Annotated in this window: 56 protein-coding genes, 1 rRNA gene, 1 pseudogene and 1 other annotated feature (1 of these 59 running past the window's edge); of the genes and pseudogenes, 41 read left to right on the top strand and 17 right to left on the bottom strand. The window is 40.3% G+C overall.

Annotation, left to right across the window (positions count from 1 at the left end; genetic code table 11):
* The 3 genes from QOW94_RS05300 to QOW94_RS05290 all read left to right on the top strand — a co-directional run.
* Positions 1-1,429, top strand: partial view of an ABC transporter ATP-binding protein gene (locus tag QOW94_RS05300; RefSeq protein WP_283679202.1) — the 3' portion only. The gene continues 221 nt to the left of window position 1, outside the view; the window shows 1,429 of its 1,650 coding nt (coding positions 222-1,650); its start codon lies beyond the left edge, outside the window; its stop codon occupies positions 1,427-1,429.
* Positions 1,426-2,136: an ECF transporter S component gene (locus QOW94_RS05295; RefSeq protein WP_283679201.1), complete on the top strand. Its 711-nt coding sequence runs from the start codon at positions 1,426-1,428 to the stop codon at positions 2,134-2,136. Before QOW94_RS05300 ends, QOW94_RS05295 begins: the two co-directional genes overlap by 4 nt.
* 449 nt (positions 2,137-2,585) lie before the next feature.
* On the top strand, positions 2,586-2,849 hold the full coding sequence (locus QOW94_RS05290; protein ID WP_283679200.1) for a hypothetical protein: 264 nt from the start codon (positions 2,586-2,588) through the stop codon (positions 2,847-2,849).
* A 28-nt stretch (positions 2,850-2,877) separates the two neighbouring features.
* On the opposite strand, the gene QOW94_RS05285 is transcribed toward QOW94_RS05290, so the two are convergent.
* Positions 2,878-4,596 (bottom strand): SHOCT domain-containing protein, encoded by a 1,719-nt coding sequence (locus QOW94_RS05285; RefSeq protein WP_283679198.1) that lies wholly within the window; start codon positions 4,594-4,596, stop codon positions 2,878-2,880.
* Positions 4,597-4,744: 148 nt separating this feature from the next.
* On the opposite strand from QOW94_RS05285, the gene QOW94_RS05280 reads away from it, so the two are divergent.
* From QOW94_RS05280 to QOW94_RS05270, 3 genes are all read left to right on the top strand, one after another.
* Positions 4,745-4,948 (top strand): helix-turn-helix transcriptional regulator, encoded by a 204-nt coding sequence (locus QOW94_RS05280; RefSeq protein WP_283679197.1) that lies wholly within the window; start codon positions 4,745-4,747, stop codon positions 4,946-4,948.
* Positions 4,938-5,465, top strand: a complete 528-nt coding sequence (locus QOW94_RS05275; protein WP_283679196.1) for a DUF3278 domain-containing protein — start codon at positions 4,938-4,940, stop codon at positions 5,463-5,465. Before QOW94_RS05280 ends, QOW94_RS05275 begins: the two co-directional genes overlap by 11 nt.
* A gap of 157 nt (positions 5,466-5,622) precedes the next feature.
* Complete coding sequence (locus tag QOW94_RS05270) at positions 5,623-6,219, top strand: hypothetical protein (RefSeq protein ID WP_283679195.1); 597 nt, start codon at positions 5,623-5,625, stop codon at positions 6,217-6,219.
* A gap of 75 nt (positions 6,220-6,294) precedes the next feature.
* Here QOW94_RS05270 and QOW94_RS05265 read toward each other — a convergent pair whose 3' ends face one another.
* Positions 6,295-6,678: an ASCH domain-containing protein gene (locus QOW94_RS05265; RefSeq protein WP_283679194.1), complete on the bottom strand. Its 384-nt coding sequence runs from the start codon at positions 6,676-6,678 to the stop codon at positions 6,295-6,297.
* 129 nt (positions 6,679-6,807) lie between these two features.
* A complete protein-coding gene (locus tag QOW94_RS05260; RefSeq protein ID WP_283679193.1) occupies positions 6,808-7,734 on the bottom strand; it encodes an AEC family transporter in 927 nt (308 codons plus the stop codon).
* Between the two features lie 258 nt (positions 7,735-7,992).
* Between QOW94_RS05260 and QOW94_RS05255 the strand changes: the two genes are divergently transcribed.
* The 3 genes from QOW94_RS05255 (at position 7,993) to QOW94_RS05245 (ending at position 11,669) form a co-directional block, all read left to right on the top strand.
* Positions 7,993-8,343, top strand: coding sequence for a hypothetical protein (locus QOW94_RS05255; protein WP_283679192.1), 351 nt, complete (start codon positions 7,993-7,995; stop codon positions 8,341-8,343).
* Between the two features lie 66 nt (positions 8,344-8,409).
* Entirely contained in the window at positions 8,410-9,369 is a 960-nt protein-coding gene (locus QOW94_RS05250; RefSeq protein WP_283679191.1) for an alpha/beta hydrolase, read from the top strand.
* A 95-nt stretch (positions 9,370-9,464) separates the two neighbouring features.
* On the top strand, positions 9,465-11,669 hold the full coding sequence (locus QOW94_RS05245) for an amidase family protein (protein ID WP_283679190.1): 2,205 nt from the start codon (positions 9,465-9,467) through the stop codon (positions 11,667-11,669).
* A gap of 58 nt (positions 11,670-11,727) precedes the next feature.
* Here QOW94_RS05245 and QOW94_RS05240 read toward each other — a convergent pair whose 3' ends face one another.
* Both QOW94_RS05240 and QOW94_RS05235 read right to left on the bottom strand, forming a co-directional pair.
* On the bottom strand, positions 11,728-12,075 hold the full coding sequence (locus tag QOW94_RS05240; protein WP_283679189.1) for a DUF1516 family protein: 348 nt from the start codon (positions 12,073-12,075) through the stop codon (positions 11,728-11,730).
* A gap of 125 nt (positions 12,076-12,200) precedes the next feature.
* A complete protein-coding gene (locus QOW94_RS05235; protein ID WP_283679188.1) occupies positions 12,201-12,857 on the bottom strand; it encodes a C40 family peptidase in 657 nt (218 codons plus the stop codon).
* Positions 12,858-13,532: 675 nt separating this feature from the next.
* On the opposite strand from QOW94_RS05235, the pseudogene QOW94_RS05230 reads away from it, so the two are divergent.
* A pseudogene (locus QOW94_RS05230) lies at positions 13,533-14,250 on the top strand (TSUP family transporter).
* Positions 14,251-14,477: 227 nt separating this feature from the next.
* Here the strand turns inward: QOW94_RS05230 and QOW94_RS05225 are convergent.
* From QOW94_RS05225 to QOW94_RS05205, 5 genes are all read right to left on the bottom strand, one after another.
* Positions 14,478-14,843 carry a YxeA family protein gene (locus QOW94_RS05225; protein WP_283679187.1) on the bottom strand — a complete coding sequence of 122 codons (366 nt, stop codon included), beginning with the start codon at positions 14,841-14,843 and terminating at the stop codon, positions 14,478-14,480.
* A 13-nt stretch (positions 14,844-14,856) separates the two neighbouring features.
* The gene (locus QOW94_RS05220; RefSeq protein ID WP_283679186.1) at positions 14,857-15,885 is read right to left on the bottom strand and encodes a YdcF family protein; all 1,029 of its coding nucleotides are present in this window, start codon (positions 15,883-15,885) and stop codon (positions 14,857-14,859) included.
* A 71-nt stretch (positions 15,886-15,956) separates the two neighbouring features.
* Positions 15,957-16,337 carry a hypothetical protein gene (locus tag QOW94_RS05215; protein WP_283679184.1) on the bottom strand — a complete coding sequence of 127 codons (381 nt, stop codon included), beginning with the start codon at positions 16,335-16,337 and terminating at the stop codon, positions 15,957-15,959.
* Between the two features lie 6 nt (positions 16,338-16,343).
* On the bottom strand, positions 16,344-16,649 hold the full coding sequence (locus QOW94_RS05210; protein WP_283679183.1) for an acetyl-CoA carboxylase: 306 nt from the start codon (positions 16,647-16,649) through the stop codon (positions 16,344-16,346).
* Positions 16,642-17,943: a Y-family DNA polymerase gene (locus QOW94_RS05205; RefSeq protein ID WP_283679182.1), complete on the bottom strand. Its 1,302-nt coding sequence runs from the start codon at positions 17,941-17,943 to the stop codon at positions 16,642-16,644. Before QOW94_RS05205 ends, QOW94_RS05210 begins: the two co-directional genes overlap by 8 nt.
* Positions 17,944-18,105: 162 nt before the next feature.
* Between QOW94_RS05205 and QOW94_RS05200 the strand changes: the two genes are divergently transcribed.
* From QOW94_RS05200 to QOW94_RS05100, 21 genes are all read left to right on the top strand, one after another.
* A complete protein-coding gene (locus QOW94_RS05200) occupies positions 18,106-19,008 on the top strand; it encodes a prenyltransferase (protein ID WP_283679181.1) in 903 nt (300 codons plus the stop codon).
* Between the two features lie 30 nt (positions 19,009-19,038).
* Positions 19,039-20,127, top strand: a complete 1,089-nt coding sequence (locus QOW94_RS05195) for a hypothetical protein (RefSeq protein WP_283679180.1) — start codon at positions 19,039-19,041, stop codon at positions 20,125-20,127.
* Between the two features lie 100 nt (positions 20,128-20,227).
* Entirely contained in the window at positions 20,228-21,406 is a 1,179-nt protein-coding gene (locus QOW94_RS05190) for an iron-containing alcohol dehydrogenase (protein ID WP_283679179.1), read from the top strand.
* A gap of 294 nt (positions 21,407-21,700) precedes the next feature.
* A complete protein-coding gene (locus tag QOW94_RS05185; RefSeq protein WP_283679178.1) occupies positions 21,701-23,017 on the top strand; it encodes a glycosyltransferase family 2 protein in 1,317 nt (438 codons plus the stop codon).
* 390 nt (positions 23,018-23,407) lie between these two features.
* Positions 23,408-24,415 carry a zinc-dependent alcohol dehydrogenase family protein gene (locus tag QOW94_RS05180; RefSeq protein ID WP_283679177.1) on the top strand — a complete coding sequence of 336 codons (1,008 nt, stop codon included), beginning with the start codon at positions 23,408-23,410 and terminating at the stop codon, positions 24,413-24,415.
* Positions 24,416-24,453: 38 nt separating this feature from the next.
* The gene (locus tag QOW94_RS05175) at positions 24,454-25,182 is read left to right on the top strand and encodes a DUF6198 family protein (RefSeq protein ID WP_502867246.1); all 729 of its coding nucleotides are present in this window, start codon (positions 24,454-24,456) and stop codon (positions 25,180-25,182) included.
* A gap of 10 nt (positions 25,183-25,192) precedes the next feature.
* Complete coding sequence (locus QOW94_RS05170) at positions 25,193-25,582, top strand: VOC family protein (RefSeq protein WP_283679175.1); 390 nt, start codon at positions 25,193-25,195, stop codon at positions 25,580-25,582.
* Between the two features lie 113 nt (positions 25,583-25,695).
* Positions 25,696-26,664, top strand: a complete 969-nt coding sequence (locus QOW94_RS05165; RefSeq protein ID WP_283679174.1) for an acrylyl-CoA reductase family protein — start codon at positions 25,696-25,698, stop codon at positions 26,662-26,664.
* Positions 26,665-26,765: 101 nt separating this feature from the next.
* Positions 26,766-28,898 carry an Ig-like domain-containing protein gene (locus tag QOW94_RS05160; RefSeq protein WP_283679173.1) on the top strand — a complete coding sequence of 711 codons (2,133 nt, stop codon included), beginning with the start codon at positions 26,766-26,768 and terminating at the stop codon, positions 28,896-28,898.
* A 145-nt stretch (positions 28,899-29,043) separates the two neighbouring features.
* Positions 29,044-30,339 (top strand): NEAT domain-containing protein, encoded by a 1,296-nt coding sequence (locus tag QOW94_RS05155; protein ID WP_283679172.1) that lies wholly within the window; start codon positions 29,044-29,046, stop codon positions 30,337-30,339.
* Between the two features lie 29 nt (positions 30,340-30,368).
* Positions 30,369-31,244: an NEAT domain-containing protein gene (locus QOW94_RS05150; RefSeq protein ID WP_283679171.1), complete on the top strand. Its 876-nt coding sequence runs from the start codon at positions 30,369-30,371 to the stop codon at positions 31,242-31,244.
* Positions 31,245-31,251: 7 nt separating this feature from the next.
* On the top strand, positions 31,252-32,142 hold the full coding sequence (isdE, locus tag QOW94_RS05145) for a heme ABC transporter substrate-binding protein IsdE (RefSeq protein WP_283679170.1): 891 nt from the start codon (positions 31,252-31,254) through the stop codon (positions 32,140-32,142).
* Positions 32,143-33,105, top strand: a complete 963-nt coding sequence (locus QOW94_RS05140) for a FecCD family ABC transporter permease (protein WP_283679168.1) — start codon at positions 32,143-32,145, stop codon at positions 33,103-33,105.
* Positions 33,086-33,847, top strand: a complete 762-nt coding sequence (locus tag QOW94_RS05135) for an ABC transporter ATP-binding protein (protein ID WP_283679167.1) — start codon at positions 33,086-33,088, stop codon at positions 33,845-33,847. Before QOW94_RS05140 ends, QOW94_RS05135 begins: the two co-directional genes overlap by 20 nt.
* Before the next feature lie 91 nt (positions 33,848-33,938).
* Complete coding sequence (locus QOW94_RS05130) at positions 33,939-34,433, top strand: GNAT family N-acetyltransferase (RefSeq protein ID WP_283679166.1); 495 nt, start codon at positions 33,939-33,941, stop codon at positions 34,431-34,433.
* A gap of 17 nt (positions 34,434-34,450) precedes the next feature.
* A complete protein-coding gene (locus QOW94_RS05125) occupies positions 34,451-35,386 on the top strand; it encodes a phosphoglycerate dehydrogenase (protein ID WP_283679165.1) in 936 nt (311 codons plus the stop codon).
* Positions 35,387-35,484: 98 nt separating this feature from the next.
* Positions 35,485-36,915, top strand: a complete 1,431-nt coding sequence (locus QOW94_RS05120) for an MFS transporter (RefSeq protein ID WP_283679164.1) — start codon at positions 35,485-35,487, stop codon at positions 36,913-36,915.
* A gap of 91 nt (positions 36,916-37,006) precedes the next feature.
* On the top strand, positions 37,007-37,741 hold the full coding sequence (locus QOW94_RS05115; protein WP_283679163.1) for a glucose 1-dehydrogenase: 735 nt from the start codon (positions 37,007-37,009) through the stop codon (positions 37,739-37,741).
* A 324-nt stretch (positions 37,742-38,065) separates the two neighbouring features.
* The gene (locus QOW94_RS05110) at positions 38,066-39,322 is read left to right on the top strand and encodes a M20/M25/M40 family metallo-hydrolase (protein WP_283679161.1); all 1,257 of its coding nucleotides are present in this window, start codon (positions 38,066-38,068) and stop codon (positions 39,320-39,322) included.
* Positions 39,323-39,336: 14 nt separating this feature from the next.
* Entirely contained in the window at positions 39,337-41,556 is a 2,220-nt protein-coding gene (locus QOW94_RS05105) for an alpha-galactosidase (protein ID WP_283679160.1), read from the top strand.
* Between the two features lie 244 nt (positions 41,557-41,800).
* Positions 41,801-42,496, top strand: a complete 696-nt coding sequence (locus QOW94_RS05100; protein WP_283679159.1) for a hypothetical protein — start codon at positions 41,801-41,803, stop codon at positions 42,494-42,496.
* Positions 42,497-42,600: 104 nt separating this feature from the next.
* Here QOW94_RS05100 and QOW94_RS05095 read toward each other — a convergent pair whose 3' ends face one another.
* Both QOW94_RS05095 and QOW94_RS05090 read right to left on the bottom strand, forming a co-directional pair.
* On the bottom strand, positions 42,601-43,524 hold the full coding sequence (locus tag QOW94_RS05095; protein ID WP_283679158.1) for a D-alanyl-D-alanine carboxypeptidase family protein: 924 nt from the start codon (positions 43,522-43,524) through the stop codon (positions 42,601-42,603).
* Positions 43,525-43,654: 130 nt separating this feature from the next.
* On the bottom strand, positions 43,655-44,080 hold the full coding sequence (locus QOW94_RS05090; protein WP_283679156.1) for a DUF1836 domain-containing protein: 426 nt from the start codon (positions 44,078-44,080) through the stop codon (positions 43,655-43,657).
* Between the two features lie 138 nt (positions 44,081-44,218).
* On the opposite strand from QOW94_RS05090, the gene trhA reads away from it, so the two are divergent.
* From trhA to QOW94_RS05075, 3 genes are all read left to right on the top strand, one after another.
* Positions 44,219-44,866, top strand: a complete 648-nt coding sequence (gene trhA / locus QOW94_RS05085; RefSeq protein WP_283679155.1) for a PAQR family membrane homeostasis protein TrhA — start codon at positions 44,219-44,221, stop codon at positions 44,864-44,866.
* A gap of 130 nt (positions 44,867-44,996) precedes the next feature.
* The gene (locus QOW94_RS05080; RefSeq protein WP_283679154.1) at positions 44,997-45,698 is read left to right on the top strand and encodes a CPBP family intramembrane glutamic endopeptidase; all 702 of its coding nucleotides are present in this window, start codon (positions 44,997-44,999) and stop codon (positions 45,696-45,698) included.
* 110 nt (positions 45,699-45,808) lie between these two features.
* Positions 45,809-46,246: a hypothetical protein gene (locus QOW94_RS05075; protein ID WP_283679153.1), complete on the top strand. Its 438-nt coding sequence runs from the start codon at positions 45,809-45,811 to the stop codon at positions 46,244-46,246.
* Positions 46,247-46,438: 192 nt separating this feature from the next.
* Here QOW94_RS05075 and QOW94_RS05070 read toward each other — a convergent pair whose 3' ends face one another.
* Complete coding sequence (locus QOW94_RS05070) at positions 46,439-47,605, bottom strand: trans-sulfuration enzyme family protein (protein ID WP_283679152.1); 1,167 nt, start codon at positions 47,603-47,605, stop codon at positions 46,439-46,441.
* Positions 47,606-48,173: 568 nt separating this feature from the next.
* Between QOW94_RS05070 and QOW94_RS05065 the strand changes: the two genes are divergently transcribed.
* The 3 genes from QOW94_RS05065 (at position 48,174) to QOW94_RS05055 (ending at position 51,516) form a co-directional block, all read left to right on the top strand.
* Positions 48,174-49,343 carry an iron-containing alcohol dehydrogenase gene (locus QOW94_RS05065; RefSeq protein WP_283679150.1) on the top strand — a complete coding sequence of 390 codons (1,170 nt, stop codon included), beginning with the start codon at positions 48,174-48,176 and terminating at the stop codon, positions 49,341-49,343.
* Between the two features lie 333 nt (positions 49,344-49,676).
* Entirely contained in the window at positions 49,677-50,648 is a 972-nt protein-coding gene (gene rfbB, locus QOW94_RS05060; RefSeq protein ID WP_283679149.1) for a dTDP-glucose 4,6-dehydratase, read from the top strand.
* 10 nt (positions 50,649-50,658) lie between these two features.
* Positions 50,659-51,516 (top strand): NAD(P)-dependent oxidoreductase, encoded by an 858-nt coding sequence (locus QOW94_RS05055; RefSeq protein WP_283679148.1) that lies wholly within the window; start codon positions 50,659-50,661, stop codon positions 51,514-51,516.
* Positions 51,517-51,550: 34 nt separating this feature from the next.
* Here the strand turns inward: QOW94_RS05055 and QOW94_RS05050 are convergent, their stop codons facing one another.
* Genes QOW94_RS05050 through QOW94_RS05040 form a run of 3 tightly spaced genes read right to left on the bottom strand, consistent with a single transcriptional unit; the run spans position 51,551 to position 53,987 of the window.
* Complete coding sequence (locus QOW94_RS05050) at positions 51,551-51,754, bottom strand: hypothetical protein (protein ID WP_283679147.1); 204 nt, start codon at positions 51,752-51,754, stop codon at positions 51,551-51,553.
* 41 nt (positions 51,755-51,795) lie between these two features.
* Entirely contained in the window at positions 51,796-52,527 is a 732-nt protein-coding gene (locus QOW94_RS05045) for a DUF4811 domain-containing protein (protein ID WP_283679146.1), read from the bottom strand.
* Positions 52,527-53,987, bottom strand: a complete 1,461-nt coding sequence (locus tag QOW94_RS05040; protein ID WP_502867244.1) for an MDR family MFS transporter — start codon at positions 53,985-53,987, stop codon at positions 52,527-52,529. Before QOW94_RS05040 ends, QOW94_RS05045 begins: the two co-directional genes overlap by 1 nt.
* Before the next feature lie 157 nt (positions 53,988-54,144).
* Here QOW94_RS05040 and QOW94_RS05035 point away from each other — a divergent pair, with 157 nt between their 5' ends.
* Complete coding sequence (locus tag QOW94_RS05035; RefSeq protein ID WP_283679145.1) at positions 54,145-54,582, top strand: MerR family transcriptional regulator; 438 nt, start codon at positions 54,145-54,147, stop codon at positions 54,580-54,582.
* A gap of 45 nt (positions 54,583-54,627) precedes the next feature.
* On the opposite strand, the gene QOW94_RS05030 is transcribed toward QOW94_RS05035, so the two are convergent.
* Positions 54,628-54,837, bottom strand: a complete 210-nt coding sequence (locus QOW94_RS05030; protein WP_283679144.1) for a DUF4649 family protein — start codon at positions 54,835-54,837, stop codon at positions 54,628-54,630.
* A 186-nt stretch (positions 54,838-55,023) separates the two neighbouring features.
* Here QOW94_RS05030 and QOW94_RS05025 point away from each other — a divergent pair, with 186 nt between their 5' ends.
* From QOW94_RS05025 to QOW94_RS05015, 3 genes are all read left to right on the top strand, one after another.
* Positions 55,024-55,497, top strand: coding sequence for a M48 family metalloprotease (locus QOW94_RS05025; RefSeq protein WP_283679143.1), 474 nt, complete (start codon positions 55,024-55,026; stop codon positions 55,495-55,497).
* Positions 55,498-55,721: 224 nt separating this feature from the next.
* Positions 55,722-55,914: a binding site (T-box leader), on the top strand.
* Positions 55,915-55,957: 43 nt separating this feature from the next.
* A complete protein-coding gene (gene tyrS / locus QOW94_RS05020; RefSeq protein ID WP_283679220.1) occupies positions 55,958-57,214 on the top strand; it encodes a tyrosine--tRNA ligase in 1,257 nt (418 codons plus the stop codon).
* Positions 57,215-57,602: 388 nt separating this feature from the next.
* A 16S ribosomal RNA gene (locus tag QOW94_RS05015) occupies positions 57,603-57,671 on the top strand; the annotation flags it as partial.

Raw genomic sequence — 57,671 nt, 5'->3', positions numbered from 1 at the left:
TGAATTGGATGCTCGGGTTAGTGCCCAGAAAATCGGCATGGTTTTTCAAAGCCCTGACGATCAGCTGGTGATGGATAACGTAATTCAGGAACTGGCCTTTTCATTGGAGAATATCGGGTTAGCTCCTGATGAAATTCAAAAACGAATCGCTGAGCTGGTTAACTTTCTTAATTTGCAGGATATTTTATACGAGTCCGTTCATAATTTATCTGGTGGTCAAAAGCAGATGGTCAACCTGGCAGCCGTGCTGATTTTGAGGCCCCAAGTGTTGCTGCTAGATGAACCAACTGCTCAGCTGGACCCAATCGCTACCAAGGAATTTATTTCGTTATTAAAACGGGTGCACGATGAGTTAGGAATTGCCGTACTGATCAGTGAGCATCGGTTGGAAGACGTGATTCCATTGTCCAACAAACTATGGTTGATAGACGAAGGAACCATGCAGTATGAAGGTGACGTTACGGGTGGCCTTAAAGCAATGTGGGCTAGTGATAAGTTGACTAACTTTATCCCTGACGTTCCGTTTGTCTTTTTGAAGACGGGGCTGACAGATAGTAATGCCATTTCCAAGTTGCCGTTGACGGTCGATAAGGGCAAACAAATTCTGCAGAACCAGCAAATTGATTTAGTTGGGAATCAAGCAGCACCACAAGCCACTCCAGGTGAAGAGACGGTTAAGGTGGCCCGAACTTCGTTTGAGTACACCAAAAACGGGTTGTACGTTCTGGATAACTTGAACCTGACCGTTCATAAGAACGAGTGGTTGGCAATTATCGGTAAGAACGGAACTGGGAAAACCACGCTACTGAAAGTGATCATGGGAATTTTGACTCCCAGACGGGGTAGCATCAAGGTCCTAGGTAAAAAGCTCCGGTCCTGGAAACAGGCAGATTTGTACAACGAAATTGGCTATCTGTCACAGAATCCAGCGGATTACTTTACTTACGATTCAATTGAAGAGGAGTTCTTTAATCGGGCTGAGCAGCTAAAACTTGATACTCCCAATGAAGCGGCTGAGGGGATGATGGCAGAGCTTGACCTTGCTAAACTCCGAAAGCAAAACCCACACGACGTTAGTGGGGGTGAGCAGCAATTAGTTGCTCTCGGTCTGATTTTAATGTCGAGCCCCCGAATTCTATTGTTGGACGAACCAACCAAGGGGTTAGACCCATTGCGACGCTTGCGGTTAGGTAAGTTGATCAAACAGCTTCAACTAGATAAGCAATTGTCGATCATCATGGTTAGTCACGACATGGAATTTAGTGCGCGGTTTGCTGATAAATGTGCATTGATATTCGATGGTGAAATTGTTTCGGAAGACGAACCCCACAAGTTCTTTGCGGGAAACTTCTTCTACACAACGGTGGTTAACCGACTGTTGAGAAACCAATTGCCAAATATCATCAATAGGGAAGAGGTCAGCCGATGAAACTGAAATCAATTCAGGCTCATGGTGGCCTGATCTTAGCAATTATTATCATGGTTGTGGCCTTGGCTTCGATACTGGTATTTAAGGGTGATCACTACTTGGCGTTTAGCTTTGCCTGTTTGATTGCCAGCATGTTACCTTTTTACTGGGACTTTGAAGTTAACCAGTTGCGGGCTAGGGAGATTGTTTTCCTGGCTGTGTTGGCAACGGTGGCGGCAGTGGCTCGTGTACCGTTCGCGCCTTTACCTAGTGTCCAACCGACAAGTTTTATCATTATTGTGTCGGCGTTGGCACTGGGGAAAGACTCAGGATTTATTATTGGTTCAACGGCCGCAATTGTTTCAAACCTTTTCTTGGGTCAAGGGCCATGGACCCCGTGGCAGATGTTTTGCTGGGGGATGATGGGGGTGACCGCAGGAATTATTGGCAAGTATAAGTGGTCGCAAAATGTGAAAGTCCTTTGTGTATTTGGGTTTGCCTGGGGGTTCATTTTCGGTTGGATCATGGATCTATGGTATGCACTGGCCTACGTTCAACCATTAAACATGAAGACGTTTATTGCTGCGTTTGTGGCTAGCGCCTATTTTGACCTTGCCCACGCCCTTTCAAACGTATTCTTCATTGCCTTATTCTATAAGTCCTGGTACCGAATAATAATGAGATTCAAGCAGAAATATGGGTTGTTGGATGAAGCTGAAATTAAATAGTAAACAAAACCGGTGATAATTTCGAATTGGAGTTATCACCGGTTTTTTCTATTTATCTAGTTGTTGATACACTTTGAATTGCAATTGTTTTCCGTCTTTCATACAGTCTAAATAATGCGTAGCCGATCAGGCCAAACAGTCCAGGACCTGCAAGTTCATAGATGTGTTTTCACTGCCTGATCCAACTCCTTCTCACCAGCGGAGCTCTCTTTATGAATGCAAGTCAGTTACTTTTCTAATCATAACTTCATGTTTGTTATTTTGTTTTAATTATTGATTGACTATTAATTTATCAGAATCTGTGCCAATGTCAAGGCTAGAATTCAAATTTTTCAATGAAAGTAATTCTAGTTGAATAAAAAATGCCGTAACAAAGGCGTTACAGAACCGATTTAAAATAAATGATTTCGTGGTAGGATTAAAATACTTTAGGAAAGCGAGACTAATCTTTGATTAAAAAATCTGCCCGTGATGCTCTCGGATTTATCATTATCGGAATAATTTTTGACGTTTTCTTAATTCCTTTTGAGCTCATTATGCACCGACCGATTTTGAACGGAATGGTTCCAATTTTTGAATCGATTAGTCGTAAGCCAGTCGTTGCTTTCGCTATTGCGGAAACGACTGCTTTTTGTTGGCTTTTGCTATTTATGGTTATTTTATTCTTTAGGTGGCTTAACGCAGCGTTAAGAAAACAAGATATAAAAAAGTAAGGGTCGCAATTTGCGACCCCTCACTTTTCTATTTCAGCAAGTCTTTCTTCTGCTTTTCAAATTCATTCCGGTCAATTACACCCGCGTCCAACAACGATTTTAACGTTTTTAGCTGTTCGAATTTATCTGGAGCAACCACGTTATTGAATTGATTTGGAGCAACTGGATGTTCCTCAACTCGTTCAAATTTGATCATTGAATTATCTTCAAATCTGGTCCCATGTTCTTCTGCTTGATCTTGTTCAATTGATATCAAGATTGGAATAGTGATGGTAGCTGGGATTAGATAGATATTTAGCTCATTGTTAGCGGCATTTTCATAATACTTTTTGATTGCGAGAAGTCCCTGCTCATATGCTTCAAAGTCAGATTTATTGGTTGAAATCTTAGTTGATTCAGCCTTAGCAGTTTTCTCGTCTTTGAATGCAACGTAAAGATTATTCTTAAGTGGAATGATAACCACTTTATCAAGAATATTTTTACCAGCTGGTTCAATACTGTCAGCTAGGGTAGGGAATACGTTCTTTTTAAGAGCTGGTGTCATTTGTTTGAACTCATCAGCCTGAACAGCAATCGATGAAGCATCGGTAATCAAAGGAATTGGATTCTCGTAATTAGGATCAATGATAATTGGCCGGATGATTTGGCTCATATCGGTTACCGATAACGAGAGTAGGGTGGCGATTTTTTCGTACTCAACTAGTTTCTTAAACCACTCATCTTGGTGATTGAGAATTAGGTCACGGAAGTAATTTGATCCTTCAATATCCTTAACGATAAATCCGGATTGATCCAATGAATTCCAGCCACTAACGGGGGTAATGTGATTATCAAACAATTCGGTCATTTGGCGCCGCAAATCATTATAGCCAATTTTGCCACTAATAATTTCTTCAGGCATATTGATAATCGTACCGTAATCGTTGAGAGCAAAGTTGGCAGGCATTGATTCTGCTGAGTCACCCTCATCGTCGACGTTAGGAGCAAGTACTTTAGCGAGTCGGTATAGTGATCGAACAGTTTCTGTTGTCCCAGTAATGGCAAACTCATGTTGTTTGTTTGAAAGGTAAATAACATTCTTTTCCCGTTCAACATTTTTAATTGGTTCGAAACTATATTCTTTAGTGCGTTGGCGATGGGTAGTTGGATTGTCACCGACGAAATAAACACCACGGTCACTTACTGTAATCGTTCCGTCAATGGTTGGTTCCAGACTAGACCGGTCCATGGATGCCTTGGGTTTCTGCAACAACACTGCTGGGCCCTTATAGTAAATGGTGTTCGAGTGATCTTCGTCATCGCCACTTAAAATTGCTCCAATAAAGCCAACATCTAGGTGAAGGTAGAAGTGCATCTTAATTTCCTGCATCAATTTGTCATCGTTTTCTAAAGTTAGAATACTGACAACGTTTGATGTATTAGGGCTACCCTTAGCCAAAATTGGGAGGACTTCGCTAAAGTTAGTACTCGTTATCCGCTTGAAGTTTTTGTGTAGTTGTTTGATAACCAAATCATCAGCAAGGACGAACGAAAGTGTGGTGAAGTGACTATAATTCTCATCTTGGAGTTTGTTGATGGTGTCGTTATCGTTGACCACAGCCTCATACTCCATGAACATTCTCAGTACTTGGTTGAATGTGAGTTTAGTGTCAAAGTAAGCGATTTGGCTGGCAAATTCATTAAAATGATTAATTATTGTTTTAATTTTTGGATCAGTTTTAAATAAATTTATAAGCGAATCAGTCATATAAATTACCCCATTAATATAGATAGATTAGTTATTCTAACAACAATTATACACTTTTTAATCAGTTTGAATAATGTCATGTATATTTGACAAAGTAAATAATATGAGTATTATATGTCATATATAGATGACAGAAGGAGCGAAAGGGATGAATCGAGTTCGTGAGTATCGAAAGCGACAAAAACTGTCCCAATTTGAACTTGCAGAGAAGATTGGGGTTGCTAGACAAACAGTGAATTTGATTGAAAATGATAAGTACAACCCAACGTTGAAACTTTGCGTTGACCTGGCAGTTACGCTTGGAACTGATTTAAACACACTATTTTGGAAGGTGGATGAGAATGATGACTAAGGAAACAATCATGGATAAAATAATTAAACGTTTTTACGGAATTTCAGGACCACTTGATGAGTATCGGCGAGCAGAGATTAATCAAATTGGGAATAACTGCTTTATGATCTTGATTATATATATGTTTCTGAGTAGCTTTGCGGCTTTGATCTTTTATACGCGGTTTCCTGAGGCGACCTTCTTTGCCTTGATATTTATGAATTTGGGCTTTTTGCTTTATGGTGTCTTTATGTATATTTTATTCAAAGTGGCCAAACTAAACCTTACAGAAAATGAAGTACCAGCGGATAAGATTAAGGATGCCAAGAGGCAGGCAGCCAGACGCGGACTATTAGCCGGTTTTGAATTTCCTGTCCTTATGTATGGGTTTACCGTTTTGACTTCTTGGGGCATGAAAGAGCCTATTTTACCTGAGATTTTTTCACTTAAGCGGATAGCCTTTTACGTCATTGCTGGTGTCTTGTTTGGGGTAATGATGTGGCTGATTTGTTTAGCAAGAATCACAAAGGCTAAGTAAATAGCATTGGTCTTGGTCATATTTACCCGTTGTTCTATAATTAACTTGATGAATTAACCCAGAAGGGAAAATTAACATGAGATCAAGTTATGAACGTTTAATCAAAATTGGTATAACGGCGTTGCTTATTTGTTTTTGGAGCGTTAGGCACTTTATCATGCAGACATACTATGGTTATAAGGGTTGGTGGCTGATACCATCTCTGATTGTTTGGTTTATCCCGATTATTGTGGGAACATATTTCTTACTGAGATATATGAAGGATAAGTCAAAAAACGACCTGGGTCTGGCAGCCTTGATTGCACTACTGACGGTGTTTTCCTTTAAACTGTTTCGAATTTTTCCCTATCGGACTTTGTTTATTCCGGCCTTGTTATTACTGACGGGGTGGATGCTTGGGTGCGTCATTCTCAGAGAAAAGCGGCCGAAAGGAATAAGCACGGTGGCAATCTTGGCCTTTCTAGGAACACTTTTTTGTTTATTATCACCAACCAGTAGCGCCCGGCTGTACTTGTTTGGGTACTATCCTTCAGCGGATGCGATTATCACTGATTTAAGAACTTTTAATCAAAGTGGCTATACGAATAAAAGTCGGGATTATGCGATTTATTTTCCTGAGAAACCAGCAATCAAGGAACTGTTCGTTTTGAGCGAAAACAGTTTTGATAATAAGCGATACACGAACCTTGAAGTAAAGGTCACCAGGTATGGAATCTTTTATGTGCCGACTGAGAATTTTTGGTGGAAAAGTTAATAAAATAATAGCTTCAGGGATAATTTCAAATTAATGAAGATTATCACTGAAGCTTTTTTAATGCCTTAACCACAATTAGTAAATTAGCGGTTGAATATATTTATCGAAGTATTTATCAAACGTTGCCTGATTTGGTTTATTCTCCGGTCGTAATTCTTTATGAATGTGAATCAGAGAATCATCAACATCGTACAGGTGTAATTTGCCCTTGACCGGGAAAGGTTCAATGAAATCTTCAACTTCGATTTGCCAGGCATAATCGCGATCCCCGAGTTTCTCGATATCATACAGATTTACGATGACAAAGGCATGGCCAGGAATGGTACCTTTGATTTTGCGTTGGGTAGTGCAAACTAGCAATGGACCACGGTAATCAGTCTTCCAGGAACGGTATTCTTCGACTTTATCACCCATGAAGATTTCGTTGGCGTAGTCGGCTCTGATGGATAAGGCTTTCATGGTGGGACACCTCCAAGTTGTTTTTATGTAAAGTATACAAACATTTGAAAATAGAGTGTTGAATTAAGCTTGAGTATAAAGAAAAAGACAACGACTCCCCCAAAGAATCGTTGCCTTATTTCAATTCACCTATATTCCTCTCGCTAACATCATCAATCCCAACGAGATTACCGACATAAACGTACTCAATGATAAAGTTGATGCCATCTCCCGTTCCGCCACGTGGTACTGGTTTGCAAAGATGGTCGAGATTGCAGCGGTCGGAATCCCCAACGTCATCAATGCCATATCCATCGTTACTTTTGGCGACTTGAAGAGGATCATGAAACCAAAAATAATCAGCGGTAGGAGAATGTTCTTTGACAGAGCATTGACCCAGACTGCCTTTGAAAAGCTTGGCCGTTCTGAGTACAAAATCACTCCTGATGCAAACAGGGCTAATCCACCAGTTGCGTTACCAAGCACTGAGAAGACCCGTTGCCATTGCGGTGCGATCTGAACTCCAAGCATTGATAGTGCAAAGGCAAGGACTGGTGCCCAGGCTACCGGTTTCTTGAATGCGTCCTTCATAATCTGAAATCCACTTACATCTGAATCTGCGCTGTCTGACGAAAGGAGCATTACCGCAATTGGAATCTGAACGATGTTCATTACTAGACCACCAATAGTGACAAGCAACGCACTGTCATGAGGGAACAGAGTCCCTAAAATCGTTGGCCCGATAAACGGAACGGCAGGCCCAGCAATTGTTAGAGCGTGGAGGGTTGCTAGGGATTTTGTTTGGTGAAAACCATACTTTGCAATCAGGTAGACAATGATAAACCCACCAGCCATACCAGCAAAAGTCCACACAGCAACGTCTAGCCGACTAAAAATTTCATCTCGATTGGTGCTCAACACACCACCAAACAAACTTAGGGGCAGAGTGTAATTAAGGACTAGTTTATTGATCCACCCAGCCTGTTTTCCAGAAAAATCTTTTTTGCTAGCTGCGTAATATCCAAGAAGCAGGGTAACTACGATTGGTAGCAGGGCACTTACTAAGGACGATACCATTTTGTTCATCTCCACGTTATTTTTAAGTGATTATTAAATGTTGATTAGAACCAACAGTCGACAAAAACCGTTGTTTAGTATAGCTTATTTAGAAAATATGTAAACAGCTAATTGCTAAAAATTAAAATAAAATGAGCGAATTGACAATCGTTTGCGGGGGATACTAATTATTATTTATCAGACTACTTATTAGTTCGATTTAGTTATCTGTGATTTAATAGACTGGAAGATGTTTTGGGGAAAACACGGGGGAAACGTATGAAAAAAATTATTCGGAGCATCGTCTTCATTGATGATACTGGGAAGGAAAAACAGTTTGATGGGTTGAGTAGTGATACCCAGAGTGTTTTGCGATTGGATCCCGCTAGAACTAACGAGATTCATAGTCAAAATGTTAGACTCACCGCTGAGGAGAACGAACAATTAAAGTTGTTCTTCGAAGACGAAACTAGGGAAGCACGGTTTCAAGAGATTTTCGATAACGATGAATATAGCCAATTTTATTGTCAAACTGATGATGGTGAAGTTTTTAGATTTCCTATGGAGAGTGTCCTTTACTCGATTAAAAAGGTTCCAGTAAGCGGGATTGTTTTAAGCCTGAGGTTTTGAATTACCGACATAATCACTATGCTATAATGGACATTGTCATAATTTTATTCATTGGGGGATAAAACATTGTCTACAAGGAAAAAGTTACTGACCAGCTGGGCGCAAATACTCGGACTGGCTTTTTTTACTGCTGTCTGTTTTGGTGGCGGTGAGATTTCTAGTCAGGCTCAGAGTGTTAACAAGCCAATCAAACCCGTTATGTACACGGTTCATAAGCCGGTAAAGGCAGTGCCGACAACTGCGAAAAATGAACCGATTGTTTTTCTTCACGGGTTTAATGGGAAGTACTGGTCAGAAAAGTATTTAATCAATAGTCTCGCTAAACACAAGCATGTGCGGAAGGGACTCAAAGTGTACGTTGATGCGGGGAACCGGATCAAAATCACCGGGAATTATAAGCAGTCAGCAACGACTCATAATACGATTGCTATTATCATGAAAAATAATCGGGCGGGGGATTACGTATTTACCCGTCAGCTCAACCAAGCGATGAACAAGTTAGCAAAAACATATAAGTTCACAAGATATTCCGCCGTTGGCCATTCGATGGGGGCATACACTTGGGTTAACTTTTTGGAGACCCACCCTAAGTTTGAAAAGCATGCCAAGATTGACCGACTGGTAACGATTTCTGGGGCTTTCAACGGGGTGCTAAGGTTCAATGGCCCAATGTCGATGGCTACTGGTAATGCTCGTTACCTCTTCAATGATGGGTATCACATCAACCGGTTTGGTCGGAAGGGCCGGCCGATGATTATTCATCCGGAGTTCAAACACTTACTGAAGTTCCGAAAGAATCTACCGCGAGGACTTAAGATTTTAAATATGTATGGTGATTTAGGCAACGGAACTAGATCTGATGGGGTGGTTACCACCGTTTCTGCTCAGAGTATTCGGTATTTGGTTAAAGGGCTGCCGATTGCTTATCATCAAAAACGGTTTATGGGGTATAATGCCCAGCACCGAATGATCCATATTAATAACCAACCAGTTAAGAAAAGCATGGCCAAATTCTTGTTGGGATAAGCTAGATTATGAAGAGGCATTGCAGATTGTGAAATTTGCAGTGCTTTTTTTAGTTTGCTCAGTTATAATTAATCTTATATGGGGAGATGAAAAGTTTGAGAAAAATTAATGGCGTAATACATAATTTGTTGAAAACGGTTACGGCCGCCGGAATATTGCTGGTAGCGTCGGGAACTGTGGCAACTGCGAACGATGGTTTGACAAGCAGTTCATTAGCTCAATCGCCGGTCACTGCGACAACTGATCAGACCGGCATTAGTATGACAACCTATGAGAATAGTAGTGCGACTGAATTAGCCCAAATGGTTCGGTCTGGAAGAGTCACTAGTGAACAACTGGTTAAGCTTGCTTATAACAAACTTAAAGCTGATAATCCGACACTTAATGCGGTTATCACAACCCGTGAGGCAGATGCTTTGAAGGAAGCTAGGGAATTAAAGGATACTGGCCAACCGTTTTATGGAGTTCCAATCCTGATAAAGGGATTGACTCACACAATTGCTGGTGGTGAGAATTCAAATGGACTTGCTTTCAATAAGGATGTGGTATCTAAAATTGATAGTCGGTTTGTTCAACAGGTGAGAAGTGATGGCTTTATTCCAATTGGCCAGACAAACTTTCCGGAAATGGGATTATTTAATGTGACGAGTTCGATTGCGTATGGTAATGCAAGTAACCCGTGGAATACTGACTATAATCCAGGTGGTTCTTCTGGTGGGTCAGCTGCGAGTGTTGCTGATGGGATTACGCCAATCGCAACAGCTAACGATGCCGGTGGTTCGATCAGAATTCCTGCATCATGGACTGGTTTAATTGGATTAAAGCCAACTCAAGGAATCATCAAAACTGATGGTAAGAGTGCCCCAGGAGTAGTTAACTTAGCTGAAACTAAATCAACGGCAGACCTACAGACATTCTTTGATACCTTTAAAGGAACTAATATTGAGGCAACTCCTGCCCCAGCTAATTTGAAATCTTTGACGATTGCATATTCGACTAAGTCACCGGTTGGAACGCCAGTCAGTGATGATGCGGTTAAGGCTGTTGAAAATACCGTTGCTTTCTTAAAGTCCCAAGGATTTAATGTTAAGCAGGTTGATGCTCCAGTTGATGGCGTTAAATTGATGCAGGGATACTTTGCCAACTCACTTAGCGAAGGATCATTTGCGGAGTATCAGGCTAAACAAAAGCTTGGCCGAGATTTACAATTTAATGATGTTAATCCGATTACCTACGCTCTATATCGAGCTAGCGTAAAGGCAAAGAATGATTCGACTGCTTATTCAACTTTAATGAATCAAACAAAGGCCGATTTTGCGGATATGCAGTCCAAAATGGCTGAGTTTCACAAGCAATACCCAATTTACTTAACACCAACAACGGCAACGACTGCACCAAAAAACGATGATCCAATTGTGTTACCAGCATACGCTGAAAAAATTAAGCAAATGGACAGTCTTGATTTTAATGGCCAGATGAAGTTGATCTACGATGCTTGGCTACATGGTTTAAGCAAGACGCCATTTACTCAACTTGCCAATATTAGTGGCGACCCAGCAATTAGTTTACCAACCTACGTAAGTGGCGCTAATATGCCACTGGGAGTTCAACTAGAAGCGGCAAAGGGTCAGGATGAAACGCTGATTACAATGGCTAAACTGTTTGAACAAAATAATCAATTTAAGATGTTGAGTCATAGTGATGAGAGTGTAACTCAGCCTAAATCTGATGCCAGTGGACTTGTTTCTAGCGGTAACTGGTCCGCTCTAATCAACGTCAAACCACCTTATGCTGGAGTGCCAGCAAGCAAAGCTCCAGTTAAGGTCAAAGAACAAAAGCAGCCAGTGACTGAGATTTTGGTTTACGCTAAGAAATCAATGTATATGTATCAGCACGCAACCTTTACTGAGAGTCAAAAAGTAGAGAAAATCAGTAAGGCTACTCGGCCATACAGAGATACCCTGTTAGTTACCGGCTATAAACGGTCAACTGAGGGTAGATTGAAGTACCACGTTATTGATACCAGAAATGACAAGAGTGGTTACATCACTACAAGACAGGACTTTGTTGAACCACTGTTTTATTCGACATTGCCATCGTCTAAGCAAATTAAGGTTATCAATGCTCATGGGATTTACCAGTATGATAAAGACAATTTGACTAAAAAGTTAGCCTATGAAAAGAAGGGGACGACTTTAAAGGTCAAAAAGATCACCCATGATGGTAACGTCACGAGATTCCAACTTACGAATGGTAACTACGTGACTGCCAACAAAGAGTATGTGATGGCTATAAAGTAACATTTAACTAAAAAAACATCTCAAAATTCAGATATTTCTGAATTTGAGATGTTTTTTGTTAGATAAATGGTCTTCCCTGAGCTAACCACAAGCCAAGAACGCCAACGACAACCAGGCCAATAATTGCGTCCCAGACCAATCCAGTAGTGAGTTGCTTTTTGTTTTGCTTGGCAAACGCAATTTCAATTAGGGCAATTGAACCAAGGGCAACGATGATTTTGATAATGCTCATTGATGGGTTGTATTTGAAGGTTTCAATGAGTAAGAATATTCCGCTCCCAATTGCTACCAGGTAAAGAACCCGAGCAATCATCTGCCAAACAATTGGGCGTTGGGATGATCCAAACAGATCAATTAGTACGACAATCAATAGCAGTACCCAAGTTATTAAGTGAATCCAAAGCATAAAATGTCATCTCCTGTTTGTTTAATAATAATTGTACCGCTATCTTGGCCTGGGAAAAGAAAAAAATCCGCCAGCGATTTGATAATCGTTGACGGGTCTTTATTAATTTTGAACTTGTCTAATTGTTATCCGTTAACGTGACCAGCAAAGCTAGGCATGAACGCACTGTTGATGGTTTCGATATCAACATTTTGACCTGGTTGTGGAGCAGCAACGAATTGGTTGTTACCGATGTAGATAGCAACGTGGTGAGTTGCGCCTTGGGCTCCCCAGAATAGCAGGTCGCCAGGCTTAGCAGCTGAAACGGCCTTCTTGGTTACGTGGCTTTCTTGGGTAACGGTGTAGTGGCCGAGTTTGATATTAGCGGCTTTTTGGTAAACGTAGTCGGTAAGACCTGAACAGTCCATACCGCTGAGTGATTCGCCACCCCATACGTAAGGGATGTTTTGGCCAGCTAATTTCTTAGCCAAACTAACAACTGCTTGAGCCTTTGAATCTGAAGTACTGCTACTTGAAGTAGTGTTATTTGCAGATTGGGTAGTAGTGGTTGTCGTTGTGGTCTGAGTTGTTGGGGTGGTTGTGTAACCATTGGTAGTTGCTGATTGTTGGTAAGTTGCGTAGTTATTGTAATTGTTGTAGCCATTGTTGGCATAGTAACTAGCGGCTTGAGTTTGTTGGGCGTTAGTGTAAGTGTCGGCACTAGCTGAAGTAGCTGTTAGTGCTGATCCACCGAGAACTGCGCCTGCAAATGCTAATGATAATAAACTTTTTTTGAATTTCAAAATTACACCTCATATTTTCTTTTTCAAACTATGGGGCATATCTTACCTACTCAAGTTATCAGGACAATTACCACAATATATTAAAAAAGTGACGGTTAAAAATAGTTTGTAATGTAGGATAAAAGGCATTGGGCGGGGATTGGTTGCGTAAAATGTAAACTAGGTGGGACAAAAAACTTGTAATATTTGGGCAAATTGTGTATGGAATATTACGATGATGACGAAAGTGTGGGCAACTATGTCTGCCTATTGCGACATTTATCTAATAAATGTTCAAAAATATTATTTATCATGATAAATTGTGAAGAAATAATGAAGTGAGTTTGAAATAATCAAGAAGATTTAACTTATTGGTTACATAAGCAATTGCACTTGGTATTCTATATACATCAGTTGAAGCAACGCAGCTGATCAACCCATGGGGATGGGTTGAGGGGGAACGGTTTAACATAGAATGCATCATGCTTTTGTTGGGGAATAGAAGCATGGGGGTAAGAATAGAATGTTAACGGGGGACGTTAATATTACCGTTGGAATTTTGGTTCCAACTACTTATTGGGTATCGGTTTTCAACTTTGATTGAAAACAGGTACCTTTTTTGTTGTCGCTATTTTCTTTTCTCCGAAGTCCACTATAATAGTAATAATGGTTTAGTTTGGAGTTGATTAAGTGACGATTCTTTGGTTTATTTTCTTACCAGCTGTGTTAGCTGGCCTAGTTCAGGGAATTACTGGTTTTGGGTCCGCAATTGTGTTAATGGTGTTTTTGCCAAGTATTCTGCCAATTCCTCAGAGTGCCGGGGTTGCATCCTTGATTATGTCGGTCTCTAACTTGATGTTGGCAGTGCGCTACCGAAAGCACGTTAAAGTTAGCCGCCTGATAGGGCCCTTTATTGTTTATGCTGGCGTGGCGTTCTTTTCTTTAAAACTGGGTGGTGTGTTAGATGTTAAGATTCTAAAAATGCTACTTGGCCTGCTATTGATTGGACTATCTGTTTATTTTCTATTCTTTAAAAAGATGACTGCTAAACAGCATTATCCAATTTATGTCGCGATTGCCTTTATGGTAATCTCGGGAATTCTTCAACGGATTATTCGGGATTGGTGGCCCCTTGATGGCAATGTACTTCTTGTCGTTAGCGGCTACCAAAGAAGAGTATCTTGCTAGCATTCAGACGTTCTTTTTGATTGATCAAGTATACGTAACTAGTGTCCGATTCTATGACGGAATTTTAACGGTAGCGGATATTAAGTTTATTTTGATTGGAATTGTTGGTGGAATAATTGGGACGATGATTGCTAACCGAGTTACCAGAAATATGAATATCAACATGATTCAAAAAGCCGTCTTCATTTTTATTGGAATCAGCGGTTTGTATTATTTAATTAGGTGAATAAAAGGCGATGGAACAGAAAGCATGCGAAGTTGCTTTCGTCGTTTCACCCCCGGAAGGCCAACGGTAACTGAGGGTCATGAATAATGGGCCTCAGTTACCGTTGGCTACTGCGTGTAGCAATAATTTGGATGAAAGCAAAAAAATAGCGATAAATTTCAAGAAAATGAAATTTATCGCTACTTTTTTTCGATTTACCTAGTTATGTCCCAGGCTTTTACAAACGATTAGTCAAGTTTATCCTTAGCAGCCGTTGGCACCTTATTAGCGTCAACTTTTTCCCAGGACAAAACTTCCTTGCGATGTTGGTTATATTTGATCTTTAGATAGGCGTTCTTCTTTAGTGGCCGGTCCAAATCATAACTATTGAACTTAATGTTGTTCTTTTGACCGTCTTTATTATAAGAAGGGAGATTGTAGTGATAGTAAACTGAGCCACTATCACGCTCCATCTTCTTACCATTATTTGTTATCTTGGTGTAGTATTGATCGCCACCATAGTTCTGATTGTAGTAGAAGTAAGCCCCACCAAAAATGCCCAAAAAGATAAGAATTAGAATAATGGTACTTACGCCAAATTTAGATTTTTGCATTATTGTTTCTCCCTTAAACAAGAATTGCGATTGAGATTAGTAAACTGAATAGGACGAGGCCAACGGTAAACCAGCGGTAAATAACTAGTAACGCGATGAACTCCCTTAGTAAAGCACTCGGTAAAAAGTAAAACGAGGTTGGTGCTCCAATGCCATCTGCGTTTAACCCTGCTCGGCGAGCGTAAATAGCTCCACGTAAGACGTGATAGTTATTAGTTGAAAAGACGACTTTAGGGGTTCCCTGGTTGCCTTGTTTTTCCCAATCTTCCATAATCAGTTTTTTTGAGAATAGCATATTTTGGTAAGTGTTTGTTGACTTATCTTCTTCAATAATGATTTCTTTAGGAATACTTTGAGAACGAAGGTATTTTCCCATGGCAAATGCTTCTGACACCGGTTCGTCGGGGCCTTGACCACCGCTGACGACCATCTTGGCCTGAGCTGGTTTGATATCATTTAGATACTCGATGGCCCGATCAAGTCGACTTTGAAGTAATGGTGATATTTTTTCAGAACGAACTCCGGCTCCCAAAGTAATAATGTAGTTAGCAACGTATTTGATTGGCATAACCTGATATAAAAACGAGTAAAACAGGTAGCTAATGAAAATTGTGGAAAATAAAATATCGGTTATCAGCACAAAGAAAATCCCAGCATTGATGATTATTGGAAAGTTTTCCGAGTAGGCAAGAAAAATGTATGCAAGGCCCAAAATAATTAGGGCGTTGACCCCAAAGAATAGAGATAGTTTTGCGGTCATACTCTTACCCTCGCGTTTTTGCATGATGTGGGTGTTTAGAATCATGGAAATTCCAACGGTCATCAAAATTCCCAACAGCCCAAGTAAGACGAACAAAATGATGGTTGACTGGGCTTGAGGAGATGAGGATGATGCTTGGCCAATAAAGTAAACAAACCCTGATAGTAGCAGGTCTATAATACCAACTATTAGAAACACACCAGCAAAGAAGTTGCGGCGGTCAAAGTGGAGAAAGATCAGTGAAATAATTACAAACGCTGTGTTGATTGATAAAAATAGCATTATTTTGCTCCTAACTTTGTAATCTTTCTTTAATTATAAAGGACTTCAGCTGATTTTAAAGAAAGCAGCAACTATTTTGTTAAATTAATATGGCGAATGTCGGAAATTTCGATTGATTCCTGCGTAGATATATATAGGCGGGAGTTGTGGTAGCCAATTATTTCGCCGGTAATGGGCATGGGAAAGGTACCGTTATCGTCCTTGATGTTACTTTGAATTGAGACGGGAATGTGTTTGGTGATTGAAGTATTAATAGTGGTTTCAATATCGGCCATTTCCATTTGCTCAGCTACTTGGTGAGAAACGATGTGGCTACGAACCTCTTTCTGGTGGTTTAGTGCACTGGTATGGTCAGAGAGGTAGTAACCCTGCCACTTGAGCATACCTCGGTCGTGGTAGTAATGGTCGAAGAAGAGTTGGGCTAAATCATCATTAGGTTCATTAGCAGTCATTGTGAATCACTTCCATTGAATCCGTTTGTTGGTTGATGGCCAGCGTAGGCCTTTAAAACCGGCGTAGTATATCGATAGGTTGAGATTTTCTTTGAACAGGCTGATTACTTTTTCGAGGTATTCAAGTCGGTAATTTTTGATTGAATGAAGGGGAACCGACTTTTCTCTCATGCCTCGATGTTGGGAGTGGAAAAAGAAGTTGTATTGTTCATCAAACTGATCGTTAACGACTCTGATCCAGTACCTAGTCTGACTCATGCGCTTAAATAGTGGTTGAATTCGCTCTAACAGAATTTTAACGTCTCTATTCATAAGCGTTACCTCCGTTATGACCACCAACTAGTGACGCCCGGTTGATTGCTGTGCCACCCTTAGTCGTACTTCGGGCGTACACAAGGGACTTGAAGCCAAACTTATCCCGAATCTGATCAACGACTCGGTCAGACTCCTGCTTTTTGATTTGCTGACGGGGATCCATGAAAATATTGAGTTGGCGGCCACTCATTGAACTGAGTTTGCTAGTATAAACGGCGATATTTCTGATGGTTTGGCCTTGCCAGTTATCTTCAAACATCTTGATAAGGTGAGCAACGATTTCTCGATTATCATTAGTGGGATCAATCTTTAGGGAATGGCCGAAGCCACCCCGGCCGTCTTCTTCGCTGGCAGCATACGAAAAGCCGATTCCTAGCGAAAGAACGCCAGCGACTTTATGGTGATGTCTAAGTCGAGAAGCAACCTGTTCGCCAATCTCCTTGATGACCGTTTCGATTTCTTCCTGACTGCGGTAGTCGCGAGGAAGAACTTGAGAGTTACCGATACTGGCTTCTCTGGGTTTGATTCGTTTATGAAGGTTAGTCCGGTCAATTCCCCAGGCCGTTGCATAAAGTTGGGTGCCAATGATTCCCAACTTCTCCTTTAGTAAAAATGGGGAAGCGGCAGCCAGGTCTTTCATAGTATATATTTTGAGGTTATTTAGCCGTTTGGCAGTTCGATTACCGATACCCCAAACATCAGTTAGATTTTCAATTGACCAAATTTTTTCCGGAACGGTACTGTAGTGAATTTCCCCGATAAAGTCTGGGGTATGCTTGGCGTAGATATCTAGAGCGAGTTTAGATTGAACTGGATTATCACCAATACCAACGGTGAGATAAAGACCGAGCTCATCGTGGACGGTTTTTTGAATTAGTTTGGCAACCTCAATGGGGCTATTACCAAACAGTCTCCAAGAGTGGGTCATGTCTAATATCGATTCATCGATTGAATAGGGAACGAGGTCCTCGTCGGCCACAAAGCGCCTAAAGATATCGTTAATTTCTAAATTACGTTCAATGTACAGATTCATTCTGGGAGGGACAACCACTAGCCGTGGGTCTTGGGGGAGGTTTCGCTGCCGGGAAACATTGGCCTTGAGGCCGAACAGCTTTTTAGCCATTGGTGAAGTGGCTAGAATCAGACCACCATTTGTGTTAGCCTGCTCACTCATGACAACTAAGGGAACGGTGAGGGGGTTAAATCCCCGCATTGTGGCTTCAACGCTAGCGTAAAATGATTTGTTATCGATCAAAAAGAACACCCCGTTGGGTTCGTGCGAATAATCCATGTTCTCACCTCCAGAATAATTTACCATTATTGTCGAACATGTGTTCGCATTTGTCAAGATGGTGAGTTAGGGTTTGAGACGAGAGATAGCTGGGGATGGTTTTAATTACTGGAAAAAAACAGTAAAATAGTAATTAAATTAAAAAAGTTAGTGGGGATAAAATTGTCAAAGAGTGTTTTTTTAGAATTGATTGAGGTTAAGTCGTTAACTGCTAGTATCATTCCGTTTATTATCGGAACGTTATTTACTTGGTATAACTATCACACCATTGATCCGGTTAGTGCCGTGCTGTTTTTTGTAGCAATGCTATTGTTTGATGCGTCGGTCAACGTGCTTGATAACTTTAATCACTTCTTGCAGGCGAAGGACGTCGATGAGTACCGAAATGAAACGAACATTGTGGGACGGGCTGGACTATCCAAACCAGTCGTACTGTCAATTTTGATTTCGTTTGTTGGAGTTGCTGGATTGATAGGTCTTTATTTGGTTTATCGAACGGGACTGCCACTGTTGTGGATGGGTATGTTTTGCTTTGCAGTTGGCTTTTTATACACGATGGGGCCAAAGCCAATTGCGGATACCCCGTTTGGTGAGTTCTTTTCTGGCGTGACGATGGGATTTGTAATTACATTAATCGTTGTTTATATCAATACATATTCAGTGTTTGCTTGGGATTGGGCTAGTGTTGGCAAAGTATTCTTAGTGCCATTACCAAACACACTCTGGATTGCTAATATCATGCTAGACAACAATACGTGTGACCTTGATGAAGATATTAAAAATGATCGGCATACAATTGTGTGGTATCTCGGGCGTAAGAACTCCGTCAACCTATTTTTAGGCCTTAACGTACTTGCTTACGTGGCAATTGTTGCGGCGGTGGTTCTGAAGATTGCTCCTTGGACTACCTTATTGGCACTGCTTTCGATTCCGTTAGTTTACAAACAAGCGATGTTGTTTGCTGCTAAGCAGGTAAAAACCGAAACCTTTATCTGTTCTGTTAAGATTTTGGTAATTGGGGGCCTAGCTATGTCACTAAGTTACTGGTTAGGGATTATAATATAGGCGTAAATAATTAAGCATTGAGGGGTTATCATGAATAAATTTTTGATTAAGGTAATGACGGTTGCAGCGTTTGCCATTGGCGGTGGCGCTGTTGTCAGTCAAGCAACTACTGTTCACGCTGCGGCTTATAAGATCGTCAAGACAAAGAAGTACGCTACTAAGACACCGTTTTACTATGCGGGTAAGGGCAACGCGTACATGTGGAATAAGACCCACACTAAGAAGATTCTGAACTTGAAGAATCATCCTGGCACGCAGTGGTATCGTTCTGAAAGTGTAATTATGCAAAACGGTAGCAAGAAGGGCGTCTACTACAAGATGGTGGCTCCTGGGGTTAGAGATCATTCGTGGGATGGCTATGTTGCCAGAAGTTATCTAACTAAGGGTTATGGTCCAAATTATGTCGGTCAGTACAGGATTGGCTTTTATAAGTTAAACGAAGATACCCAATATAAAGTTTTGAGTAAGAGTAGTAATAAGAAGACAACGGTTACCATCCCAAAGGGAACTATCTTGGGTGGGCAAAGTTGGATTCAAAACCAAAAAGTCTATTATCAACTAAACTTACAGACGGCAAGTCATGAGTTGCGGGATCAACTGGGAGTTTCTGATGCAATTCAAACTGTGTCTAACGTGCTATCCACTGATGTTCTTAAGAGAACAGCACCTTCGTACTTGACAGCGTTATCTCAACCAGACTATGTGGTTGATAATAATACTGGTGGTGTTTCTAAGTCTTATAGTATTTGGAAAAACCAACTTATTAGTGGTAGTAGTGATGTCATTTGGTCTTCAAAGATGACGATGTTAAGAACTACAACTGATGGGTATGTTGAAACGTATGATAACGTTACAACTGATGGAATAACTTATAAAAAACCTAGCTTACCAACTGCTAGTCAAAAGATAACTAAGGCAGTGCGGGAAGGAAACACGATTGTGTTGTATTATGCTAATCATTTAGCCGGAATTTCAGATGAAAAAATCGGTGATTCTGGGGATGAACAGTATAAATTGGCGATTAGAAAACTAGGCCCAGATACTGACAATAAGTACACAGCAATTGACAACTACTTAGTTGGCGGTCAAGAGTACCATGCTGGGTTTGTTGGCTATTAGTGGAAAAAACTGAGAAGCAATTCTCAGTTTTTTTCTCGCTTATATAGGTCTTAAATGTGATATGGTGTACAATGTCTTTACGCATATGAGGAGGAACATCATGGAAAACTTTAGATTTCACAACGCAACTGACATCAGATTTGGCACGGACCACATTGATAACGAATTAAATGATGCAGTTTCAAAGTTTGGTAATAACGTATTATTTGTTTATGGCGGACAATCAATTAAGAAATCTGGTTTGTATGATCGGGTTTTGAAGTTGTTGGCAGGCAAGAATATCGTTGAACTCCCAGGGGTTGAACCTAACCCAAAGATTGAATCAGTTAGGGAAGGCCAACGGCTTGCTAAGGAAAATGACATTGACGTTATTTTAGCAGTTGGTGGTGGTTCTGTTATTGATGCTAGTAAAGTAATTGGCTCGGCCCGTTACTACGATGGTGATCCATGGGATCTAGTATTGGATGGCCAAAAGCGCTTTGAAATTGATCAGTTACCACTGATTGATATTTTGACGCTATCAGCAACTGAATCAGAAATGAACGTTGGTTCAGTTATTACTAATCCAGAAACTCACCAGAAATTTGGTGTTGGCGGACCTAACTCACCAGCAGTTTCGTTCCTTGACCCAACCCTGACTTACACCGTTCCAGCTAGGCAAACGGCTGCTGGTTCAATGGATATCTTTAGTCATCTGTGTGAACAGTATTTTGACCGAGCTGAAAATAACGATGCAACTAAGGGCATGATTGAAGGCTTAATGAAATCCGTAATCAAGTGGGCACCAGTTGCAATCAAGGAACCCGAAAATTATGATGCTAGAGCTAACCTTATGTGGACAGCCACAATGGCTCTCAATGGTATCGTTGGCGAGGGTAACGTTAATGACTGGACTGTTCACCCACTAGAACATGAATTGTCGGCGTTTTATGATATTACCCATGGGGTTGGCCTTGGAATCTTAACCCCAAGATGGATGCATTACTGCTTGCGGGACCAAACGACAATTCCGTTGTTTGCCCGATTTGCCAGAAACGTTTGGAATATTCAAGAAGATGATGATACTACAGCGGCTGGTTTTGCATTGCAATCAACTAGAGAATGGATCACTTCTCTAGGATTTGAAATGACACTACCAGAGGTTGGCATTGAGGACGAAGTTCACTTTGACGAGATGGCAAAGAGTGCCGTTAAGACAGGTAACTTAACTAAAGATGCTTACGTCAAACTGGATGAAGATGCAGTTAAAGATATCTATCGAAACTCAATGATTAAATAAGACTAATATTTCTAATTTTAGCGACCAGTGAAAGCTGGCCGCTTTTTTGTTTGGGCATTATTTTAGGAACACAATTACTCCGAAATAGCGTTGCCAATTCAGCAATATCTGGTTTGTATTATATTTCACTTTTGTTATATGTAAATGGTTAGGTTCACCGATTCTAAAATTAGAAAGATGCAACTAAATGATAAAAAATATATAACCAACACTTTGACTTGAAGTGTCATTGTGCTTAGGGGGAGTAGTGGATATAGTTATATTTGCGCGCAAGTTTATGCTAAGGAAGCAAATATGTTTTTTATCAAACTTGTATCTACGATTTTAACCTGTTATATCTTTTTATATATGGTTTATTACAACTTAATTTCTCTAAAGACGTACTTTGGAAAGTCGGAAACAGTTAGGCGAAGAACTCCAACTCGCAAGTTTTTGGTAGTTATCCCAGCCCATAATGAAGAAGCTGTTATTGATATTCCCGTCAAAGATCTGCTAGCCCAAAAGTATCCAAAAGAACTTTACGATGTGTATGTGATTGCAGATCGCTGCTCAGACAGAACTGCTCAAATTGCGGCGACTGAAGGGGCAAAAGTGATAACCTCGGAAATGTATCCTGATTTTATCCGTTGGGGAATTGGTAAATCGAGTACCCTTGATTTTGGAATCAATAATATTGAGAACGTAAGGGACTATGACTATTTGGTCGTTATTGATAGTGATAATCGGGTTTCTCCTAATTTTCTCCAGCGGTTTAATGACTATGCAATTGAACTGAATAACCCTGAGGCAATGCAAGGTGCGTTGAAGTCAAAAAAAGGGCAAGGAATAATCAACGATGGCCTTAATCTTTCGTTCATGAGAGCTCACCATTTTCAACAACTCCCTGAAAGTAAGTCAGGGGCTGCATCACTATTAGGAACGGGCTTTGCCACTCGAATGGATGTTGTTTTGATGAATGATGGCTTTCGATTCAAAACGCTAGTTGAAGATGAGTATGAAGAGCTACTGATTCTCTCCCACGGCGGTGACATTAAGTATGTTGCTGATGCGTATGTAGAAAATGAAAACTATTCTGAATTGAAGCAAGCTACTAGGGGACTAACTCGGTGGTCACGGGGATCGTTTGAATGCTTTTTGAGGTTCTTTGGGTTGGCGTTGCTCAATATCCTGACGGCTCCAACCATTAAAAATTTTCACGTGTTTTGCAGAATCAGTACTCTCTCCAAGGCTTTACAAATCAACGTATTAATCATCATGAACCTAATCACATTCATAACTAATCACGTAATTAAGCTAGAAATGGCGTTTACGTGGTTCACGGAGCAGCAATTGATGGTGATTTTGATATTAAACTGCTTGATGGCGTTAAATCTAATTGTTATTGAGTCAGTCTACATTTTGAAGAGAGATAATGGAATGCTAAAAACCGGTTTACTTATTTTTAGGGCTTATGTATTTCAGATTTACTATCAGATAATCAATGTCTGGGCAGTATTAACGTTCTTCAAGAAGAAGTGGATCGTTACGAATCATGGGCACACAAACGAAGTTAAAACTAAAGAAGCAGTAGCTGAAAAGATTCATAAACTACCAGCGGTGAACATAAAATAAATAATCAAATAGTATTAAGTGCTGAGGTGGGCCAAATTGGATTGGTGCCTCAATTAACTTAATACTATTTTTTGCTTTAAAAATATTTTTCAAAAAAGATAAAATAATAGTTTGTGGAAGTTGAAAACAGGTTAATATAGGTGAATTCATGACTTTTTTCACAAAGTTGATGTAAAGCTTTTTCATAGTCAAATTTCTTTGGCTGAAGCTTTAAAAGGCGGTGCGTAGGCTTTAATTAGTGATTATCATGGTTACGCAAACGATTGTCGTAATCTTTGACAAACGTTTGCGTAGATGTTAATCTTAATTCCGTTAAATAAATGAGTTGATTTTTACACGGGATTGCTCACTTATTCTCAAATTAAGCTAATTTTATGGAGGCATTTTATAATGGAAGCACTAGTATTAACTGGAACAAAGAGTTTAGAACTTGAAGACGTTAAGGCACCAGAATTAAAGCCAAACGAAGTATTGATCAACACAGCATACGCTGGTATTTGTGGAACTGACCACGCCCTTTATGCAGGACTACCAGGTTCAGCTGATGCTGTTCCTCCAATCGTCCTTGGTCACGAAAACTCAGGGGTTGTTGCTGAAGTTGGTTCTGAAGTTACTAACGTTAAGCCAGGCGATCGCGTTTCAGTTGACCCTAACATCTACTGTGGCCAATGTGAATTTTGTTTAACTGACCGTCCAGAATTATGTGACAACTTATCAGCTGTTGGTGTTACTAGAGATGGTGGTCTTGAAAAGCAATTCACTGCCCCAGCTTCAGTTGTATACCAAGTTCCTGACAACGTTTCATTAAAGGCTGCTGCAACTGTTGAACCAATTTCATGTGCCGTTCATGGTATCAAATTGTTGAAGTTGACTCCATACCAAAAAGCTTTGGTTATCGGTGATGGTTTCATGGGTCAATTGTTTGTTCAAATCTTGCAAGCATACGGTGTTCACCAAGTTGACCTTGCCGGAATCAACAAAGAAAAATTAGCTAGAAACAAAGAAATGTTTGGCGCAACTAACACTTACTACACTAAAGAAGAAGCTATCCCAGCTGATTACGATGTTGTTATCGAAGCCGTTGGTATGCCTCAAACTCAAGAACAAGCAATTAACGCAACCAAGAAGGGTGCTCAAGTATTGATGTTCGGTGTTGGTAAGCCTAGCCAAACTTTCACTATGAACACTTACGAAGTATTCCAAAAGCAATTAACTATCCAAGGTTCATTCATTAACCCTTACTCATTCAAGGATTCTCTTGCAATGCTTTCAAGTGGTAAGTTGAACGTTGAAGATCTTATCAGCCACGAACTTACTTTGGACCAAGTTGAAGACTTCGTTGAAGGTCGGATTCAAAACGTAAGTAAGGCCGTTGTTAAGGTTAGCGACGAGAAATAAGGTGACTGGTAATGGCAGATAATTCGCAAGGTTTAGACATGAAAGAAGAAAAATCACTTTCAGCGTCAAAGGCAACATTTTACTTTGTTATTTCCTTGATTATCAACTCAGCTGGTAACGTGTTGACTTTGGTTACGAGTACGAAAATCCACCCATCATTTTTAGGGTCGGCTTACTGGACAGCTGCTGAAGCTAATCTAGGGGTTGCCTTACACTGGAATTTATTCTGGGCATTCTTGATTTTAGGAATGTTGATCTCAGTATTGAACGCAGTGTTGGTTGGTAAGTTTGATGTCAAACGGATTTTGGGAAACTTGATCTTCATGGTTCCCTTCTCCGCAATGATTCAAATTTTTGAGGATTTCTTCCTTGGTAAGTACCCAATCTTTAGCGGTCTTCCAGATGCAAAGGGACCATGGATGGTAGCATTCTATGTTCTTCTTAACTTCTTCGGAGTAGCTTTGATTGGTACAGCCATCTCAATTTACCAACGAGTTAACTTTGTGCTTCATCCAGCTGATGATTTGATGCAAATTCTTCGCTTTAAGTACTTTAAGGGTAGAGCAGCTTGGGCGATGTGGGCATCATACATTCCACCTACATTGATGGCGATTATTGCAATCATCATCACGCGTCAATTTACGAACTTTGGTCTTGGAACCATCTTTGCTTTCTTATTCCAAGGAGCAATTACTGGTTGGGCTGATATTCATGTATTCTCAAAATTAAAACACCAAAAACTTGATGTTGGAAAAGAAATTAAGTGAGGTTATTAAAATGAGTTTAAACGATCATATTACAGGAATCCAACACGTTGGTATTCCAACTGATAACATTGAAAAAACAATTGAATTTTACAAGTCTTTAGGATTTGAACAAGCAGGCTTATTCTTGAATGGTGAAAACCGTTGTGCATTTATGCGCTTTGGCAATTTGACTATTGAAACATGGGAAGGCGATCCAGTCACTAAAAAAACTGGGGCAATCAACCATATCTCTATGAACACAACGGATGTTGAAAAAGCATTCGCTGAAGCGAAGGAAATGGGCCTCAACATGGTTAACGATGAAATTCAATCAATTCCTAGTTTCTGGGACAACGGAATTAAGTTCTTTAATATCCTTGGACCAAACGAAGAAACAATCGAGTTTTGTCAGATTCTATAATCTAAATAATAATTATTGACACACATAAAGAAAGTCCGAATTTATTCGGGCTTTTTTTGTTTTGATATTTTTAGGTATAATAGAACAGTAAAAAAGAAAGTGGGGATTTAGTTATGAATCAATTCAAGGCACTAGTAGTTAATGAAGTTGATGGTAAGGTTGAGCCAAAAATTGAAAGCGTATCCATTGATGAACTTTCAGCTGGCAACGTTATTGTTAAGATTAACTACTCTTCGATTAACTACAAAGATATGCTAGGGGTTCAAACGAATGGCGGGGTAATTCGGACCTATCCAATGATTCCGGGAATCGATTTTAGTGGCCAAGTGGTTGAATCAGGGGATAGTGCATTTAAACCTGGGGATGATGTTCTACTCACGGGATATAAAGTGGGAATGAGTCATACCGGTGGTTTTGCGGAATACGCACGGGTGCCCGCGGAATGGCTAGTTAAAATGCCAGCTGACATGACATCCAGGCAGGCAATGACCTTTGGAACGGCTGGGTTTACAGCTGCTTTGTGCATCCAAAAGTTGTTGGCAAATGGAATGAAGCCTAGCCATCGGGTTTTGGTCACCGGAGCAACGGGAGGCGTTGGAAGTGTTGCTGTCAGAATTTTGAAGAAGCTTGGATTCGGAAACGTGGCCGGGTTGGTTAGAAATTTCAACAAAATTGATAATGACGTTAGAATCAACTGGGTTGGTAGTGGCCGGTATGAAGCAGAGACGAAGCCACTGGGGGAGCAGGAGTTTGATTATGTTGTTGACTCGGTTGGTGGATCGGTATTAGCAAAAATCCTTCCTCACATTAGTTATGGTGGAGCGGTTGCGACCTGTGGAAATGCAGCAGGAGTCAAGCTAGAAACAACGGTATTCCCGTTTATCCTCAGAGGAGTTAGTTTGCTTGGAGTAGATTCGGTCTTTGCAGGGATGGATCAAAGGCGGGAGGTATGGTCAAAACTGGCCAATGAGTGGAACGTCAGTGATGAAATTAACGTTGAAGTTGTCCACTTTAGTGATATTCAAGAAGCGCTTAAAGGATTTAAACAGAAGAAAAGTAATAGGTATATAGTGATGTTTTGATAAATAAAATTTGCATCATATAGTTTGTTATTAATTTATCAATTTATTACAATTGGGGTGTAGTCGAGTAAGTACAGAATACTATCCAAGGGGGGATGGGTATGAGAGAAAAGCTCCAGAGAATAATTCTGGTCTGTTTGACAGTGATTGTCGGCGTGCTGTCATTCATTAGTTTATCGGCAAGGGCTGATACTCCTGCTGTCACGGGGACTGACACGCCTGCAGTGGTGTCAACGAGAGCGGGCCCAAGTTCTACTGATACAACAAGTAATTCAGTGACTGTGAGTGAACCACAAAAGCAATCCAATGATGGGGAAGCTGAGCAAGCAGTAACTGAACAGCAAACTGCGCCTAGTACTGATACCACGGTGCCAGCTACAACTAGTACAGCACAGACTGATCACCAGACATCGGTCACCGAACCAGTGACTGAGGATACTGTTGCTAATCAAAGCGATGCTCAAAGTCAACCTAACGTAGTTCAACCGAAGGCAACAGCTACGAACGCCCAAGTAGGCGAAACTACGAATAATGATGTGCAAAGTCGAACTGATCCTACTTATTACAATTCTGAGTATGTGGCTGAGAATGATGGTGGTAGTCAAAATATTCAAGCAACTAAGGATGATCAGCAGAAGGGTGCATCGAATACCAAAAAAGATGCAAGCAACATTATCACGAATGTTGTTGTTTCTTCGACAGATGATAAAGCTGATAGTATTAAGGGAAAGGCAGTCGATGGCCGAGATAGTTTTTACGTCCACTATGACTGGGATGTAGGAACTGCAAATCCTGGCGATAAGTATACGATCGACTTGCCTAAAGAGCTTGAAGCTGTTAATAATGGCAACATTATAATGGCTGATTCTAACAGTAAAGAAACGTATGCAATCGGGGTTATTAAAAATAATCAAATTGAAATTACGTTCCAAGATGCTGTGAAGGATAAGCAAAACGTTAAGGGCTATTTTTATATTGCCGCTGATGTCAATAAAAAGATTGTGACTGAAGGTAAGGATAAAGAACAAAGCAAGTTTCCAACTACTTTAGCCTTTGACACAAAGACCGGGCAACAAAATATTGATGTCACTTTTGAATACCCAATCAGCAGTGGTGGGGGTGAAAGCAGCGGAAATAGTTACCTATGGAAAAGCGTTGCGGGTCAGATAAAAGACCCTAACACTAACCAGTACACGGGCCGAGTTGGATTCTACATTTCCGTAAATAAAAATGGTGAAAAAACTAGAACTGGAATTAGTATTACTGATAAATTCAAGGGAAAGTATAAATTTTTGCCAGATTCGGTAACAATCAACTACAAAGATAAAGATGGCAAACAGGTTTATAAAGACAATAATGGTGCTTCATTCACCTTAAATTCTGTTAATAATCAGAATGGTGGGGAGTTTACGATTAATCTTAACGAAGCGCTGTACGCAAAAACAAGCCCAGAAGCTCAAAAGGGTGGCATTGTAAATGCTGTTATTTATTTTGAAGTTGAAGCAACAGACTTTGATAGCTATGTTGTAGGGCAAAAATTAGATGAACTTGCCTTTTTTGATAACTATCAGGTGTCAATGAAGTCTACTGAGTATGGCATTGAAGATGGTCATACCACAACCTATTCAGGCTTGAAGACTAATAAAACTACTTCTGGAGGAGGAGCTGAGGGTGATAAGGACAAAGAGCCTGTTACCCCACCAACCGAAGATCCTAAGAAACCAAACGATCCAGAGACTGAAAAGCCAAACATTCCAAATGAACCAAATACGGAGAAGCCAAACGTACCCGGTGACCCAGAAACTGAGAAGCCAAACATTCCAAATGAACCAAATACGGAGAAACCAAACGTACCTGGTGACCCAGAGACTGAGAAGCCAAACATTCCAAATGAACCGGAAACAAGTAAGCCAAACGTTCCGAGTGAATCCGTAACTGACAAGAAAGCTACTGAGGATACTCCAACTGTTTTGACTAAGCAGTACAGAGATTCTGCAGTTCCAGCAATTACAACTGCAATGGCAGTTAAGCCAAGTTATGTTCAGCCAGAATCAAAAACAATGAATATGAGTAATGCTGAACCAACTGTTAATGCTGCTACTCCAGTCACAAAGCAAAGCATGTTGCCACAAACTGGTGATAAGCAGAATAAGCAGCTTAGTTTGGTTGGAATTGTAATGTTAGTAATGGCATCAGGGATGATGACGATTTGGTTTAAGAAACGCGAAAATTAGTCAAAAGGAAGTCAGATTTTACATCTGGCTTTTTTATTTTGACTTCGTGTAAAAAAATGATGCTCATGAAACCATTTTCAATCATTAATGATAAAATAAATAGTGAACAATCTATTATTGGAATATTTCATTGGGAGGGATCATCATGAATAAAAGAAAGTTCAAGGGTTTATTAGCAATTATAACTACTGCTATTGTGTGCTTACTAGGGATTGCGGGGGCAAATGCTAGTGAGGCATCTTTGGCTGACGGAGAATATACCGTACCAGTCCAGCTACAAAAATCGGGTGAGAATACAGTATCTGCGGCTAATCAATTTTTCTCACCAACTGCAGATGTAACCGTTAGTTCAGGTACATATTTGGTTACGTTGACCACAAACGGAGCTAGTTACATCAAGGGGATGACGGTGAATGGGAATGCCGTTACAGAGGCTCCCGTATCGAAAACTACGGCTAAACTTGGCTTTACGCTAAGCAGTGAGCAAACCGTAGTTCCAGTTGGGTTTAGTTTAGTAACTCCAATGGGAAGCATGAACCAAAAGGCTGATCTCAAATTGGACTTTGCAGGTGCAGTAAAGATTAAGGATGCTACGCCATCAACACCTTCAGAAAATACAAATTCAGCAGGTAGTCAGAGTACAGCAGGCCAAGGAACAACGATTACAACGGTCAGCGGTAACTCAGCTGCTACAACAACTACGACAGATCAAACTACTCCAACTATCGCCCAAATTTTTGAAAATAGTCGGGGCTGGTTGAATGGAATCAATAATACAATGTTGCTAAATGCGGAACTTAACCAGGCTAAGAATGAAAGTCAACCTGTTTCAACTCCAGCAACACCAACTGTAAAGGCTGAGGAAACAAAACCTGCTGCCAAGAAGGTTGTTAAAAAAGTTACTAAGAAGACGGTCAAGAAGACTACAAAAAAGGCTACCAAGAAGGCCACAAAAAAAACTTCAAAGAAATCAACCAAAAAAGTAGCAAAGAAACGGACTAAGAAAGCAACAAAGAAAAATCATGTAGCTACGGTAACTAATCTTGCAGATTTTAAAACAACTAGTGCTACCAAGAGAGTAAAGTATACTGTTTTGCAAGCTACTAACAATAAAAAATCAGAAGCTAACAAATACTTTACCCACGTTGCTAATGTGAAGAAGAGTGGCAATCACTATAACGTATTCTTATACGTAAGTTACAAGAAGAATCTAAAATTAGGATCGAGAGCTGTAATCCCAGTTTCAATTAACGGTGGTAGAGCTAAAGCAGTCAAATATGGATCAACCAAGAGCAACTACACTGTCAGATATGGATTTACAGTTAAGTCACTTAACAAGGTTTCTAGAAAAGTTGTTAATGGTAAGATTCACGTGAAAGTCCCATACATGAACATTAGCCAAACATTTGGCGTGAGATTTAAGTTTGCTAGAGTAGCTTAATTATTAGAGTTGATTGAGGGGGAACGACAATGAAAAGAATTAGCCAATTAGGTGGAGGAATTCTTTGGTTGCTGGCCTTTCTGTTATTTGGGGTTGTTACTGCAAGTGCCAAGAGTGTTGATTATCAAGCGTTAAAGTACGGAACCAATCAGACTTCGATGGCGAGTGGGTACTTTGTTCATCCGGCAAAAGTGACTGTGGCTGGTGGTAAGTACAGAGTGGTGATGGACATTAAGACCGCCAAAAACCTTAGTTCGTTTCCAGTTAAGGTGCTGAGCGTGGCGGGTGGTCAACCAGCTAAAATAAAGAAGGTAAAGGATAAGGCTGGTAATTCGCATTTGTTTTTCTCGTTTTACACGGCTAACTTAAGGCGGAGGGTTAACGCTAAATTAGCGATTGACGTCCCAAAGGTTTATAAGGCGCATCACTTTATCTCGTTTAAATTTAAAGCAAATGAATTGCCATCAATCGCTAAACCAAAAACTGAGACCGCACATGCTAGAAAGAGTCCGGTGGTGAAAGTGACTACGCATAAGCGTAAGGTGGCAAACCAGTCCAAGCCGACGCCAAAGGTGACTAAGCAGAAGAAGAGGGTGGCTAAAAAGCAGAGTCAGCCAGCAAAAAGCAATAATAATGCTGATAAACAATCTAAGCCAGCCAAACATCACTCAACACAAAGTGATCAACCTAAGGAAAAAAAGAATAAAAGTAACTCACCAAAGGATAAAAAAGCTACTACTCAAAAGAAAGTTTCAAAGAAATCACCTACTAAGAAGAATGATCGAGTAAAGCCAAGCAAAGAAAAAAAGAAATCGGGGACTAAACCCTTGATTATTAGTAGTGCCGCAGCTGGGGTAATCCTAGTGGGGCTTGGGGGCTATTTATTCTATCGTCATAAGAGGTAATTAAAATATGGAATCGCGAAAAATTGCGATAGTAAGTATCGCCGTCATTGCCATTATTGGTGTTTTTGGCGGCGTATTTGCTATCCAAAATTCAAGTAAATCGTCAGCAAAACGACCGCGAATCGTTGCCACGACGTTTGCAATCACTCAAATTGCTAATCGGCTGAAGCTACCACTGGTTGGGGTACCTACAACTGAAAATAAAATACCTAGTCGTTACGCAAAGGTAACTAAAATTGGGAGTCCAATGAGTCCAAGCGCTGAAAAGATCGCATCTCTAAAGCCAACGGCAGTATACTCAGTCGATGTTTTAAAGGATCAATTTGGAAAGTCATTTAAGCAACAGCATATTAAGCCATACTTCCTCAATCTATCATCGGTTTCAAAACTTCAACAGACAATTACCTTAATGGGAAATCGTTACGACCGAAAGTCAGAAGCCAATGACGCGAATAAGTCGATCGATGCTGCGATTGCCAAGGCAAAGCAAAAAGCAGACCAGCGAAAAGTTCAGCCTCGAGTACTTGTGTTGATGGGACTGCCCGGGGCTGGGTATATGATAGCTACTAATAAATCATATGTTGGTAATCTAGTTCAAATTGCCGGCGGGAAGAACGTTTTTGAGTCAAAAACTCAAGAGTATATTCAGCCAAGTGATGAAATGATCGCTAAAAAACGGCCACAGGTTATTTTGCGGTTAGAGCATGCAATGCCAGCTATGGTTACCAAGCAATTTCAGACTGAGTTTAAACAAAATCCGATTTGGAAAGCGACACCAGCGGTAAAGGCTAGGAGAGTTCATGACCTTCAGGAACCAAATTTTGACGCTACTGCAAATATGAATGTGGCTAAGGCACTGCAACTTGTTTCCAGTTGGCTTCAAGTGGATGGTGATTAGATGAAGAAACGGGAAAGATTGAGTTACGTAGGAATTTTAGTTTTACTCGTTATAACGATTGCAATTTCACTTATTTTAGGTGCCCAGACAATCAGTTTTAAGCAGTTGATAAGTGGCATATCCGGTGGCTCATCAACAGAAATGAATGTAATTATGGCCGTTCGGGTGCCAAGAATTATCGTTACTTTAATCAGTGGCGGGATGCTGGCAGTTGCTGGTGCGCTAAGTCAATCAGTTTTTAGAAATCGGTTAGCTGATCCCTCAATCCTGGGAGTAGCTAGTGGCGCCGAACTAGCAATCTTGTTAGGTGCGTTTATCCTACCAGGGCTTGCTGTTGGGAAAATTATTTTTGCCATTATTGGTGGAATTGTTGCCTTACTATTACTGATGACAAAGGATAACTTAAGAACACCGTATCGATTGATTATTGTTGGGGTTGCTCTCAACATAGTTTTTGTCGGAATTACGCAATTATTTTCTAATGGTACTTCAGGCAGTTCTAGTTCTTTTAATGGCGTGACTTGGAATGAAGCTTGGCTCGTGATGGTAGTTGGGTTGATAAGTCTGCTTATGGCAGTGATCTTATCACCATGGGCAAACTATCTAAAACTGTCAGACGATAAATTAGCTACTATTGGTTTGTCAGTAATCACAATCAGAGTCACGTTACTTACAGTTATTATTTTATTAACAAGTGGAGTAGCAAGTGTGGTTGGCACGATTCCGTTTATCGGGATTATTGTGCCAAACCTAGGCCGCAGCTTAGTTGGTCGGGATTATCAGACTTTAGTACCATTCTCAATGTTAAGTGGTGCGTGGTTGCTACTATTGGTTGACACGGTTGGACGCTTAGTTGTCCTACCCAGCGAGATTTCAGCCGCAACGATTATGACGGTTGCTGGTGGCATCTTTCTAATTTGGCTGATTCAGAGGGGGAAGTTGAATGAAATTAACCAACGTTGATTATAGTTATCAAGCCGGAAAGCCGTTCATAGCAAATGCCACCGCTGAAATCCAGGTTGGCAAAATAACTTCGATAATTGGACCAAACGGGGCCGGCAAATCCACTCTGCTTAAATTGTTAACTGGCCAAATTAAACCAACTGCTGGTAAAGTTGAAATCAATGACACGCCAATTGATGAATTGACGGCTAGGCAACGGGCTCAGAAGATTGCCGTTGTTGCTCAACAGAATATGGTTTATGATGACTTGACGGTATCGGAAGCTGTGAAAACCGGACGAATTCCTTATCATAGTACGCTTTCTGTGATTGATGACGAGGAGATTGACCCGTTTCTAGAAATTACTAGTCTGACAAAGTATCGGGACAAATCAGTTGGTAGTTTATCGGGTGGTCAACAACAACGGGTCTGGCTAGCAGCTGCTATCGCCCAGGAACCAGATTATTTATTTTTGGACGAACCAACCACGTACTTGGATATTCGCTATCAAAAGAGATTGATGACTTTTATCAAGCAGTTGAACCGAACGGAAAAACTAACGGTGATTTTAGTATTACATGATATCAATCAGGCATTTAAAATTAGTGATAATATTTTGATGATGGCGGCTGGTAAAATCGTGGCTGTTGGTCCAAAAAATCAATTAATGACCAGAAATAAGCTGATGGATTTATACCAGACAAAGATTACCCAAGTTGAAGTACCCGATTTTGGTAAATACTTTATCGAAATTCCAGACTGATTTTTTAGTAGGAATAGATGGCTCTGAGTTGTGATTAATCACAATTTAAGAGCCGTCTTTTTGGTATACTTACCATTGAGGTGAAAGTAGAATGATAAAAATAATTCCGGCTACTATCGATGACTTACCATTCATCACGGATGTATATAACGAATCAGTTCCTACTAGGATGGCAACGGCAGATGTCGATAAAGTTACGGTGGAACAGCGGCAACCGTGGTTTGACAGCCATAATCCCCAAACTCGACCAATTCTGTTGATCAAAGTGGATGATGAACCTGCAGGGTGGATTAGTCTTAATGATTATTACGAAAGACAGGGGTATCGTCGGACAGCGGAAGTTAGTATTTATCTTGACCAAAAATTTCAAGGTCAGGGCCTGGGATCGGCTGCATTGAAGTACGTTGACGAGCACGCAAAAGATTATGACATCAATACGGTTGTTTCTCTGATTTTTAGTCACAATCAGCCAAGTAAGAAGTTGTTTGAGAAATTTGATTACAAATTATGGGGTCATTTGCCTGATGTAGTTGAAATGGACGCCAAAAAATATAGTTTGGATATCTATGGAAAGCATATTAATTAGAAGGGTGGATATTAATAATGGCAAAAAAAGTTGCAGTGCCAGAGGGAATGATTGCTGCTGGTAGTGAATATCTAATTGAGCGGGGTTATGAGGTTATTACTACTAAAAGTGACCAGCAGGATATTTTGGCTAAGGCGAAAGACGTTGATGGAATCATTCTGTATACGGAACCAATCGACAACTCAACGATTGATGCCATGCCAAACCTAAAGATTTTAGCGCGTCACGGGGTTGGATATGACAATATTGATTACGATTACGCTGCGTCTAAAGGAATCTGGACAACAATCACTCCTAACGCAAATGCTGGAACGGTTGCGGAATCAACCTTAGCAATGATGTTAGATGTTTCGAAGAACATAACTCAACTATCATTGAGTTACAGAAATGGAACGGGACGTAGTCAAGCAATTGGGTTCGATCTTGAAGGCAAAACCCTTGGAATAATGGGATTTGGTCGAATTGGTAGCCTAGTTGCTAAGAAGGCTAGTGGCTTGGGGATGAATGTTCTTGCTTATAGCCGAACAAAGAAGGATACTCCATACGCAAAATTTGTGGACAGGGATACGATTATCAAGGAATCCGATGTTTTAAGCTTGCATATGGCAGTAACTGATGAGACCATTCACGGGATTGGAGCCGCTGAATTTAAGCAGATGAAAGACTCAGCCGTCCTAATCAATTTAGGCCGTGGGGCCCTAGTTGATCAGGACGCCCTCATCACTGCCCTGAAGGCTGGTGAGATTGCAGGAGCCGGCCTAGATGTGACCGAGCCTGAACCCCTACCAAGAGATTCAGAATTATTTGAGCTACCTAACGTAGTACTTACCCCACACGTTGCCTCAAATACCGTTGAAAGCATGACTAGAATGGCGGTTGGAGCGGCTAGTGAAATCGACCGGGTTTTACAAGGTGACCAGCCAAAGTGGGCCCTAGTTGATATTAATAAATAGGGTTTAAAAGCCAAGGCGAGATAGTACTAATTTTTTGTAAGTTATGTTATAAAGGTTGCATGATGATTACGAAAAATTAAACAGGGGGTAGTACGGTTATGGAGGGGAAGAAGAATTATCCAGTAATCGCAGTTTTGGGGCTATTCTCATTGCTTACTAGTCTAGCCGGTTCGAGTACAAACTTGGCGTTACCTAAGATTGCAGTTAGTTTGGGCGTATCAAGTGGGATGGCCACTTGGGTCGTGCAGTCTGGATTGATTACCACAGCAATTTTACTGGTGATGTTTGGCCATTTAGGGGATTTGATATCTAAAAACTATATTTTTTTACATGGTGGGATAGCATTCTTGATTGGGTCAACGATTACGGGATTCGCCGTTAACTTTTGGATGATGATTCTTGGAAGAATCGTTCAAGCTGTCGGCTCAGCGATGATCATGGCAAACTCAATGGGAATCGTGAACGATTATTTTCCTGATAAACGGAGAGCTGAGGCCCTTTCCTACATTTCAATGTTTATCTCGGTGGGCGCGATTTCAGGGCCAGCGTTTGGTGGATTTATCATGTCGGTGGCCACTTGGCGATGGATTTTCTGGATCAATATTCCAATCTCAATTTTAGCTTTGGTGTTAGGATTTAAAATTTTACCTTCGCCGAAACAAACTGTGGGGTCAATCAAAAAGGTTGTTCATGGTGCAAACTGGACTGGTCAAAGCCTGTTTACAGTTGGAATGGTGATTTTCTTTCTGAGTGGTAGTTTCTTCCAGGGAGGAAAGAACATTCCGTTAGGTTTCGGCTTTTTAGTAGTTGGAACAATAATCACTGTGTACTCATTTATTCAGGACGATAAGTCAAAGACCCCATGGATTGCCCCCGAACTGTTGAGAAACCGGGCTTATATGACTTCAATCTCGGCGTTGCTGTTGGTAATGGTGGTTAATGCAGTTTCTAATATACTGTTACCGTTCTACTTACAAAGTTATGGCCTGTTAACACCACTTGAAAGTGGATTGATAACCATGTTGCAGTCAGTGACGATGTTGATCACAAGTCCGTTTGCTGGGATTTTAGCTGACAGAATGAACCGAGAACTACTGACTGTATTTGGACTGGCGGTACTAACCTTTTCTCAGATTGGATATATTCTGTACCCTGCAACAATGAATTTACCGCTGATCATTTTGCCAATTGTGTTAAACGGTATTGGAATGGCGCTATTCTTATCACCGAATAACGCATTAACGATGGGACTTGTTGACAAGAGTTTGTCCGGAATTGCCGGTTCATTCAACTCCTTTGCTAGAACATTGGGGATGACGATTGGAATTAGTTTTAGTTCCTCGCTACTATTTGTTCAGCTTCCAGGGGTAGTTCACATTACCCCACAATTGGGCGGGGAGTTCATGACCGCATTCCGAAACGTGTTCTGGTTGGCAATCGTTATTTCAGGAATTAGTTTACTCATGGTAATCCACAGGTATTTCAAGTCAAAGAAAGCTACTAAAGCATCCTCCATTGGTGCTAAATAATAAATCCGTAACGGGAGACTAAATATTTTTGGTCTGCCGTTTTTTATCTATAATTGAGGTGTAAGCAATTTCAAAAAAGGGGGATTTTCTCATGGGAAAATTAGACGGAAAAGTTGCGATTATTACTGGTGCATCTCAAGGAATGGGAGCAAGTCACGCCGAATTGTTCGTTGATGAGGGGGCCAAGGTTGTCTTAACTGACATCAACGCCGAAAAGGGTCAGGAAACAGCTGCAAAACTTGGTGATAATGCCGTGTTTGTCAAGCAGGACGTTGCTAGTGAGGAAGACTGGAAAACGGTTGTTGATACGGCTATTGATAAGTTTGGTAAAATCGATATTTTGGTCAATAACGCCGGAATCACATTCAGCAAGTCAATGTTTGACGTTTCAGTTGATGACTATATGAAGATCTTCAAAATCAATCAATTAAGTGTCTTTCTTGGAATGAAGGCAGTTGGTGCTAAGATGAAGGACAACGGCGGTGGTAGTATTGTCAATGTTTCATCAATCAATGGTTTAGTTGGTGGGGCACTTGGTTACACTGACACTAAATTCGCAGTTCGTGGAATGACGAAAGCGGCTGCTCTTGAATTATCCCATTATGGAATTCGGGTTAACTCAGTTCACCCAGGAGTAATTTCGACGCCAATGATTCATCAAGGAGACAACGAAGAAGTAATTAAACAATTTGCGAAGGCAATTCCACTACAAAGAGTTGCGGAACCTGAGGAAGTTTCTAAGATGGTTCTTTACCTAGCATCAGACGATTCAAGTTACTCAACCGGATCAGAGTTCGTGGTTGATGGTGGATTGACAGCTCAATAAAATTATTCTAGTTATTTAGAGATTGGGACATAACTAGGTAAATCGAAAAAAATAGCGATAAATTTCATTTTCTTGAAATTTATCGTTACTTTTTTGCTTTCATCCAAATCATTGCTACACGCAGTAACCATCAGGACTGAGGGCCATTATTCATGGCCCTCAGTTACTGTTGGTTGTGCGGGGGTGGGACGACGAAAGCATCTTCGTATGCTTTCTGTCCCACCTCCTTTTGTCCCTAGCCAATTAATTAAGCTTTTTACAGAAAACAGGTATAATAACAAGTAAAGCGGATTCACACAATTACTTACGAATGGGAGTGCCAGTTTGAAAGACACCGAAAAAATTCAAATAGTCAAAGATTTAATAAATATCAACAGTGCCAACGGTAACGAAGGCGCCGTTGCTGATTACCTTATCAACCTATTTAGGGCTCACGGAATTAGAGCAGTTCGAATTGAGCAAAAGCCTGGTCGGAGTAACGTTGTTGCTGAAATTGGGACTGGTCATCATCCAATCGTTGGACTGGCAGGTCATGAAGACACGGTTGCGGTTGGAGATGAGTCAAAGTGGAGATCAAATCCATTTGAGGCAGAAACTGAAGGCAATGTGCTCACGGGATTAGGAGCTAGTGATATGAAGGCTGGTTTAGCCCAGTTTGCAATCACCTTCATTGAGCTCCATGAAGAAGATATGGTTAAAACGGGAACGATTCGTTTCATTGCCACGATTTCGGAGGAACTGACTGCCGAAGGAGCAGCGTATATTGCTGATGAGGGTTACGTGTCTGACCTTGATGTCATGATGATTGCTGAGCCTACGGGGGTCCCTGTTTCAGAAATCGATAGGTATTTCAATGGCGGTGCATTTATTGATTCTAATTCATTTTTCAAACTCAAAAAATCAGTCGAAGGGTTACCTGAGGATGATGAACAACACTTTATTGTAACGGCTCACAAAGGGTGGATGACATACACGGTAACTGCCCATGGAAAAGCTGCCCACAGCTCGATGCCTAAACTTGGAGTTAACGCTGTGGACACTTTGATTAAGTATTATGTCGCTGAGAAGGATTTTTATCAGGGACTAACTGAACGCAATTCCACCCTTGGCGAAACGGTCTACGCTCCTGACATTTTCCATGGCGGTGAACAGGTGAATAGCATTCCGGATTTAGCCTATGAGCGGGTTAAAGTGAGAACGATTCCGGAGTTACCAAATGAAGAGTTGATCATCCGATTGAGGGATTTAGTTGCTGAGTTAAACCAGCATCCAGACGTTAATTTGGAGCTGACTGTTGATTATAGTGAACGACCTGTAATCAGTGATGATAAGGGTAAAATGGTCCAAATTTTGCAGAAAAATGCGGCCACGACTTTACAACAGGCTCAAAATCTACCAACAATTGGGGTTTCACTGGGAACGGACGCGTCTGAGTTTACTAGGATCAATCCGGATATGGAGGTTGTGATTCTAGGTCCAGGAAATACATCTGCTCACCAAGTTAATGAATATTTACATTTAGATACTTATCTGAAGATGTTTCCACTATTCAAACGATCAATTGTTGATTATTTAAAATAACGGGGGTAGGGATAATGACAGTGCACGTTAATGAAGATACCAATGTGTTTCATTTACAAACTAAGAACTCAAGCTATGTATTTCAGGTGTTGGGTAACGGTGATATCGGCCAAGTTTATTATGGCAAACGAATTCATGTGCGGGACAGCTATGCCAATTTGATGACGATGGAACGACGGGATGCAACGGTGGCATACAATTTGGAGCATCCGGAGTTTCAGCCCGACCATATCAAACGGGAGTATGCCGATTTTGGTCGTGGGGATTTCAGGTTTCCAGCATTTCAAATTACTTCCCCTGATGGGAATAGAATTTCAGATTTCAGGTATGCAGGCTATAAGTTAACTAGAGGTAAGTTCCGGTTTGAAGATATGCCGGCTACGTTTGGTGACAAAGAGTCTGCAGAAACGCTGATAATAAAGCTGGTTGATTTCAGTGCAAACCTTGAGATACATCTTTCATACGCTGTTTTCCCTGATGATGATGTAATTGTTAGAAGTGCTAAGTTTATCAATAATGGGAACAGTCTTATGGAAATCAACCATGCCTTTAGTGCTCAGCTTGATCTACCAGATAATGATTATGACTTTGTGCATTTTTCTGGGGCGTGGGCAAGGGAACGCCACATGGAACGTACGCCATTGAGGTCAGGCGTTCAAAGCGTTGGTAGTCTACGAACAGCAAGTAGCCACCAGGAAAATCCCTTTGTAATGCTGGCTAGGCCACACACGAATGAAAACAGTGGCGAAGCAATCGGCTTTAATTTAGTTTATTCAGGAAACTTTTTGGATCAAGTTGAGGTCGACCAGTTTGCAACGACCCGGGTACTGATCGGAATTAACCCAAATGAATTTAGGTGGGGATTAACCCACAGCAGTCCATTTCAAACTCCTGAAGCGGTGCTTGCATACTCCGACCAGGGGTTCAATCAGTTATCCCAGAACCTAGCGACATTTTACAGCAAACATTTGGTTAACCAGCGGTTTGCTAAGCAGGAACGACCAATTCTAATTAATAATTGGGAAGCAACTTACTTTGACTTTAATGAAGATAAGTTGATGACGATTGCCAAGGATGCTAAGAAACTTGGAATTGAAATGTTCGTTCTTGATGATGGTTGGTTTGGCAAACGGGATGATGATACGACATCGTTAGGTGATTGGTTTACCGATAAACGGAAGTTCCCAAAGGGGTTGGGGCACTTTGCTGATCAGATTCACGACATGGGGCTTAAATTTGGCCTTTGGTTTGAACCAGAGATGATTTCGATTGAAAGTGAATTATATAAAGAGCATTCGAATTGGATGATTAATGCGGTAGGGAGGCCAAGTACACCGGGGCGAAATCAATTCGTACTTGATATGAGCTATTCCGAAGTTGTTGATTATCTATACGATAAAATTAGTGCTGTAATTAAAGAAACCAAACTGGACTACGTAAAATGGGATATGAACCGGTACATCACGGAAATGTTCAGCTATGCCTTGCCATATGGTCAACAGCCAGAAATGCCACATCGCTACATTCTGGGGGTTTATGATTTGTACGACAGGTTGACTCAGAGCTTTCCTGACGTAATGTTCGAATCTTGTGCTTCCGGTGGAGGCCGGTTTGATCTTGGAATGATGTACTATGCTCCTCAAGCATGGACTAGTGATGACACAGATGCATACGAACGGATGCTAATTCAGTATGGGACTTCATATGGTTATTCGCAGTCAATGATGGGAGCGCATGTATCAGCGGTCCCTAACGACCAGACTGGGAGAATAACTTCTTTAGATACGAGAGCAAATGTTGCTTACTTTGGTGATTTTGGCTACGAGTTAGATATTACCAAACTAAATAAGCGGGATCGGGCTAAAGTTGAAGAACAGATAAAGTTCTATAAACAATACAGAAAACTATTTCAGTTTGGGAAATTCTACCGTCTTAGCAACCCATTTGAAGGTAGCAAAAATGTGGCTGCCTGGATGGTGGTAAGTGATGACCAAAGTGAAGCGATTGCTGCTAGATATCAGGTGTTAAACCAACCTCAGGCAAATTATTTGAGAATTAAATTTGCGGGACTGGACCCAGATAAGGAGTATCGGGTTAACGATGACGAAGAAACCTATTTCGGGGATGAATTGATGAATGCAGGTTACTTTGTGAGCCAGATTTTGGATCCAGATAAAAAAGTTAGAGAATCAGCTGATTTTTCAAGTCGGTTGTTTGTGATTAAAGAGGTATAAAAAAGGCGGACTCGATTGTGAGTCCGTCTTTTTGATAGGAAAATGGTAGAGATACTTTTTGTATGTTTGATAAGAAAGTAATCAAAACTCACGGTTTATGTATATCCTATGTAACATCAATGACTCTTGACCTGTTAAAGATAAAAATTATAGTATGATTAAAAGTCGCAATCTTTTTAATGTACTTGGAAAGAAACATGAGCTTTACATTGATTTAGGGGAATAAGCAAGAGGAGTGTGTGTAATGCCCTATAGTTATCTTGACATCGTACTTCCTAATAAGCAATCTGAAGAAAAATTGCAAGCAGCGTTTTTTCAGATTAACCTAACTCTAGACAGCTTCGTTGATGAGATCCGGGTAAATAATCCCCGGTACAATCGACCTTCATTTTATATTGAAAACTTAGGCTTGACGGAGAATGAACACAATTCAATTGTGAATTATTTTAAAGAGAACTATCAAAATAGTATTCAAAAAAATACAGATTGGCTTTCTAAGTGGCTAAACGAAAATATTTATGAAATGCCAAATGATTATATTCTTCGAATGGTTAATTCATATTGTCATTGGTGTATAACGAATAACAAGGAGGATCAATATATGCCAAATAATTGGCAGGATATTCAGCTATCAGACAAAAAAAGCCAGGACGCACTACAAGCAGTTTTATTCCAAATTAACAGTGTCATGGTTGATATCGTTGAAGAAATTAAAATGAACAATCCTGACTTTAAACTACCATTTCAGTGGGTAGTCGGGTTAAGCCAGGATGAAAATAGTTTGATTTTACAACATTTTATTTTTAATAAAAATGAAAAGGATTCAGATAGTATTGCTTGGCTTACTAACTGGCTAAGCCAACATGATTATTCAGTTTCTCAAGATTCTGTTAAGCAAATAGTCAGTAATATCCGTGATTCAATTAAATTGATGAACTAAATGTTTAAGCTATTAGAATAAGGGCAGCTACAAGTAAAATCACTTGTAACTGCCCTTATTTCAATAGTACTCGGTGACTCCCGAAAGGGTTCACACTCTCTTCTCTATGCCCAGCCCTTGCTATAAGCGTAGTTCATAAGAGATCTAGTTTCTGTAAATTCGTTAACGTCGTTCAACACAACTGACACGATTCTGTCGTGGCCACTCTTCTTAGCAGTACCAACGAAACAGTAACCAGCAGGTGTGGTGTACCCCGTCTTCAAACCATCAACATTCAATGATGCTTGGTAGTACTTTCTACCTGGCAACAAGTTGTTGTAGTTGTAAAGAGTTTGGCCATCAATCTTCATACTCTTGATACTTGAGTCTTCAGTAATATCAGGGTATTCATTGATCAAATTAGTTGCCATATGAGCAACGTAATTAGCTGACATTAGGTTAGCATATGAACCTGAAACCCCGTAACCATACTTAGCGAGCTCGTTGTTTTCCATTCCGTTAGCGGAAACGAACTTAGCTCTGGTAAAGTTCCATTTCTTTGCTTGAGTGTTCATCATTTTGATAAACTTCTTGTTTGCAGATGGGGTTGATCCACCAGCAACCCATTGACCTAAGGCAATCGCTGCGTTATTTGATGATTCAATCAAAGCGGCTAAATATAGCTGACGGACAGTGTATGAGTTTTTGTTAAACTTAAAACCACCGTAGACAGAAGATTTACCCATTGTTTTTAAACCATGATAACTAGTATTTACCTTTGAATTCCAAGTTGCTGAAGTATCGTCAAGCTTTTGACGTACTAGGTATAACGTCATCAATTTAGAAATTGAGGCGATTGGCCGTAACGTGTTTCCCTTTTTTGACCAAGCAACCTTGCTCTTATTTACGTTCATTACTGCCGCAGCAGATGCATGACTCACGTTGACTTTGGCAGCGTGGGCCTGGGTAGCAGCAGGACCAAATGATGTGAATACCATGGCACCCATTGCAATCGTAATTAATCCCTTGAATAATTGTTTACATTTCATATTCTCAGTACTCCTCCTAAAAATGTCTGTGACCAATTTAGCACGGAATAACAGGGGGATTCAATGGTTTTGCAGAACTGTAACTGAATTGTGTAGTTAGTGACACACTCTGTAAAACTGGCGTGACATTTTACTCCTTAATGAAATTATCGACTTTACGCCTTGTAACCACTAGTTCTGCCAATAATGTTGGTAGTTCCTCATTAGCAGGAAAGCCAACTGACTCGCTAATTTGCTGGTTGATGGTCGTTACTAGTTTGTCATAAAACAAATCAATTCTTGAAGTGCTTAAAAATTGGCTAATGGCGGTCAAACTCAGAAAGGGTTTTAGCAAACTAACAATGATGATCATTGCCAGTTGATTTTGATCGTATTTTTTTGTAACAGGCTTGGAAATAATCTTCTTTTTAACGTAACTATTAATCATCGATTTTGTAAGTGGTTGGTCCGTTAAATTTTCCGTATACTGGTTAACTAATCCGACGGTTTGGTCGATGTATAAATCAATCGTTGGTAATTCTTTAAATAGGGGTAAGTTAGATGAAATAACTGTCATTAGGAACTCCTTTAATTGTGTCTAAGATTAGTATGCCATAATTTGAAAGTTAATTCCACCTTATCTAGACTTTGAGTCTAGATAATCTTGACATCTGCACGGGATGTGGTTATTGTAGATAAAAAGGAGGTAATCGGTATGTTAAATAAGATTCCGAAGAATGCAAAGACAATTACATATGAAGTTTTCAACGCAATTACCCATGGGGTGTCCTTTATTGTGGCGATATTTTTAAGTGTTATGCTGATTGATAAAGCCGTTAACGAAGGGCTAAGACCGATTTCGATTGCTAGTATCGTCGTGTACTGTGCCGCAGTTCTAGTTCTGTATTTAGCATCGACTTTATTTCATTGCTTTGTGTTTACAAGAGCGGGTCGAGTATTTCAGATTCTAGATCACACTAATATTTTTATTTTGATTGCTGGTACTTACACTCCATACTGTATTGTGTTTATCCATAACAAAGCAGGTTATCTCCTTTTAGGTGCAGTGTGGTTGCTAAGCATTATCGGAATTCTATTCCACATATTCGCACATGGAAAACACCAAAAAATTGAAACCACGATTTATGTTGTCATGGGGTGGCTTTGTTTACTACTTGGTAAAGACCTCTATATCAGCTTGTCACCAAGCGGCTTCTTTCTGTTAGTAGCGGGTGGGGTGATTTTTACCCTTGGAGCATTGATATACAGTATTCCCAAACTATCTGGTGCCCATCTGATTTGGCACTTTTTCGTAATGGCAGGTACTTTAGCGATGTTTCTTTCTATTTATATGAATATTTGAATGTTTATTGATAGCTCCGCCTCAAATTAATTTGGGGTGGAGCTTTGTTAATTAACACCATTTATCACCCCATAGTACTTACCTGTATGGTATTCTTGTCGATAAGGAATTTAATTTGCAGGAGGTCCGCATGCAGTTTTATACAAAAAAGACCACAATTAACTGGGGAAAAACGATAATTGCGGTTTTAATTCCATTCATGGAGTTGTTTCTTAGTAATTTTTTAGCGGAAAACATAGTTAAGAGCATGGTTGGTCGTCAGGTCATGACCGTCCTAATTTTTACAGCTGGATTTTTACTTGCCATTTATCTCTACCGTGATGTATTGGCAAAGGATTGGAAAGTTTGGCGCAGACATTGGATTAGGAATGGGCTATTAGCAATAGTTGGTGTTATTGTAATTATGCTGATTTTAAATTATGTTAGGGTCGGAATTAACAAATTAGGATTGGTTGCCGGTGGTGGATCTCTTGAACTACTTTCAATCAACAGTAGTTTGATGATGCTATTTGGTAGTTTGACATCTTTAATGGCTCCATTTACTGAAGAAATTATTTTTCGCCATGTGCTCTTCTACCAATTTAAGGGTCGTTCATGGGCGATGATAATAATGTTTTTCGTTCAGTCGATTGCGTTTGGGTTAGTTCACTGGAATAACTTTAATGGGGTCATTGTTCAAATGATTCCATACATGTTTGTTGGCGCCTTTTTTGGACTGGTTTACTATTTTTCAAAAAACATCTGGCAAAGTATCATGACTCACTTTTTGTTTGATTTTATGAATTTTATGGGGGCAGTTATTGTAGTTGTTATGCAACTGATTAATCACTAGAATGGTTTAGGGGGTGTAACTACTGTCTTAATTATGTAAACTAATTGTATGCTTTTGGAAATGGTATGTTACAGGTTGCGATGATACACTTCTTGCAAGGAGTGATTATTATGAAGCAAATACTAAAAGCAATTGGGGTCGCGATGTTGACCCTCGGATTCTTTGGATCACTGGGCAATGTTTCTGCACATGCTGCAAGCAGTAAGACCACCACTCCCAAAGCGATTCGTGGTACATGGTACCGGTATGCCGGTAATAACAAGTTTGATAAAATTAAAATTACCACGCACACAGTTACGTTTAATGATAAAAAGTACAAACCAAGTTACAAGGGTTACCGTAAGTTGGCTGTTTCCAAGTGGGGTTCATGGTATCTCTTGAATAAGTCAAGTAGTACTAAAAAAAGTCTGGGTCAATTTAAGGCTACAAAGACGTTGATTAAAGGTAAGTATAAAAAGACCCTTGTCCGGTCATACGGAGTTGGGTCGTATCAAGTCTTTACGACCAATAAATACAAGCATAAACTAACGTACAATGCATTGGGGTAACAAATCCCTTGCATTTTAAATCAAAAGGCGTTATCTTAATCGTAATCAAAAAAGGAGGTGATGCTTTTTGAATAATGGAAATTATCTTAAGGCATCAGCTGTTAAGGACGAACTCAACTAGTTGATGCGTTTAAGAAAGAAGCCAGCGAAATATAATCGCTGGCTTTTTTGTATTCAAATTTAATTTTGACATCAGTTAATAGTTGATGTTTGCTTTTCGCTTTCTTCTAATTTAATTGGGGCATCACCTAATGCCTGGCGAATGTCTTCAACCAGGTCACGGGGATCTTCAAGCCCGACTGATAATCTAATTAGGTTATCAGTGATTCCGAGTTTTAATCGAGCCTCTTTGGTCATGTCGCTATGAGTCTGTTTGGCTGGAAGGGTGACGAGACTTTCAATTCCACCTAAGCTTTCCGCAAATGAAATAACTTTGAGATTATCTAGCAATTGGGCAACCTTATCGTCGTTTACATAGAAGCTGATCATCCCACCAACTCCTGGATACAATACTTTTTGAACACTGTCGAATTTCTTCAAACACGCACATAAATAGCGGGCGTTTTTAGTGTGACGTTCCATCCGGACTGACAAGGTCTTGAGACTTCTAAGAAGAAGCCACGAATCAAATGGATCGAGGGTAACACCAGTAGTATTGAAGTTGAATAGTAAGTCATCATCAACTGCCTTATCCTTTGCGACAACAACGCCACCAAGCAGGTCGTTATGGCCGGAAAGATATTTTGTGGCGCTGTGAACAACGATATCAGCTCCAAGGGTTAGTGGTCGTTGATAGATGGGGGTTAAAAACGTGTTATCAACACAAACGAGGATGGAGTTATCGATTGAATGCAATAAATTAGATACTTCTGCGATATCGATGATTTTCATTGTTGGGTTTGAAGGGGTCTCTAACCAGATAGCTTTGGTGTCTTTTGTGACCAAGTGCTTAAGTTCGTCAACGTCTTTCCCGTCCCATTTGCTGAATTTGATGCCGTAGTGACTGCTGAGATAGTCAAAGTATCTGAATGAACCACCATAGAGGTCATCCGAAGTGATGATGTGATCACCGCTTTTGAACAGTGAGAATACTAGCTGAATCGCTGCCATTCCAGAACTGACCGCAAAACTATCAACACCACCTTCTAATTCCGCAAGTGCCTTTTGTAGGACACTTCTTGTGGGCGTTGCTAATCTTGAGTATGAGTAACGTTTGGTTGGGTCAGAAGTCTCCACTTCCTCTAAACTGTCGTGCCTAAAGTTTGAACCAAAATATAGTGGGGTTGAAATCGAGTTGTTTTGATCATTATTATCGCGGTTCCCTGCTTGAGCTAAAATAGTATCGATTTTGTTTGTCATATTAGATTCCTCCAAATTTATTTAAAAATAAAAACGGCCTCCATCCTAAGCAATTGCTTGCTCAGGGTGAAGGTCGTTCACGGTGCCACCTGGGTTCTCTGGCCGCTGTGGTCAGACTTAAAAGTACTCCGATTGGAATACCCGGCTTATTAACGGTAGCAACCGGGACACCTGCCTTGCGACTCGTGTCCAAACTCCGAGTTCATTTTCATCACCGTCAATCTATCTCCATTTCACCCGCCGGAGCTCTCTATATTAGAATCTAGTGATTACTCTTCTCATCAACATTTAACATTTTCTAATTGTCGTTATTTTATATCTTGAATTTGAAATAGTCAATAGGGTAATTTAAGTGGAAAAATCTGATATCAAGTTCACAAATGGACTTAATAAAGTCGCATATCCTGGAATGTTTACCATATTGGTGTATGGCGTTACTACTTACATATGCAGATTTTAACGTTTGAAAACGATAACATTAATAATTGTGAAACGGTTTACAAATTATAGATAGGGTAGTACTATAATGACGTTAAATAAAGTTTATATTTTATGGGAGGAATTTCCAATGAAGGAAAATTTCGATTTTTTGATGCCAAGTGTTAACTTTTTCGGTAAGGGAGTTATCAAGAAGATTGGTGATCGTGCTAAGATGCTCAACATGAACAAGCCACTGATCGTAACTGACAAGTTTCTACGGGGAATGGAAAATGGGCCAGTTGCTCAAACCCTTGCATCACTTGATGAAGCAGGAGTTCAATATGCAATCTATGATGGGGTTGAACCAAATCCAAAGGTTCGCAATATTGAAGAAGCAAAGCAAGTATATTTAGATAATAACTGTGACAGCATTATCACTGTTGGTGGTGGTTCTGCTCATGATGCTGGTAAGGGAACTGGAATTATTTTGACAAACGGTGATGATATTACCAGTTTGGCCGGAATTGAGACTCTTGATAATCCATTACCACCATTGATGGCTGTAAACACGACTGCTGGAACGGCATCCGAGTTGACCCGTCACTGCGTTATCACTAATGAAGAAACAAAGCTTAAGTTCGTTGTTGTGTCATGGCGGAATGTTCCTCTCGTATCATTCAATGACCCAATGTTAATGTTGGATGTTCCTGCATCTTTGACTGCTGCAACTGGAATGGATACTTTTGTTCAAGCAATTGAACCATACGTATCAACTAACCGGAATGAAATTACGGACGGTCAATGTATTGAAGCTATCAAACTTGTTGAAGAAAGCTTACGTGAAGCCGTTGCAAACGGCCATAACGTTGAAGCCAGAACTAAGATGGTTGAAGCTGAAATGCTTGGGGGAATGGCATTTAACAACGCTGACCTTGGGTACGTGCATGCCATGGCTCACCAACTCGGAGGTCAGTACGATGCTCCTCACGGGGTTTGTTGTGCAATGTTGCTTCCAATCGTTGAAAAATACAATATCATTGCCGCTCCTGAACGGTTTGCTGAACTTGCTAAGATCATGGGGGAAAACACCGATGGTTTATCAACTAGGGATGCTGCTGAATTAGCAATCAAGGCAATGAGACAGTTAGCTGATGATGTTAATATTCCAAGAAGTATCAAGGCAATTGGGGCAAAGCCAGAAGACTTTGAAATGATGGCTGAAAATGCTTTGAAGGATGGGAACGCCTTTTCAAACCCTCGTAAGGGTACAAAGGAAGAATTGGTTAAGTTATTCCAAGAAGCATACGATGCTGAATAATTGAGATTAATAAACAACTCGACGATTTTTTGGTCGGGTTGTTTTATTATGCAAAGATTGCCTTTATGATAATCATAAGATATAATTTATCCAAATGATTAATGATTTTGGGAGATATTATGTTTGCGAATTGGGTAAAGGGGTTAATATTGGTTGGAATTGTGTGTGGATTAGGGATCGCACTATTTATGTATGAAACACAAAATGTTCCGGTGAACTCGACAGGAACTGCATCATTTAATACCATAGAAATGAGCAGAGTTGATTGTGCAGAGCGACGAAGTGCAATCTCTGTAATCATAAAGTGATTGGAAATGATGCAGATTGAAAATAATGGTGACGGGCGGAGCCGGGTTTATTGGCTCTCACTTTATTGATTTTGAGCTGAAAAATTATTTGGATGTAGAGATTGTAAATGTTGATAAACTAACCTACGCGGCAAATGAAGAAATTATTGCTAGCCAGAGACAGGAGTATGGGGAACGGTACCAGTTTGTTAAGGCGGATATATGTGATGACCTTTCGACTTTGCTTGCTGAAAGTAGACCGGAAGCTGTGGTTAATTTTGCGGCAGAAACGCACGTTGATAATTCAATCAAACGGGATGCCCCGTTTGTGAGGACAAATATTGACGGGACGATGAACTTGGCAACCCAGGCAATGAAAGCGGGGGTTAGTAAGTTTATCCAAATTTCTACGGATGAAGTATATGGAAGTGCAGCCCCTAATCAGGCGTTTTTGGAAAAAGATCCCCTTAATCCGAGTTCACCATACTCGGCCAGTAAAGCTGCGGCCGACTTGTTAGTTAGGTCATTGTTCATTACATATGGATACGATGTTAGAATTACTAGGTCCGCTAATAACTATGGGTCACGGCAGCATCCAGAAAAGCTAATTCCCAAGATAATTAAAAATGCAATCGGGGGGCAATCAATCCCGGTGTATGGGGACGGATCGAACAAGCGTAACTGGCTTGCGGTTATGGACAACTGTAAGGCAATTGATGCGGTGTTAAGAAGTGGTCAGTCGGGTGAAATTTATAATATTGCTGGAACTGAGTCACCAACGAATATACAGTTGGTCAATAAAGTTCTTACGCTAGTCAAACAAAAAATTGATACTAATAGTAAAGTTGAGTTTGTAGCTGATCGACCTGGTCATGATTATCAGTATCGGATTAGTAATCAAAAGGTAGTTTCTCGGTTGAATGTTACGCCAACAACCAAACTTAGTGATGGTTTATCCAGAACGGTGGATTGGTATTTGAACCACGCTGATTGGCTATCCAGTAGGCGAAGTTTTTAGGAGGAAAGTAATGAAAGTTGGGTTTATCGGTACCGGGGTTATGGGTACAGGAATGATAAAGAATTTGCTGAAAGCGGGAAACGAAGTGCTGGTGTATAACAGAACTAAAGCTCACGCGAGTCAGGCAATTGATGCCGGAGCGGTATGGGTTGAATCAGTACCTGAATTGACGCTTCAAGTGGATGCAGTCATCACGATCGTCGGATTTCCTAGGGATGTGGAAGAGTTATACCTTGGCGAAGGTAAAATTGTTGCGAATGCTAAGCCTGGACAATTGTTGATTGACATGACAACTAGCTCACCAAAACTGGCTCAGAAAATTGCTTCCGTTGCCACGGTAAGGAACGCTTTACCGATTGATGCCCCTGTTTCTGGTGGTGATGTTGGCGCTAAGAATGGGACCCTCACGATTATGGTTGGTGGATCTGACGAGGCAGTTGCTAAAGCGAAATCATTGTTTGACGCAATGGGGAGTGCAATAACCCACTTTGGTAATGCAGGTGCTGGGCAGTCAGCTAAAATGGCTAATCAAATCATGGTTGCTGGCACGATGACGGGGATGGTTGAATCGTTGGAATACGCAAAGCATGCAGGAATCGACCTGGATAAAATTATTGCAACGATAAATGGTGGCGCAGCTGAAAACTGGAGTATGGCTAACTATGCTCCCCAGATTCTCAAGGAAGATTTTGAGCCAGGATTTATGATTGAACATTTTGTTAAAGATTTACGAATTGCCTTAGAGTCAGCTGATGAAATGGGATTGAAACTGCCAGGTACGGAAGTGGCAAGAAATCTATATCAGAAAATGATTGATGAAGGTAACGGTAAACTTGGAACTCAAGCGTTGATAAAGCTATTCGAATAAAAAAAGGCTGGTCACAAATTTGTGACCAGCTTTTTTACTTATGATTTAGTTTATCTTTTCTTTTCTTAACGGCGTTTGCTACATTAACCGAAATTGAAATTATTAAGAATATCGCAGCGAGAATCAGTAAACCAATTCTTACGTTTGCTACGGGCTGAATTTTTTGGATTAGAACTGCAATCCCAATTGAAATAATTAAACAGATATCAGCAAATACTAAAGCTGGGCTAAATCCCATTTAAATCATCCTTTCGCAGATATTATATCAGACTATTCGGTCTAATGAAGCGACATTTTGATTAGTTGCTTGCGAATGGAATCTTTAGCCTTGTCAGCAGCTGCTGATTTGATTTTAGCTTCAAGTTCCTTTTTCTGGGTAGCTGACATATTGGGGTTTTGCTTCATGGCAGCAGTCATCTGTTGTTTGATTGCTACAGCAAGCTTGGCCCCAGCGGATTTTTGTGATTTAGCCATGCTGACCTTCAAGTCCTTTAGTTGAGCTGGGGAATAGACGACCCAGTCATCAGTTAGCTCAAAGTAATTGACTCTGGATTTATAGTCGCCAGTTAAGTCAAGACCAGCGTACATAATTTTAAAGAAGTTGTTCTTATATTGGTAATGATTTGTGACCGTCATCAACTGAGAATTCTTCTCCCTTGATTTTTGAAACTTATTACTAGTTTTTGAGTCTACTTGGGTGTGAGAAGTCTTTTTGGCCCCTTGGTTTTTGTAGACCACGACGCTTTCACCTTCATTACCAAGCGACTTTTTGATAGCAACATTGAGACCGACCTGTTTAATGGCAACAGCAGGATCAATTCGCTTAATTGTTGTTTGCTTTTTGGCGATCATTCCGAAGTGGTGGGTATCGCCGGCGGTTATGAGAGCAATGTTACCAACTAGTCCCACAAGGGAAATAGCAACGAGAAGGTATCTTAGCACGCTACCTCTCATTAGGACAAAAGTCGAGATGAAGAGGATGGCGAAGATTACCGTTAGTAGTAAAGCCATTATTTTTCACCTCCAAAAGTTTGAGTCTTTTTAAGGAAGAATGTCACTATTAAACCAACGATTGCAAAACCAGTTGCAACAACGAAAGCAGCACTGTAGCCACCAAGGACAGCGTTTTGAGCTTGATCCTTATAGAGCAGAGGTGCTTCATGAAGAACGTGCTTAGCAGGCATTTCGTTTGAAGTAACGTTACTTAAGACACTAATTAGAACAGCTGTACCAACTGAACCAGCTACCTGGCGAAGGGTGTTGTTAACTGCAGTTCCGTGACTGATTTCCTTGAACGAAAGAGCATTCATCCCGGCAGTAGTAACTGGCATCATCGTCATGGCAACCCCAGCCATTCTAATAGCGTATGAAACAGTAAGGAAGATTGTTGGAGTACTAGTGGTTAAAAAGATAAATGGAATTGTTCCAATGGTTACCAGTGATAATCCGGCCATTGCTAACCGTTTGGCACCGATTCGGTCAAAAATCCGACCAGTAATTGGACTCATTATCCCCATCATTAAGGCTCCTGGGAGCAATGTTAACCCAGATTCAAATGCAGATTCGCCTCTAATTGTTTGAAGGTAGATTGGGAAAACCATTTCGATACCAATCATTGCAATATTGACGTCAGCTGATAGAATGGCGGAAATAAAGAAATCTTTATTTGCAAAGACGCGGATATTAAGAAATGGATTGTCCATTTTCAATTGACGAAGCGTAAAGAATCCGATTACGACGAGGCCTACAAGAATTGAAACCAGAACAACTGGGTCGCCCCAACCTTTGTCACCGACTTCAGAGAATCCATAAAGGAGTAATCCAAAACCAATGGTAGATAAAATAGCTGAAGAAAAATCAAGTGATGGTTTTGAAGTTTCCAGAACCTTCCGAACGGTGAAGAATGAAATGATGATTACCAAAAGAACTAGCGGAATCAACATTCCAAACAAAGTTCTCCAAGAATAGTTATCAACGATAAAACCTGATAGGGTGGGGCCAATTGCGGGAGCAAGACCAATGGCCAAGCCAAGAGTTCCCATGACAGCTCCCCGTTTTTCTGGTGGGAATATCGATAAGTTAACCGTTTGGGAAAGTGGCATGGAAATTCCAACGGCAATTGCTTGAACCAATCTACCAATAAAAATAGTGGCGAAGTTAGTGGCCACAAATGCTAGGGTGGTTCCAAGTAAAAAGATAGTCATTGCTGACATGTAAAGAACACGGGTACTAAATCTGTTGATCAACCACGCTGAGATGGGAATCATTACCCCGTTTACCAGTAAAAAACCGGTCGTCAACCATTGAACGGTTGATGTATTGACATCGAATGCCTTCATTAAAGCTGGAAACGCGGTAGCCAACATCGTACTACTGAGAATCATAATAAATGTACCGGCAATCATGGTTGCTACCATTAAAATCCGGTTATATGGCTTGCCGTTCGCATCCATTTGAATGTTGTCGCTCAAAAAAATCTTCCTTTCTCTAAAAAACAAAGTCTTATGAATAATAGACCTCTAAAAAAACATTGTCAATTAATTTGACAAATGTAACCGATTTATTTATATTTATGTAGTTAAATTTGTTAAGCGTGATATTTTGTAAAGGAAAACTGGTGATTAGAAAGTGGATTTTGATAAAAAACCATTTATCGATACTGAGGCATTGATTTTTGGGATTGGCCAAGTATCAAAGATAACGGGGGTATCATCGCGCCAGCTTAGGTACTGGGAGGAGCAGAAGTATATTAGTGCTCTGCAAAAGCGGAAGGGAACGTCTCGGCAGTACTCAATGCATACGTTAATAAGAATATTTCATATTCAGAGGTTTCTTAGTCGCGGATTTACCTTGCAAGCAGCTGTTGAAAAGGCTGAAAAGATTGATCAGGAGGCCCCAGTTATTAGGGACTTCTTGGTGCAACAGTTTATCGGTGTCAAAATCGAAGGTGACCGAAGTGTGTTAGATTTTGGCTATAAGGATGATAGTAAGAAGGAACGAGTGTATGGCGTTTTACAAAACGGTAAAGCATCATTTGAAATCGTTCCTGAATCAAAAGAAGAGTAAAAAAATCCCCGGCTACCAGATGTTTGGTAGACCGGGGATCTATTTTTAGTGATATTCTTCTTCAAGTAGGTTGTACAGTCCTGAAATGGTTGAATCAGTCAAGTCTACTGTCTTTCCATCAACTGTTGCCGATTTTATTTCATAATAATCTTCTAAGTCAGGGACCTCAAGCTGTTGGTTGGCAACAAAGTCTTGCGGTGATTTGTAGGAAATGGTGTGGTCTGAATGACCGTCGTTATATTTGATATCTAACATGGTTAATTCCCCCTTTTGACGTTAATTGTAGGGGTATTCCTATATGAAGGCAATTATCTGGCTTTTTGAATTTTGTGAGAACAAATTGTAACCAAAATTTGCGTAAGATTTTACTTGTGAAAAATAGTCGTGTTATATTTTATGCAAATAAAGACGGGGCATGCAATTTCTACAGGGGTGATTACGATGCTGAAACGCCTTATGGTGACCACTTTTGCGTTTTTGGTTGGTTTGTTAGGTGTCTTCTTGATTGAACACAGCGGCAACGCAATGCTTGTGAAGTTCGATAAAGCTATGATTGTTAGTAAGAATTTAAGTTACAACGGTAAAATCAAGTACTACGTCGATTCTTCTGCTAAATCTATGGATAGCGACATTGAGTTTGCAGTGAAGAAATGGAACGGGGCACTTGGAAAGAGGATGTTTGTTCAAACTAATTTTAAGAATGATTCAAGGTTAGTGATCACCAAAACCAACCGAATTAGTGGTAATGCTGCGGGGATGACTGAAGTCAATAGCGGGGTGATTGCTTTACAGTCAACGTGGATGAATCGCTACAATTCTTCTAAAAGACGTGCGGTGATGATTCATGAATTAGGGCATACCTTTGGAACTAAGGACTTGTACCTGTATCCGGTCCAGTGGATGCGTGAAATGTAAAAAAAAACAACTATAATGGGTGGAAATTATTCTACATCTATTACAAGATTTGACCGAGATTTGGCTAGGTGGTCTTTGAGTCATACTAAACAGATGTCGAATGGCGAGTTTAACAACTATCGTTCTGAACCTGATCTCTACTATCAAATGTATGTTAAGTAAGCTTTTTTCTGTATTGACAATGAGGGGTTCCTAAATTATGATTAGCTTATTCATGTATCTATGAATGAGTGACGAAGCAATCGAAGTAGTTCGTTGGTTTGAGAAGTCAGAGACTTATCGGATAGTGAGAGGTAAGCGACTTACGAATGAAATTACAATTGTGGAGCGTTATATATCGAGTCATTTCGTTATCAATGAAGAGAGATCAGCAATTGCTGGTAACTTGGGTGGTAACGCGGAAAATTCGTCCCTGACTATTTTTAGTCGGGGATTTTTTATTTTAGGAGGAATTTGCAGAATGAACATTTTAGATGATTTAAAGTGGCGTGGAGCTATCAATCAGGAAACTGATCATGATGGGTTGAATGATTTGGTGAATGAGAAGTCAGTTGGAATTTACGTTGGAATTGACCCAACCGGTGACAGTATGCATATTGGTCATCTGATTCCATTCATGATTTTGAAGAGATTTCAGTTGGCTGGCCATAAGCCAGTGATTGTTATTGGTGGAGGAACAGGCTCTATTGGTGATCCAAGTGGTAAGAAGTCAGAACGAGTATTACAAACAATGGACCAGGTTCATCATAATGAAGAAGCCTTGACTGCCCAATTAAAGCGACTATTTGGCCAAGATGGTAAGTTTGCCATCGTAAATAACTATGATTGGTTATCAAAAATGTCGTTACTCGACTTTCTACGAGACTACGGTAAGCTCTTTAACGTTAATACAATGCTTAATAAGGAAATCGTTGCAAGTCGACTTGAGGTAGGAATTTCATTTACAGAATTTACATACCAAATTCTTCAATCAATCGATTTCCTTCATCTATTCCAGAACAATGATGTTCAGGTTCAATTAGGTGGAGCAGATCAGTGGGGAAATATTACCTCAGGAACTGATCTTATTCATAAGGTGGAAGGTGCAGATGCCAAAGCTTACGGAATTACGATTCCTTTGATGTTGAAGTCGGACGGTACTAAGTTTGGTAAGACTGCGGGTGGAGCTGTATGGTTAGATGCTGATAAGACTAGCCCATATGAGTTTTACCAATTTTGGATCAATCAGGATGACAGGGATGTTGTCCGTTATTTGAAGTACTTTACTTTCTTGGATAAGGAAGAAATCGCTGACTTAGAAGAAAAAGTGAAGACAGCTCCAGAAAAACGTGAAGCTCAAAGAAGGCTTGCCCAAGAAGTAACTAAGTTTGTTCATGGTGAAAAAGCCGTTGAAGAAGCTGAAAACATTACTAAAGCACTTTTCTCGGGAGAGGTAGCTAATCTATCGGCTTCTGAAATTGAACAAGGTTTTAAGAACATGCCAAGCGTTGACGTTACTAACGAAAAGAGAAACATCGTTGAATGGCTTGTTGATGTTACTAGTATCGAACCTTCGAGACGGCAAGCAAGAGAAGATGTAAGTAATGGAGCCATCAGAATCAATGGTGAGAAGGTTACTGACACTGATGCGGAGGTTGATCCATCAGCTGCATTTGATGGTAAGTTTGTCATTGTTAGACGTGGTAAGAAGCGTTATTTCTTAGCTAGAGTTAAGTAGATTTATAAGATGATTTGAAGCAAACCAAAATTGGTTTGCTTTTTTTGTTGACAAAGTCTTGATATCACGGTATATTAGTTCTTGCAGTTTTGATTAGCGAGCAAGTGAACGACAGCTAAATGAGTTGATGTGATTCGGATAACCGAGTTAATTAATTTCAAAAAAGTCGTTGACATGAAATGCTCCACATGATATATTGTAATAGTTGTCAAAAGGCGTTGCGACGCTGATTGGTAGCCGAGTAGATCTTTGAAAACTGAACAAAATTTTCGATAAACAAATGTGTAGGGTCCTCCGATCATTTATGGTTGGAGACAAACATTTGCGAAATCAATTCGTGAAATAATCAATAAAACAAATAATCATGAGCTAACAAGCTTATCATTTTTAAAATGAGAGTTTGATCCTGGCTCAGGACGAACGCTGGCGGCGTGCCTAATACATGCAAGTCGAACGC

The organism is Lentilactobacillus sp. Marseille-Q4993 (assembly GCF_951230165.1).
GTDB lineage: Bacteria > Bacillota > Bacilli > Lactobacillales > Lactobacillaceae > Lentilactobacillus.
Note: the sequence above shows the minus strand (reverse complement) of the source record. Positions and strands in the feature narration are given on the sequence as shown.

Excerpts from the sequence above, each read along its gene's own strand:
- QOW94_RS05295 (WP_283679201.1), top strand. The coding sequence starts at position 1,426 with ATGAAACTGAAATCAATTCAGGCTCATGGTGGCCTGATCTTAGCAATT.
- QOW94_RS05285 (WP_283679198.1), bottom strand. The coding sequence starts at position 4,596 with ATGACTGATTCGCTTATAAATTTATTTAAAACTGATCCAAAAATTAAA.
- QOW94_RS05280 (WP_283679197.1), top strand. The coding sequence starts at position 4,745 with ATGAATCGAGTTCGTGAGTATCGAAAGCGACAAAAACTGTCCCAATTT.
- QOW94_RS05275 (WP_283679196.1), top strand. The coding sequence starts at position 4,938 with ATGATGACTAAGGAAACAATCATGGATAAAATAATTAAACGTTTTTAC.
- QOW94_RS05270 (WP_283679195.1), top strand. The coding sequence starts at position 5,623 with ATGCAGACATACTATGGTTATAAGGGTTGGTGGCTGATACCATCTCTG.
- QOW94_RS05265 (WP_283679194.1), bottom strand. The coding sequence starts at position 6,678 with ATGAAAGCCTTATCCATCAGAGCCGACTACGCCAACGAAATCTTCATG.
- QOW94_RS05260 (WP_283679193.1), bottom strand. The coding sequence starts at position 7,734 with ATGGTATCGTCCTTAGTAAGTGCCCTGCTACCAATCGTAGTTACCCTG.
- QOW94_RS05255 (WP_283679192.1), top strand. The coding sequence starts at position 7,993 with ATGAAAAAAATTATTCGGAGCATCGTCTTCATTGATGATACTGGGAAG.
- QOW94_RS05240 (WP_283679189.1), bottom strand. The coding sequence starts at position 12,075 with ATGCTTTGGATTCACTTAATAACTTGGGTACTGCTATTGATTGTCGTA.
- QOW94_RS05225 (WP_283679187.1), bottom strand. The coding sequence starts at position 14,843 with ATGCAAAAATCTAAATTTGGCGTAAGTACCATTATTCTAATTCTTATC.
- QOW94_RS05220 (WP_283679186.1), bottom strand. The coding sequence starts at position 15,885 with ATGCTATTTTTATCAATCAACACAGCGTTTGTAATTATTTCACTGATC.
- QOW94_RS05215 (WP_283679184.1), bottom strand. The coding sequence starts at position 16,337 with ATGACTGCTAATGAACCTAATGATGATTTAGCCCAACTCTTCTTCGAC.
- QOW94_RS05210 (WP_283679183.1), bottom strand. The coding sequence starts at position 16,649 with ATGAATAGAGACGTTAAAATTCTGTTAGAGCGAATTCAACCACTATTT.
- QOW94_RS05205 (WP_283679182.1), bottom strand. The coding sequence starts at position 17,943 with ATGGATTATTCGCACGAACCCAACGGGGTGTTCTTTTTGATCGATAAC.
- QOW94_RS05195 (WP_283679180.1), top strand. The coding sequence starts at position 19,039 with ATGAATAAATTTTTGATTAAGGTAATGACGGTTGCAGCGTTTGCCATT.
- QOW94_RS05190 (WP_283679179.1), top strand. The coding sequence starts at position 20,228 with ATGGAAAACTTTAGATTTCACAACGCAACTGACATCAGATTTGGCACG.
- QOW94_RS05185 (WP_283679178.1), top strand. The coding sequence starts at position 21,701 with ATGTTTTTTATCAAACTTGTATCTACGATTTTAACCTGTTATATCTTT.
- QOW94_RS05180 (WP_283679177.1), top strand. The coding sequence starts at position 23,408 with ATGGAAGCACTAGTATTAACTGGAACAAAGAGTTTAGAACTTGAAGAC.
- QOW94_RS05175 (WP_502867246.1), top strand. The coding sequence starts at position 24,454 with ATGAAAGAAGAAAAATCACTTTCAGCGTCAAAGGCAACATTTTACTTT.
- QOW94_RS05170 (WP_283679175.1), top strand. The coding sequence starts at position 25,193 with ATGAGTTTAAACGATCATATTACAGGAATCCAACACGTTGGTATTCCA.
- QOW94_RS05165 (WP_283679174.1), top strand. The coding sequence starts at position 25,696 with ATGAATCAATTCAAGGCACTAGTAGTTAATGAAGTTGATGGTAAGGTT.
- QOW94_RS05160 (WP_283679173.1), top strand. The coding sequence starts at position 26,766 with ATGAGAGAAAAGCTCCAGAGAATAATTCTGGTCTGTTTGACAGTGATT.
- QOW94_RS05155 (WP_283679172.1), top strand. The coding sequence starts at position 29,044 with ATGAATAAAAGAAAGTTCAAGGGTTTATTAGCAATTATAACTACTGCT.
- QOW94_RS05150 (WP_283679171.1), top strand. The coding sequence starts at position 30,369 with ATGAAAAGAATTAGCCAATTAGGTGGAGGAATTCTTTGGTTGCTGGCC.
- isdE (WP_283679170.1), top strand. The coding sequence starts at position 31,252 with ATGGAATCGCGAAAAATTGCGATAGTAAGTATCGCCGTCATTGCCATT.
- QOW94_RS05140 (WP_283679168.1), top strand. The coding sequence starts at position 32,143 with ATGAAGAAACGGGAAAGATTGAGTTACGTAGGAATTTTAGTTTTACTC.
- QOW94_RS05135 (WP_283679167.1), top strand. The coding sequence starts at position 33,086 with ATGAAATTAACCAACGTTGATTATAGTTATCAAGCCGGAAAGCCGTTC.
- QOW94_RS05130 (WP_283679166.1), top strand. The coding sequence starts at position 33,939 with ATGATAAAAATAATTCCGGCTACTATCGATGACTTACCATTCATCACG.
- QOW94_RS05125 (WP_283679165.1), top strand. The coding sequence starts at position 34,451 with ATGGCAAAAAAAGTTGCAGTGCCAGAGGGAATGATTGCTGCTGGTAGT.
- QOW94_RS05120 (WP_283679164.1), top strand. The coding sequence starts at position 35,485 with ATGGAGGGGAAGAAGAATTATCCAGTAATCGCAGTTTTGGGGCTATTC.
- QOW94_RS05115 (WP_283679163.1), top strand. The coding sequence starts at position 37,007 with ATGGGAAAATTAGACGGAAAAGTTGCGATTATTACTGGTGCATCTCAA.
- QOW94_RS05105 (WP_283679160.1), top strand. The coding sequence starts at position 39,337 with ATGACAGTGCACGTTAATGAAGATACCAATGTGTTTCATTTACAAACT.
- QOW94_RS05100 (WP_283679159.1), top strand. The coding sequence starts at position 41,801 with ATGCCCTATAGTTATCTTGACATCGTACTTCCTAATAAGCAATCTGAA.
- QOW94_RS05095 (WP_283679158.1), bottom strand. The coding sequence starts at position 43,524 with ATGAAATGTAAACAATTATTCAAGGGATTAATTACGATTGCAATGGGT.
- QOW94_RS05090 (WP_283679156.1), bottom strand. The coding sequence starts at position 44,080 with ATGACAGTTATTTCATCTAACTTACCCCTATTTAAAGAATTACCAACG.
- trhA (WP_283679155.1), top strand. The coding sequence starts at position 44,219 with ATGTTAAATAAGATTCCGAAGAATGCAAAGACAATTACATATGAAGTT.
- QOW94_RS05080 (WP_283679154.1), top strand. The coding sequence starts at position 44,997 with ATGCAGTTTTATACAAAAAAGACCACAATTAACTGGGGAAAAACGATA.
- QOW94_RS05075 (WP_283679153.1), top strand. The coding sequence starts at position 45,809 with ATGAAGCAAATACTAAAAGCAATTGGGGTCGCGATGTTGACCCTCGGA.
- QOW94_RS05070 (WP_283679152.1), bottom strand. The coding sequence starts at position 47,605 with ATGACAAACAAAATCGATACTATTTTAGCTCAAGCAGGGAACCGCGAT.
- QOW94_RS05065 (WP_283679150.1), top strand. The coding sequence starts at position 48,174 with ATGAAGGAAAATTTCGATTTTTTGATGCCAAGTGTTAACTTTTTCGGT.
- rfbB (WP_283679149.1), top strand. The coding sequence starts at position 49,677 with ATGGTGACGGGCGGAGCCGGGTTTATTGGCTCTCACTTTATTGATTTT.
- QOW94_RS05055 (WP_283679148.1), top strand. The coding sequence starts at position 50,659 with ATGAAAGTTGGGTTTATCGGTACCGGGGTTATGGGTACAGGAATGATA.
- QOW94_RS05050 (WP_283679147.1), bottom strand. The coding sequence starts at position 51,754 with ATGGGATTTAGCCCAGCTTTAGTATTTGCTGATATCTGTTTAATTATT.
- QOW94_RS05045 (WP_283679146.1), bottom strand. The coding sequence starts at position 52,527 with ATGGCTTTACTACTAACGGTAATCTTCGCCATCCTCTTCATCTCGACT.
- QOW94_RS05030 (WP_283679144.1), bottom strand. The coding sequence starts at position 54,837 with ATGTTAGATATCAAATATAACGACGGTCATTCAGACCACACCATTTCC.
- QOW94_RS05025 (WP_283679143.1), top strand. The coding sequence starts at position 55,024 with ATGCTGAAACGCCTTATGGTGACCACTTTTGCGTTTTTGGTTGGTTTG.
- tyrS (WP_283679220.1), top strand. The coding sequence starts at position 55,958 with ATGAACATTTTAGATGATTTAAAGTGGCGTGGAGCTATCAATCAGGAA.